Annotated in this window: 45 protein-coding genes and 2 rRNA genes (2 of these 47 only partly in view); 23 read left to right on the top strand and 24 right to left on the bottom strand. The window is 29.3% G+C overall.

The window, feature by feature from the left end; genetic code table 11:
- From AVANS_RS02595 to AVANS_RS02580, 4 genes are all read right to left on the bottom strand, one after another.
- A protein-coding gene (locus AVANS_RS02595) for a branched-chain amino acid ABC transporter permease (RefSeq protein WP_239818101.1) crosses the window boundary here: on the bottom strand, positions 1 to 668 show its 5' portion. 352 nt of this gene lie to the left of the window's left edge; the window shows 668 of its 1,020 coding nt (coding positions 1-668); it begins with the start codon at positions 666 to 668; the stop codon falls past the left edge of the window.
- Entirely contained in the window at positions 668 to 1,564 is an 897-nt protein-coding gene (locus tag AVANS_RS02590) for a branched-chain amino acid ABC transporter permease (protein ID WP_239818100.1), read from the bottom strand. The genes AVANS_RS02595 and AVANS_RS02590 overlap by 1 nt, the downstream gene beginning before the upstream one ends.
- Positions 1,565 to 1,809: 245 nt before the next feature.
- Positions 1,810 to 2,412, bottom strand: a complete 603-nt coding sequence (locus AVANS_RS02585; RefSeq protein ID WP_239818099.1) for a hypothetical protein — start codon at positions 2,410 to 2,412, stop codon at positions 1,810 to 1,812.
- Positions 2,348 to 5,878 (bottom strand): hypothetical protein, encoded by a 3,531-nt coding sequence (locus AVANS_RS02580; RefSeq protein WP_239818098.1) that lies wholly within the window; start codon positions 5,876 to 5,878, stop codon positions 2,348 to 2,350. The genes AVANS_RS02585 and AVANS_RS02580 overlap by 65 nt, the downstream gene beginning before the upstream one ends.
- An 88-nt stretch (positions 5,879 to 5,966) precedes the next feature.
- On the opposite strand from AVANS_RS02580, the gene AVANS_RS02575 reads away from it, so the two are divergent.
- The 3 genes from AVANS_RS02575 (at position 5,967) to AVANS_RS02565 (ending at position 11,887) form a co-directional block, all read left to right on the top strand.
- Positions 5,967 to 6,713: a DUF5718 family protein gene (locus AVANS_RS02575; protein WP_239818097.1), complete on the top strand. Its 747-nt coding sequence runs from the start codon at positions 5,967 to 5,969 to the stop codon at positions 6,711 to 6,713.
- Between the two features lie 192 nt (positions 6,714 to 6,905).
- Positions 6,906 to 10,211, top strand: coding sequence for a hypothetical protein (locus AVANS_RS02570; protein ID WP_239818096.1), 3,306 nt, complete (start codon positions 6,906 to 6,908; stop codon positions 10,209 to 10,211).
- 62 nt (positions 10,212 to 10,273) lie between these two features.
- Complete coding sequence (locus AVANS_RS02565; protein ID WP_239818095.1) at positions 10,274 to 11,887, top strand: SulP family inorganic anion transporter; 1,614 nt, start codon at positions 10,274 to 10,276, stop codon at positions 11,885 to 11,887.
- A gap of 1,238 nt (positions 11,888 to 13,125) precedes the next feature.
- Here AVANS_RS02565 and AVANS_RS02560 read toward each other — a convergent pair.
- From AVANS_RS02560 to AVANS_RS02525, 8 genes are all read right to left on the bottom strand, one after another.
- Positions 13,126 to 14,808, bottom strand: a complete 1,683-nt coding sequence (locus AVANS_RS02560; RefSeq protein WP_239818094.1) for a methyl-accepting chemotaxis protein — start codon at positions 14,806 to 14,808, stop codon at positions 13,126 to 13,128.
- 771 nt (positions 14,809 to 15,579) lie between these two features.
- Positions 15,580 to 16,473 (bottom strand): ferrochelatase, encoded by an 894-nt coding sequence (gene hemH, locus AVANS_RS02555; protein ID WP_239818093.1) that lies wholly within the window; start codon positions 16,471 to 16,473, stop codon positions 15,580 to 15,582.
- A gap of 43 nt (positions 16,474 to 16,516) precedes the next feature.
- Entirely contained in the window at positions 16,517 to 17,452 is a 936-nt protein-coding gene (locus tag AVANS_RS02550) for an acetyl-CoA carboxylase carboxyltransferase subunit alpha (protein ID WP_239818092.1), read from the bottom strand.
- Between the two features lie 5 nt (positions 17,453 to 17,457).
- Entirely contained in the window at positions 17,458 to 18,711 is a 1,254-nt protein-coding gene (locus AVANS_RS02545; protein WP_239818091.1) for a beta-ketoacyl-ACP synthase II, read from the bottom strand.
- A gap of 9 nt (positions 18,712 to 18,720) precedes the next feature.
- Positions 18,721 to 18,954, bottom strand: a complete 234-nt coding sequence (acpP, locus tag AVANS_RS02540) for an acyl carrier protein (RefSeq protein WP_239818090.1) — start codon at positions 18,952 to 18,954, stop codon at positions 18,721 to 18,723.
- Between the two features lie 55 nt (positions 18,955 to 19,009).
- Entirely contained in the window at positions 19,010 to 19,753 is a 744-nt protein-coding gene (fabG, locus tag AVANS_RS02535) for a 3-oxoacyl-ACP reductase FabG (protein WP_239818089.1), read from the bottom strand.
- Between the two features lie 8 nt (positions 19,754 to 19,761).
- The gene (locus AVANS_RS02530; protein ID WP_239818088.1) at positions 19,762 to 21,012 is read right to left on the bottom strand and encodes an MFS transporter; all 1,251 of its coding nucleotides are present in this window, start codon (positions 21,010 to 21,012) and stop codon (positions 19,762 to 19,764) included.
- A gap of 9 nt (positions 21,013 to 21,021) precedes the next feature.
- A complete protein-coding gene (locus tag AVANS_RS02525) occupies positions 21,022 to 21,420 on the bottom strand; it encodes a MarR family transcriptional regulator (protein WP_239818087.1) in 399 nt (132 codons plus the stop codon).
- Positions 21,421 to 21,533: 113 nt separating this feature from the next.
- Here AVANS_RS02525 and AVANS_RS02520 point away from each other — a divergent pair, with 113 nt between their 5' ends.
- The gene (locus tag AVANS_RS02520) at positions 21,534 to 22,199 is read left to right on the top strand and encodes an HAD family hydrolase (RefSeq protein ID WP_239818086.1); all 666 of its coding nucleotides are present in this window, start codon (positions 21,534 to 21,536) and stop codon (positions 22,197 to 22,199) included.
- Between the two features lie 73 nt (positions 22,200 to 22,272).
- Here AVANS_RS02520 and AVANS_RS02515 read toward each other — a convergent pair whose 3' ends face one another.
- The gene (locus AVANS_RS02515; RefSeq protein ID WP_239818085.1) at positions 22,273 to 23,079 is read right to left on the bottom strand and encodes a pyruvate, water dikinase regulatory protein; all 807 of its coding nucleotides are present in this window, start codon (positions 23,077 to 23,079) and stop codon (positions 22,273 to 22,275) included.
- A gap of 54 nt (positions 23,080 to 23,133) precedes the next feature.
- Between AVANS_RS02515 and ppsA the strand changes: the two genes are divergently transcribed.
- Positions 23,134 to 25,494, top strand: a complete 2,361-nt coding sequence (ppsA, locus tag AVANS_RS02510; RefSeq protein ID WP_239818084.1) for a phosphoenolpyruvate synthase — start codon at positions 23,134 to 23,136, stop codon at positions 25,492 to 25,494.
- 141 nt (positions 25,495 to 25,635) lie between these two features.
- A complete protein-coding gene (locus tag AVANS_RS02505; protein ID WP_239818083.1) occupies positions 25,636 to 26,652 on the top strand; it encodes a hypothetical protein in 1,017 nt (338 codons plus the stop codon).
- 317 nt (positions 26,653 to 26,969) lie between these two features.
- On the opposite strand, the gene AVANS_RS02500 is transcribed toward AVANS_RS02505, so the two are convergent.
- Together AVANS_RS02500 and AVANS_RS02495 are read right to left on the bottom strand one after the other, a co-directional pair.
- Positions 26,970 to 27,959, bottom strand: a complete 990-nt coding sequence (locus AVANS_RS02500) for an alanine racemase (RefSeq protein ID WP_239818082.1) — start codon at positions 27,957 to 27,959, stop codon at positions 26,970 to 26,972.
- Positions 27,959 to 28,921, bottom strand: coding sequence for a L,D-transpeptidase family protein (locus AVANS_RS02495; protein WP_239818081.1), 963 nt, complete (start codon positions 28,919 to 28,921; stop codon positions 27,959 to 27,961). Before AVANS_RS02495 ends, AVANS_RS02500 begins: the two co-directional genes overlap by 1 nt.
- Positions 28,922 to 29,068: 147 nt before the next feature.
- Here AVANS_RS02495 and AVANS_RS02490 point away from each other — a divergent pair, with 147 nt between their 5' ends.
- From AVANS_RS02490 to AVANS_RS02470, 5 genes are read left to right on the top strand one after another with little or no spacing between them, the layout of a single operon-like run.
- Positions 29,069 to 29,497: a copper chaperone PCu(A)C gene (locus AVANS_RS02490; protein WP_239818080.1), complete on the top strand. Its 429-nt coding sequence runs from the start codon at positions 29,069 to 29,071 to the stop codon at positions 29,495 to 29,497.
- On the top strand, positions 29,497 to 29,928 hold the full coding sequence (locus AVANS_RS02485) for a hypothetical protein (RefSeq protein WP_239818079.1): 432 nt from the start codon (positions 29,497 to 29,499) through the stop codon (positions 29,926 to 29,928). Before AVANS_RS02490 ends, AVANS_RS02485 begins: the two co-directional genes overlap by 1 nt.
- A gap of 1 nt (position 29,929) precedes the next feature.
- Positions 29,930 to 30,457, top strand: a complete 528-nt coding sequence (locus AVANS_RS02480; protein ID WP_239818078.1) for an SCO family protein — start codon at positions 29,930 to 29,932, stop codon at positions 30,455 to 30,457.
- 46 nt (positions 30,458 to 30,503) lie between these two features.
- On the top strand, positions 30,504 to 30,929 hold the full coding sequence (locus AVANS_RS02475; protein ID WP_239818077.1) for a hypothetical protein: 426 nt from the start codon (positions 30,504 to 30,506) through the stop codon (positions 30,927 to 30,929).
- Positions 30,930 to 30,962: 33 nt separating this feature from the next.
- The gene (locus tag AVANS_RS02470) at positions 30,963 to 32,039 is read left to right on the top strand and encodes an SLC13 family permease (protein ID WP_239818076.1); all 1,077 of its coding nucleotides are present in this window, start codon (positions 30,963 to 30,965) and stop codon (positions 32,037 to 32,039) included.
- An 11-nt stretch (positions 32,040 to 32,050) separates the two neighbouring features.
- On the opposite strand, the gene AVANS_RS02465 is transcribed toward AVANS_RS02470, so the two are convergent.
- Positions 32,051 to 34,618, bottom strand: a complete 2,568-nt coding sequence (locus AVANS_RS02465) for an ATP-dependent Clp protease ATP-binding subunit (protein ID WP_239818075.1) — start codon at positions 34,616 to 34,618, stop codon at positions 32,051 to 32,053.
- Between the two features lie 190 nt (positions 34,619 to 34,808).
- Between AVANS_RS02465 and AVANS_RS02460 the strand changes: the two genes are divergently transcribed.
- The 8 genes from AVANS_RS02460 (at position 34,809) to AVANS_RS02425 (ending at position 42,111) form a co-directional block, all read left to right on the top strand.
- Positions 34,809 to 36,068, top strand: coding sequence for a S41 family peptidase (locus AVANS_RS02460; protein ID WP_239818074.1), 1,260 nt, complete (start codon positions 34,809 to 34,811; stop codon positions 36,066 to 36,068).
- Positions 36,068 to 37,216 carry an SH3 domain-containing protein gene (locus tag AVANS_RS02455; RefSeq protein ID WP_239818073.1) on the top strand — a complete coding sequence of 383 codons (1,149 nt, stop codon included), beginning with the start codon at positions 36,068 to 36,070 and terminating at the stop codon, positions 37,214 to 37,216. The genes AVANS_RS02460 and AVANS_RS02455 overlap by 1 nt, the downstream gene beginning before the upstream one ends.
- On the top strand, positions 37,209 to 37,883 hold the full coding sequence (locus tag AVANS_RS02450) for a lysophospholipid acyltransferase family protein (protein WP_239818072.1): 675 nt from the start codon (positions 37,209 to 37,211) through the stop codon (positions 37,881 to 37,883). Before AVANS_RS02455 ends, AVANS_RS02450 begins: the two co-directional genes overlap by 8 nt.
- Positions 37,880 to 38,245, top strand: coding sequence for a fluoride efflux transporter CrcB (gene crcB / locus AVANS_RS02445; RefSeq protein ID WP_239818071.1), 366 nt, complete (start codon positions 37,880 to 37,882; stop codon positions 38,243 to 38,245). Before AVANS_RS02450 ends, crcB begins: the two co-directional genes overlap by 4 nt.
- Before the next feature lie 9 nt (positions 38,246 to 38,254).
- Positions 38,255 to 40,072, top strand: coding sequence for a molecular chaperone HtpG (gene htpG / locus AVANS_RS02440; RefSeq protein ID WP_239818070.1), 1,818 nt, complete (start codon positions 38,255 to 38,257; stop codon positions 40,070 to 40,072).
- Positions 40,072 to 41,160, top strand: a complete 1,089-nt coding sequence (locus AVANS_RS02435; protein ID WP_239818069.1) for a DNA adenine methylase — start codon at positions 40,072 to 40,074, stop codon at positions 41,158 to 41,160. Before htpG ends, AVANS_RS02435 begins: the two co-directional genes overlap by 1 nt.
- A 194-nt stretch (positions 41,161 to 41,354) precedes the next feature.
- Complete coding sequence (locus AVANS_RS02430) at positions 41,355 to 41,726, top strand: hypothetical protein (RefSeq protein WP_239818068.1); 372 nt, start codon at positions 41,355 to 41,357, stop codon at positions 41,724 to 41,726.
- A 118-nt stretch (positions 41,727 to 41,844) separates the two neighbouring features.
- Entirely contained in the window at positions 41,845 to 42,111 is a 267-nt protein-coding gene (locus tag AVANS_RS02425; protein WP_239818067.1) for a hypothetical protein, read from the top strand.
- 528 nt (positions 42,112 to 42,639) lie between these two features.
- Here the strand turns inward: AVANS_RS02425 and AVANS_RS02420 are convergent.
- The 5 genes from AVANS_RS02420 to AVANS_RS02400 all read right to left on the bottom strand — a co-directional run bounded on the left by AVANS_RS02420 (position 42,640) and on the right by AVANS_RS02400 (position 49,399).
- Positions 42,640 to 43,206: a zeta toxin family protein gene (locus AVANS_RS02420; RefSeq protein ID WP_239818066.1), complete on the bottom strand. Its 567-nt coding sequence runs from the start codon at positions 43,204 to 43,206 to the stop codon at positions 42,640 to 42,642.
- Positions 43,207 to 43,528: 322 nt separating this feature from the next.
- Positions 43,529 to 43,645 (bottom strand): 5S ribosomal RNA (gene rrf / locus AVANS_RS02415).
- Positions 43,646 to 43,761: 116 nt separating this feature from the next.
- A 23S ribosomal RNA gene (locus tag AVANS_RS02410) occupies positions 43,762 to 46,672 on the bottom strand.
- Between the two features lie 482 nt (positions 46,673 to 47,154).
- Positions 47,155 to 48,381 (bottom strand): diguanylate cyclase, encoded by a 1,227-nt coding sequence (locus AVANS_RS02405; RefSeq protein WP_239818065.1) that lies wholly within the window; start codon positions 48,379 to 48,381, stop codon positions 47,155 to 47,157.
- A complete protein-coding gene (locus AVANS_RS02400; RefSeq protein ID WP_239818064.1) occupies positions 48,374 to 49,399 on the bottom strand; it encodes a GGDEF domain-containing protein in 1,026 nt (341 codons plus the stop codon). The genes AVANS_RS02405 and AVANS_RS02400 overlap by 8 nt, the downstream gene beginning before the upstream one ends.
- Before the next feature lie 61 nt (positions 49,400 to 49,460).
- Here AVANS_RS02400 and abc-f point away from each other — a divergent pair, with 61 nt between their 5' ends.
- The 3 genes from abc-f to AVANS_RS02385 all read left to right on the top strand — a co-directional run bounded on the left by abc-f (position 49,461) and on the right by AVANS_RS02385 (position 53,027).
- Positions 49,461 to 51,047, top strand: a complete 1,587-nt coding sequence (abc-f, locus tag AVANS_RS02395) for a ribosomal protection-like ABC-F family protein (protein ID WP_239818063.1) — start codon at positions 49,461 to 49,463, stop codon at positions 51,045 to 51,047.
- Positions 51,044 to 51,370 (top strand): hypothetical protein, encoded by a 327-nt coding sequence (locus AVANS_RS02390; RefSeq protein WP_239818062.1) that lies wholly within the window; start codon positions 51,044 to 51,046, stop codon positions 51,368 to 51,370. Before abc-f ends, AVANS_RS02390 begins: the two co-directional genes overlap by 4 nt.
- Before the next feature lie 196 nt (positions 51,371 to 51,566).
- Positions 51,567 to 53,027 (top strand): hydrogenase small subunit, encoded by a 1,461-nt coding sequence (locus AVANS_RS02385; protein WP_239818061.1) that lies wholly within the window; start codon positions 51,567 to 51,569, stop codon positions 53,025 to 53,027.
- A gap of 433 nt (positions 53,028 to 53,460) precedes the next feature.
- On the opposite strand, the gene AVANS_RS02380 is transcribed toward AVANS_RS02385, so the two are convergent.
- The 3 genes from AVANS_RS02380 to metA form a co-directional block, all read right to left on the bottom strand.
- Positions 53,461 to 54,573: a mandelate racemase/muconate lactonizing enzyme family protein gene (locus tag AVANS_RS02380; RefSeq protein ID WP_239818060.1), complete on the bottom strand. Its 1,113-nt coding sequence runs from the start codon at positions 54,571 to 54,573 to the stop codon at positions 53,461 to 53,463.
- A complete protein-coding gene (locus tag AVANS_RS02375; RefSeq protein ID WP_239818059.1) occupies positions 54,570 to 56,090 on the bottom strand; it encodes a BCCT family transporter in 1,521 nt (506 codons plus the stop codon). The genes AVANS_RS02380 and AVANS_RS02375 overlap by 4 nt, the downstream gene beginning before the upstream one ends.
- Before the next feature lie 62 nt (positions 56,091 to 56,152).
- Positions 56,153 to 57,070, bottom strand: coding sequence for a homoserine O-succinyltransferase (metA, locus tag AVANS_RS02370; protein WP_239818058.1), 918 nt, complete (start codon positions 57,068 to 57,070; stop codon positions 56,153 to 56,155).
- An 88-nt stretch (positions 57,071 to 57,158) separates the two neighbouring features.
- On the opposite strand from metA, the gene AVANS_RS02365 reads away from it, so the two are divergent.
- Positions 57,159 to 57,671 carry the 5' end (the start) of an O-acetylhomoserine aminocarboxypropyltransferase/cysteine synthase family protein gene (locus AVANS_RS02365; RefSeq protein ID WP_239818057.1) on the top strand. It continues 756 nt past the right edge of the window, so the window shows 513 of its 1,269 coding nt (coding positions 1-513); it begins with the start codon at positions 57,159 to 57,161; the stop codon falls past the right edge of the window.

Here is a 57,671-nt window from a genome sequence, read left to right as displayed (position 1 = left end):
CTCGTGCCAAAAGCTAAAGTCTTTATTCTAAAAGTATTAATACCCATAGCAAAAGCTGCGTCTTCATCATCTCTTACTGCCTTCATAGCTCTTCCATATTTTGAATAAATTATATTTAAAATCAAAATAATGCTAATTATGGTAATGCTTCCAACAATATATAAGAAATTATCAGGTTTTGGGATTTCGTTTAAGCCTTGAACTCCGTTTGTAAATGCTGCAAAATTAAGTGCAATAAGCTTTATGATTATTCCAAATCCTAAAGTTACAATAGCTAAATAATCTCCCCTTACACGAAACACCGCAAAGCTAAGAATTAACGATAAAGCTAAAGCACTAAAACCACCTGCTAAAAGTGCTATTATAAAATTATCACTATGAAAAGCCAAAATAAATGGATGTGGGTCTAGTAAGCTAAATTGATCTTCTTTAGCTTCAACATCTAATAATAATAAAGCACTAACATAAGCACCAACAGCAACGAAGCCATTTGGCTCTAGACTAAATTGTCCTGTTACTCCGTTTATTAGATTGTAAGATGCTGCTAAGATTATAAAAATACAAATATTTATAAAGGTTCTTAAAGCATAATCGCTTAAAAAATATTCAGCTAGAAAAATACTAGCAATTGATAAAATGATTAAAGCAATAGAAAATACCTTTTGCATTAAAATCTACTCCTTTCATAATCTTGCCCCATAATTCCTGTTGGCTTAAATAATAAAACAAAAACTAAGAATATAAACGCAAAACCATCTTTAAAACCTGCTAAATCAGGAACAAAAGCTACTATTAAAACTTCACAAAATCCAATAATAAGCCCTCCAAGAACAGCTCCGCCAACGCTTCCAATACCGCCTAAAACAGCAGCACCAAAAGCTTTAAGGCCTATTAAAACGCCCATATTTGGATCAATTTGTGGATATTTGCAAGCCCAAAAAATACCACCTATACAAGCTAGCATTGAACCTAGAGCAAAAACAAAGGCAATGATTTTATTCGCATCAATTCCCATTAAACCAACGGTTGAAATATCAAAAGCTAAAGCACGAATTGCTATACCATATTTGCTTTTATATAAAATCGTTAAAACACAAATTAAAATTATTATTGTTAAAATCGGAATTAAAATATCTAACAAACTAAGTCTAATCCCATATAAACTAATAGGATTTACTAAAATACTAGGTGCATTAAATGGCTGTGGAGTGCTTGTAAATAATACATTTATTAAGTTTTCTAAGAAAAACGAAACACCTATTGCTGTGATTAATAAAGAAATCCTAGGAGAGTTTCTAAGTGGCTTGTAAGCAATCTTATCTATGCTAATTCCTAAAGCAATGCAAAGCAATACCGCAAAGCCAAATGCAGGAACAAATGGAAAAGTAAAAAGATTAAGAGCAAACAAACAAGCGTAAGCTCCAACCATCATAATATCTCCATGAGCAAAATTTATAAGCCTTAAAACACCATAAACCATAGTATAGCCAATAGCAATTAGCGCATACATTGAGCCTAATGAAAAGCCATTGAAAATCTGTTGAATAAGCAATGATGAACTCATTAAATAACCTTTTTTGAAAATAAAAAGAAATATTAATGAATAAAGCTTAATTTAATAATAATTTTTAAGATTAATTATGAAAATGTTTTTATTTGTAACAAAAGCATTATGAAATTAAAATCCAAATTCCTATTTCAAATTCTTTGAAAAAATCGTGGAATTTGAAATAGGAATTTGATTTTTTGTTTTGTTGAATAGTTAAATTATGAAATAGGAATATATTTTCCTATTTCATTGTTTTTAGATTATTTATTCGCAAATTCAATACTAAATGATGAACCACTTAAATCGCTTGTATTTGAAATATTTACTATTTCTTTTACATATTGTTTATTAGAATGGCTAGGATTTAATGTAACTTCTAAATCTCCTTTTTTATTAGCAAAACTAGAACCATAATCTCCTATAAATTTTAGCTCATCTATAATGTCTTTTGCACTCTTTTTATAAGTTGGAGTTTCTGGAGTAAATTTAACTTTTGAAGCTTTTTTGTTTAGATAAAATAATTCTAAATCGCTTGATTTTAAAGTAATTGTATTAGAATTTTGAATCTTACTATCTTTATAGGTTACTCCTGTATAAATAAAAGAATAATCGTCATTAGGATTAAACTTAGTTTTGCCAACTTCTCCTATGCTTGAACTTCTTAATAAAGAAAACTCTGCAACATCTGGCTTAGTAACCAAACTATTATCAAGAGTTTTATTATCTAAAGTCTTTTTATATCTTGAATAAGCTAATTCTAAATCTACTGAAATCTTATCAGGTTTTGCTCCGTATTTTTCAATAACGCCATTTATATTTGTAGTTCTTGTTTCGTTGTATAGCTCTTCTAATTTTTTTATCAAATTCTTGATTTAACTTATCTTTACTTAAAATAACTTTAGTAACTTTAATATTCTTTTTAGCAACATTTACTAAATAACTACTATCAGTATAAACCTCATCAATATTTACTAAATATCTATTTCTAGCAGCATCATCTTCATTATCAAAATTTAAATCATATTCTAGCTCTAAATTATCATTAAATTTATGATATACATAAGGTAAGCTTGCAGGATTATTTATACCTTGATTGTTTAAAACAAAAGGTATTTTTAAGCTATTTTGATCGCCTATTTCACTTTTGAAGAATACTTTTGTATTTGTATAAGCATTATTTATTATTGCATCTTTTAACACATAATTTCTTGTACTAGAGAAATTTAATGTGATAGGATTTTCACTAGTAATTAAGCAACCTATTTTACCATCTGAACCTATTGCGTTATTTGCTGAGCCACTATTGCAAAAACCACCTAAACTATCATCTTTTGTAAATGCACCTTCATACATTTGTAATTTTGCTTCAGTTGATAAAGGAAAATTAACATATACATCATTAATAATATAAGAATTATCGCCTTTCTTATTTATAGCTTGTGGATTAGTACTAGAAATAGCGCTACGATTTTTGTTATTTAAATCAAAAATATATTTATTAAGCTTACTATTTTCTACAATTAAATCTGTTTTAGTAATTGCGAAATTTTCATTTGTATTAATGTCTTTTTTAGAGCTATCTTTTAAACTCACATTAAACTCGGTTAATTTACCACCGCTTAAAGCATTTTCTCCTGCTACGAAATTAGTCTTTGTTGAATACTCAATAAACGCTGGTCTTATACTAAATTTATTAGTGCAACCACTAGCTTTTCTTGGCAAATCTACAAGAGCTTTTGAGTCTTTATTGTTTGCATTTTTATTTATTTCTTCTTGTATTTGTCTTTTACTATAAATGTTATAGCAAACCTCATATTTACCAACTTCTAAATTATCAATCTTTAAAACTCCATTATAAAACGGATATGAATTAATATTATTAGTCGGTTTAAAAATAGGATTTGTTAATAAGTCTTTATTTTCATTACTAACATTAACAATATTTGTTCCTAATTCATAAAAAGATATGCTTTTACCTTTTACTAAATTACCATTATTGTCTTTAACTTCAAAAGTAATAAAATTATCAAAATTATCTAACTTAAGCTTAGAATTATTATAAATACCCAAATACACTGGATTTGCTGCTATTCTTGTATTTGCTGAACTTGGATCATATCCTGTATTACTATCATTCATTTTAGGTAGTTTTTTAGCATCACTCTTATCCCAAATAGAACCCCAGCCTAAAGCACTATCATCAAATTTTATATCACTAATAATTGCATAAAATTTACCTGCTTTTTTAGCTTTAACAATAGTGCTTGAATCTAATTCAAAAAATGGTCTATTATCATCATATTTTCCATTATTTATAGTTACTTCTAATAAAATAGAATCTTTATTTTGATAACCGATTGTGTTTAATAAATTTTCATCAACCCTAAATGCCATATAATTAGTAGTATAAGTCCCTGTTTTTTCAGGTTCTTCGCCAACTATTTTATAATGTCCGTCGGTTTTTTCTAGTTTATAAATTTTATATTTGAAATTTTCAAATTTAAAACTCATATTTTCACAACCTTTTTTATCTTCTACATTACACTCTTGTTTGTTTGCATAACTTAATCTATTAGGGTCTAATTTTTCACTATCATTCATAAATATTAGCTGAGCATTATTATTTACATCAAATGTAAGTGAGCTTACTTTATCAAACTCATTTATATCTTTTAAATGCGAAGGTAGGTTTTCAACTTTATATTTTAATGATTGTAATTGTTCATCAATTAAGCTCATTTTTGAATCATTCGCATCAGGATAAAAAATTAAATTATATTTAGCTTCTAATCTACCATCTTTTGTATTGCCATATCTGTTTTCATCAGCTCCTTTAAAGCTTGTAGGTCTTGTGTGTAATGAAAAAATACTGGTTTCACTTCCAGGTTTATCGCTTTTATAAATATTTTTTCTATCAATAGAATAATTAGCTATCGCATATTTTCCATCGTCTTTTAAATAGTTTTGTAAAAATCTATCGTGATCTCCCCATAAAAACTTATGAGCTGTAATTGCTGGAAATGCAGTAAATGTGTTATCGCTATTCTTTCTATCATAATATTGAAGATTTGTAAAATAACACTTGCCTATACCTTGGCTTATAAATAAATCCTTGTTAAAATAAGTTCCATTCTCTAAATTATTATTATTAAAAAATAAAAAATCAGATGATTTACCTAAATCTCTTGTTCCATAAGTAGAAATATTCTTAACAGTCATTTCTTCTATTGCTTGCCTACAAGTCTCATTTCTTCCAATAACTCTATCAAGATTAAAATTTCTAGCTTTTCCTATACGCAATTGGTCTATTTTTGGCTGCCCACCTGTTGCATTTGCATAAGAGCGATAGTATAAAACTCTTTTATCATCAGTAATAATTCCTGCATATAAAGGCCCGCTACTAGCATAAACAACATCTACACCTTCTGAATCCAAATAATCAACCGGTCTAATAGTGCAACCATAATTTTCTAAATCATAATAAAATCTAACATATCTTTCTATTGAATGAAGTTGATTCCAATCGCTTATCCCACAACCATCTGGCTTACCATTTACAAACCCTGTTCCTTTATAAGATTTAATAGCATTACACCCTGTATATCTACTAGCATCACATCCTAAAGGTCTTGAGCTAGTTAAATTTGTAAGCCAACCTTCATAAATTGAAGTTAATTTCCAATGTTGCCTTTCTATATCTGTTTTACTTATATAATCATGACGCATTTTTCCGTTTAAAAGACCTACATAATTATTTACAAATCTTCCAAAATCTCCATTATGACCTGAGAAATTGTTTGTTAAATAAAAACTAAAAGGACTTTTTGAAGAAGCTAATGCTATAAGTCTTCCGGTAGTGCTAGCTTTTAAATTTTTATATGATTCTTGATATTCACCATCTTTATATTTATAAACACTTGTATTGTAGTTTAAATTAACACTATTTCTAAAATTATAAACATTACCATTGTTAAAAATATCTTTTTCAAATTCATTTGCACTTGGGATTTTGCTTGTTCCTAAATCACTATTAGAACTTTCCATACACCATATATTATCTCTAAATCTTACAGGATCTATTCTATAACTTGATTTATTATCTCCATATATTTGACTTAATTCAGCACAATCAGCAAATCCAATAGCATCACTACCGCCTCTATTGTGAAGACATCCTAATAAGGCATTCCATCTTCCATAATAATTTGCATCTTCTTTAGCTTGACCTAAATTTCCAAAATACAATCCATATGTTTCTACGCTAGTTTTATTTTCACTTGCATACAATATATTAATTGTAAGAAGGGATAAAATTATTCCTTTTTTCATTATTTCTCCTTAAAAAATTCTGTAATTTTACATTAATCTAATCAATTAATGTAAAATGATAAAAATATTTCATCTTAAAGGAAGATTAATGTTAAAAGAATGTTTATGTCTAGGCGTAGTTGGTAATGTACCAAACCATTTAAATCAAGCTAATGAAGCAAAAGATTTTTGTGAATTAAATACAAGTGATTTTGCACCAAAAGGAGTTTTTCCTTTTTATTCAAAGGATAGTAAAAAGGAATTTTTAAGAAGATTTTGTATTAGCGAAAATGAACTTATTTTAGATGGAGATTTTGTTCAAATAGAACCTGAATTATGTGTTATTTTTAAAGCTAGTTATAAAGATAATGAATTAAGCTCTTTAAAACCACAATATTTCGCAGCCTTTAATGATGCAAGCAAAAGAGTGAATGAAGAAAAAATTTCTTTAAAGAAAAACTTCTCAAATGCAAGCAAAGGTATAGGAAATTTAATTGCTTTAAATAATCTTGAAGAATTAAATGAATACAAAATACATTGCTATTTAAAAAGAAATAATGAATTAATAAAATACGCAAATGAAGATTATATAAAAAACTATTTTTATTACTCAGATACTCTAATCTCTTGGCTTATAGAAACTATTAATAATCAAACCGATATCGCAACACTTGAAAATATTAAACCATTAATTGCGAATAAACCTGAAAATATATTAATTTGCTTAGGTGCTTTATCTTACACTCCTTTTGGAGAAAAACACTATTTAAAATCAGGTGATGAAATTTATGTAAGCGTTACAAATAAAGATGATATATTTAATTCAGGCTCAACCCTAAAACAAATCGTAAGATAATTATTTCTTACGATTTTTAATATAAAAATACAAAATACGCAGTAATTTCTCTAAAACTATCTTTAAAATATCAAATAATTGCTATTAGCTTGTAATATAGCAAAATAAAAGATAAACATAATTTTTTAATAATTTAAATTACATAGTTTTAACAAAATCAAAAGTTAATGATAAAAAAAAGGAGGATTTGTTATGCTAAAGCATTCAATTTGTGCTGTTTTGTGTATAGGATATGTCTATGCAGAAGCACCACATACTTTCGCACAAAGTGCAGCAGTTAAAGCATTTTTCGCTTATCAAGAAAAATCAGGACAATGCAATAATGGTTATAAAGAAGAAGGAGATTTTTGCTTAAAGCCAATTTATCGTGCAGGTAGTGGTAAATATAATAGTTGCACTATGAGTGAAGTTACCTATGGCACTGCAAGACAAGAAAAGTTAAATAATCCATTTTGCAGCAATACATTCTATAAACCAATAAAAAATCAAAACGAAAAAACTACGGTAAATGGAAGTGAATTAGTTTTTGGAAATGTTATTAAAAATAATGAAGGTATTTCTATTTTAAATGATGAAAATATTTATTTTGAAATGCACTTACTAAAAGATAATACGCAATTAATTCCTAATGTAAGCAAGCCTAGCGCTTGGTCAGCTAGAATGAATAAATTTGGTATTCACGGAAACATCATTAATTATGCTTATGATACTTTTAAGCCAGTTGCATACAATCATGATGGATTTAGCTATGCAGGAGATAGTGATAATCGTGGTTTAGGAAAACATTATTATGTATGGGGTTGGAGAGAAGCAAATAGATTAAGATTTAACCTAGTAGATAATTGGAAAAATTTCGTAAATATAAAAGCTTATGTAAAAAATGGAGAATTTAATTATTCAACAAGTCCAAAATTACATAAGGTAAATAATGAAAGTGATTTAAAAAATGACTTTAATTATGGTTTTACTTATTTAAATGAAGATATAGTAAAAAAATATAAAAACAAAAATAGAAACCTACTTGATACTGTAAAACACGCACCTGAGCTTATCACAAATACTAGAGAAGATTACAATATAGATAACTCAACTGCTACCTTTGCGATTAAAACCGTTAAGAATTGTAAGCAAGATATTTTATATGAAATTGATGTAAAAAGAATACAAATCAATGGAACTCAAACTTTCACAATCTATGATGTATATCAAGGAGAAGATGCTAGTATTTGTAAAAACGATCCTAAATGGTATGATTATTTTAAAAATAACAAAACCTGCACAGGCGATACAAACTGGGACAAAGTATCAGCACCAACAACCCCTGAGTCAAAAACAAAAGATTATACTCATAAACCAAGTCTTCCTTTTAAATTCTTTGCAATTCAAAAAGGAAATCCTAATGGGGTTGATTGTTTAGAAAATCAAAAAGCTGATATAACAAGTGCATTTATTTCTAAAGAAAATAGTTTTATCAATGATAAAATAACTTTTGAAGAACCAAAAAATGCTAATACAATTTATGCTTATATGAATGATGAAAATGTATATTTAAAGCTTGATTTTAATAAAATATCAGGCAATGCTTATAAGTCTAAAAAAGATCCTTTTGTAGCAAGTAATAATGCTTTAATTTCTTTAGATATAGGAAATAGAAGTGATTTTTCATACTATATTCAATATAATTGCGATAATTTTAACGATAGCAATTGTAAGTATAAAAAAATGACTAAACAAACATCATTAAGCCAGATAAATAACGGCTATTTAACTTACAAAGATTTATGCACCGAGCTAAAGAACAAAGGGCTTTCAACTTGCGACCCAAACGAAACTAGTAGGCAAAATGAAGTATTTTTTAAGTTTAATAACGCTCTTATTAATTTTGACAAAATAAACGCAGCTTCTAAAGATAAATCAAGAAGAGAATTTAAACTTAGATTTTATTCTTCACAAGGCAGCATAAACAACATAGGAACTGAATTAACTCATAGACCTATTATAGTAAGACCTGAATATTTTGAAAGCTATCAAAAAGCTTGCGATGTATTCTCTACTAATAATTGCGATTTTAATATACATGTAACAACTGATGAATTATTAGATAATTCTTCTTTATATATAAGTGAGTATAAATTTAAGGTTGATTATGGACATGGATATAGTTTTGATTTGCCATTAGATGATAGAAAGGTAAGCTTTTCAAATCCATTGATATTGAAAAATGGCGATAATATCACAAGAGCTCAAGCGATAATTCCTTTTGATACAGGTAATATTGGCTATATTATTTTTAAAGATGAGCATATAAAACACTTAGTAGAAAGCAAAGGCTATAAAGCAAGTGATATTTGTAGAGATACTACCTACCTTAGCAAAAACGAAGCAAACAAAAGAGTAGCAGGTATGATAGCTTGTCAAACTCCTATGAAAGATGAAATCAAAGTTATTCCAACAGGAGTAAATACTAAAATAATATTAAAAGATAATATTGACAAAGACGGAAGACAATCAGCAGTAATTACAAGCAATAAAACTAGCTCTGATTTTGCTTATAGTTTGTATCCTAAGTTAAACTCAAGTGCTAATAATCATCAAGTAGCAAAATATTATGATAATGATTTAAGTATTGAAATAAATCCTACTTTTGATGATGCAAGTATTGATATGAATGACTTTAATACTACGCTAAATACGCCTAGTTATAATAGAATAAGTAATGCAAGCATTACAAAAGATACAAATAAAATTATTGTAAATATCAATAAAAACGAGCTAAATTCTGCATTTAAGATTGTTTTGGATAGGTCTAAAAACTATTTAGATGCAAATTCTAATGCAACTACTAAGGATTTAATCAGTAAAGAAGCTATAAGAAATTATGAAAAATTAAATATCGTTGGAGTTAATAATAATAAACTAACTTATTCAAGCATAAGTCAAGCTAGCAAAAATAGCAAAATTGCTGAGAGTGAAGAAAATATGTATGAAATACCTATTAAACTAACTTACACTAAATTAAATCCTATGTTTACTCTAAAAGAAATTGAAATAAAATCAAATAATAAGAGTGTAGCTAATCTAGGAACTTCTAGCCTAGGATATGATAACAAAGGAATTAACTTTGTATATGCAAATCCTATTTTTAAAGATATTAAAGTAGAAGGCTCAAGCAGTGCAATACTTACAAAAGAACATGTAAGATTACATTATTTAAATAAAGGCAATAATTATGATGAGTTTAATTATGTAAATACTATGGATTTTTCAAGTAAAAATTGTCATATTAAACCATGCTATGTAGAAGGAAGTAGCAAAACAATTCCTGGCTTAGATGCTAATAATTTAATAAGCGATTATAATTTCTTAATTCAAAATCAAGCAGATGGAACTGTAAAAGTATCTTTAGACAAAAACATTCAGTATGTAAAAGATACTATTAGATGTATAGGTGGAGAATATAATTGCAATAGCACTTTTACTATTGAGTTTGTAAAATAAGGAGCTAAAAGCTCTTTATTTTGCTACAATATTTATTAATTATACAAGTTCAAGGACTTCCTATGAATAGCTATTTTAGTGATTTAAAGCAAGAGTTTTTAGGCTATAACAAAACAAAATTTTTTCAAGATTTAATGGCAGGCGCAACCGTTGCAGCAGTTGCCTTGCCACTCGCACTAGCTTTTGGGGTTAGTAGTGGAGCAAGTGCTGCATCAGGACTAATTACTGCTATTATTGCTGGATTTGTTATATCGTTATTTGGTGGTGCGTTTTATCAAATCTCAGGGCCAACAGGAGCAATGGCTGCGATTTTAATTAGCATATCAACTCAATATGGACTAAACGGAGTGTTTATTGCTACTATGATTGCAGGAATGTTTTTAATAATTGCAGGCTTATTTCACTTTGGGCGTGTGATTGCCTTTATTCCTATGCCTGTTATTACGGGTTTTACTTCAGGAATTGCTGTTGTTATTGCCTTGGGTCAAATTGATAATTTTTTGGGTGTTAAATCAAGTGGCACAACAACATTAGAAAGAGTTATAAACTATTTTAATAGCGATTTTAATCCTAATATAATTTCAATTTGCTTGTGTATTTTTGTGGTTTTATTTATGATATTTTATCCTAAAAAATATCAAAAATACGCCCCTGCATCATTAATTGCAATAATTTTAGCAACAATTATAAGCGTTATTTTTTCACTTGATATAGAGCGTATAGGAAGTATTCCTACAAATATATTTTTAGAAAATAGATTTAGCTTTAGTGATTTTGATATTTTGCATATTAAAGGACTTATAACTCCTGCAATTAGTATTGCTTTGCTTGGTATGATTGAAAGCTTATTGTGTGGTGCAAGTGGTGGTAGAATGGTTGGAATTAGGCTTAAATGCGATAGAGAATTAATAGCTCAAGGTTTAGGCAATTTAATAGTGCCTTTTTGCGGTGGCGTTCCTGCAACTGCTGCAATAGCTAGAACAAGTGTGGCTATTAAATCGGGCGCAGTTACAAGGCTTACAGGTATGTTTCATGCAATAATTCTACTAATTTCTATGCTAGTTTTAGCTCCTATTATGAGTAAAATTCCGCTAAGTGCATTAGCTGGTGTTTTGTTTATCACTGCTTTTAGAATGAATGAGTGGCATACTATTAGGTATTTTTTTAAAAAAAGATTTACAAGTGCTTTAATGCAATTTTTTGTAACTATGTTTGCTACAATTGTATTTGATTTAACAATAGCGATTTTAATAGGTGTGATTTTATCATTAATGCTTTTGGTAGTGCAGATTTCAAACCTTAGAATTAGATATGATTATTTTGATAGCGAGAAATTCACCGATTTAAACTCGCCATTTCCTAAGCGTATAAAACAAGCTGAAGTAATTTATATAATGGGTGCAATAATCTTTGCAAATACAGAAAAGATTTTAGAGCTTACAAGTAGATTAAACTATAAAACAGCTATTATTTTTTCAATGCGTGGAACATCTTATATGGATATTTCAGGAGCTAGCGCGTTCTTAGAAGTTATACAAACAATTCAAAAAAGAAAAATCCCAGTATTCATAGCAGGGGTTTCGCCTGATGTTAAAGAGATTATGAAAAGAAGTGGAATTGTTGATACAGTAGGCGAAGAGAACTTCTACTGGAGCGTTGAGATGACTATTAAATAAAATTAGGACTTAGGTTCTAATTTTATTAAAGAATTTGAAATAGGAATTTCAAAACTTGTTTTACTTTAATACAAAACAAAAATCTAACTAAACTCACATTATTTTTTTTGATTAGTTTTAAAAATAGTCTTACGAATGCTTTAATTATAATTCTAATTCCTATTTCAAATTCTTTTATTTTTAATACTTTTATATTTCTTCTTTTCTAGCTATTGTAAAGTTTGTTCCAAACCTATAATAATTATCAATAATTTTTGCTTAAACTTTTAAAGAATTTGAATTAGGAATTTGAAAATATTTTTAGATTCTGCACGAATTAAAAGTTTAATTTTAGTTTCATAATAATTTTTGTTTTACAAACAACCTAAGTAAAATCCAAACTAAAATTACATTTAGCTTTAAATACCTAAATTAAAAAACTAATTAAAACTTCACTCTCATTATTTTAAAATTAATCATTTTGATTAATTTTAAAATATTCTTACGAATGCTTAAATTACAATTCTAATTCCTATTTCAAATTCTTTTATTTTTAATACTTTTATATTTCTTCTTTTCTAAATCTTATAAAGTTTGTTCCAAGACTATAATTATTATCAATATTTTTATTCAAAATTTCAAAGAATTTAAATTAAGAATTTAAAAACAATATTTAGGGCTTATAAAACAGAAAACTAGGCAAATACACTCGCATTATTTTTTAAAATTAATCATTTTGATTAGTTTTAAATAGTCTTATTAGTGCTAAAAATAAAGTTAAAAGCTAATTCCTATTTCAAATTCTTTAAAAGTTTAAACAAAAACTATTGATAATCATTATAAGCTCGGAATAAACCACTCCAACCACTCCAACCACTCCAACCTAGCCTTAAATAAGAAAGTGTTAGAGTTAAAAATCATAAATATAAAAGTATTAAAAGCCTATGTTTAATTATTAAAAATAAAAAAATTATGAAATTAGAATTTGATTTTTAATTTATATAAGGTCTAAATATTGTTTTAAATTCCAAATTTAAATTCTTTTATTTTTAAACTTTAAATTCTTGCTTGGAGTTTTTTGGGTTTGGAAGATTTAGTAAAGTTTGGTTGGGTTGTTCCTAGAATATAATAATTATCAATAATTTTGCTTAAACTTTTAAAGAATTTAAAATAAGAATTTCAAACTCAATTTATTTTGGGTTTTAAAGAAATAAAAAAAGAATTTGAATTAGTAAATTCCTAATTCAAATTCCAAGATTTTAAGCCTTAAATTCATTAAGCTTTTTATTTAGCTTTTCAGTCATATCACTTAAATGTGTTGCAGCACCTGAAATCTCTTCAACACTTCTTAAGTTCTCGTTAGAAGATTGGCTAATCAAATCAACGCTTGAAATAATTTTATTTATCTCTTCTGTGCCATCTATATAATTTTGCACTATTAATTCACTATCAGAAATAACACTTCTCATAACATCGCTCATATCATTCATTTTATCTTGCGAAGTTCTTGCTATTTCTGTTAAGCCTTGCATTTGCTTAGAATTGTTATTCATTTGTTCGCTTGCATCTTTTATCTCTTGAACTATAACGCTTATTGTTGCATTTATCTCACTTAAACTTCTTTGCGTTCTTTCAGCAAGATTTCTAACTTCATCAGCAACTACGGCAAATCCACGCCCATGTTCACCTGCACGAGCTGCTTCAATCGCTGCATTTAAAGCTAAAAGGTTTGTTTGGTCTGCAATATCGTTTATGATTTCTAAAATACTTTTTACATTATCAGCTTCTTTGCTTAGATTATTCATTCTATGAGCAAGTTCATCTTCAACCGATGAAGATAAATCAATGCTTTTTCCAAGCTCTTCAATATTCTTTCTCATATCTTCAATTAAGCTTGTAGCATTTGTTAGCTCACTTTTACCTCTATTTGCTTGCTCTATGCCTTGCTCTAATTGTTTTTTAAAGCTTTCTCCTTTTTTAACAACGCCCATTACAACTTCTGAGCCCTCTTCTGCTCTTTTGCCTGTTTGCATACTTGTAAAGCCTAATTCGTTTGAAATTGATGCGTTTTCGTTTGAGATTTCTTTTGCTTGAATTATTAATTCTCTAACTTTATCTATAAATAGATTTATAGCCTTACTAGCTTGTGCTATTTCATCATTACCTTTTTCTTCTAGCTTTTTGGTTAAATCGCCATCACCTACGCTTAATTCTTTTGATTTATCGGTAAGTAATTTTAATGGTAAGCTTACATATTTATAGATTACAAAAGTAATAATAGTTAATATTATGATAGATAAAATCACGCTAAAACCTATGGTTTTCATACTTGTATTAGAAATGATTTCATCCATTGCTCTATCTATTTCTTTAATATCTTCTTCAGCTTGGTCTAAATCAACAACACTAACATAAATAAAATCTATATGCGGATCTTTTTTAGAATAAGTTACGATGTGCCTTATTTTATTACTTACTTCATCTTTAAATGCAAATTGAGTAAATCCACCGTTTTTTGCATTATTTATGATTTCTTGTAAATAATACTTGCCATCAACATCTTTATCATAAAAATAATTTTTGCCTACTTTTTCCTTATGATAATGTGATATAAAATCGCCTTTTGAGTTTGTGATTAGAAAATTAACTGTCTTGTTTTGTAAGTCAATATTTGATAAAAATATCTTCATACTTCTTTCGTATTCATTAATATCATAGCCATCTTTTGCAAAATCTGTATAAATTTCGCTTGACATAGATATGGTAAGACTTACAGCAGAAATAGCAGTTTTTTTCGCATCTTCTAGTGATATTTTATTTAAACTTTCGTTTGAAAATGTATTGATTTTTTCCATTGAATTTAAGTTCAAAATAATAATACTAGAACATAAAAGCACTAAGCCAACTAAAACAGATAAGATAATTCGTGTAGTAATCTTCATTTTCCCTCCGAGATAATACCCCCCCCCATTGAACTAGTATTATTGAAGCAAGAGAGTTAAAATAAAGTTCAATACTAACTAAATAAACTTTAATAAGTCTTAATTATTAATTAAAATAATTTTTAAAAAATTTAAAATATATAATATTTTTATAATTAAAATCTCTAAAATTATTAATATATAGCTAAATTAGGATTTTAATATGTAGTATTAAAAAAGTTAAATTGATAAAGAATTTGAATTCGGAAATTAAAATATTTTATGACTTGAAATTTTTGTATTATGAATTATTTTAAATTACTTTTATGGGTTTTTATTACTTGATTTTATAATGTTTGTAGACTTTGCTTGTGTAGAAAATAGGCATTTGTTATTAAAAATAAAGATTAAAAATATTTATATTTCTTATAAGAGTTAAATATTTTATGTATTTATAATCATTATCATTACTACAAGTAACCCAAGTAACCCAAGTAACCCAAGTAACCCAAGTAACCCAAGTAACCCAAGTAACCCAAGTAACCCAAGTAACCCAAGTAACCCAAGTAACCCAAGTAACCCAAGTAACCCAAGTAACCCAAGTAACCCAAGTAACCCAAGTAACCCAAGTAACCCAAGTAACCCAAGTAACCCAAGTAACCCAAGTAAGTAAAGTAAGTAAAGTAAGTAAAGTAAGTAAAGTAAGTAAAGTAAACCTAAAGAGCCGAAAGTAACTTCAGTAATTTAAATTGCTAAAACACAATAGCAAATAAAATAGCTAAATTATTTGCCTTAAATACTTCTAACTTTATTTAAAATATATTCGGCAAATTCATCACTATCATTAGGGCATTTACATACAGCATATTCACCCTTATATTGATGCCTATATTCTATATCAAGCTCAAGCACGGTTTCAGAGCAATCAATACAAAACGATAAAGGAAATATCAAAACACTTTTATTATCTAGTGTGTTTAATTCATCGCTTAAAGCAGGTTCAAGCCATTTTACAGGGCCTAGTTTTGATTGATATGCAAGTCTAATTTCTTTAAATTTATCTTTAAAATGATTTTTTAAAATCTCAAAGTGTGCCTTAATATGCTCTTCATATAAATCACCATTTTTAATAGTCTTTATAGGTAAAGAATGTGCTGAAATTATCAAAATATCTGCTTGTTTTTGCTTATTAATTTCATTTATTAAAATATCATTATAAGCTTTATCTTCATAAAAATACTTAACTTCTTTTACCTTGTCTTTTCGTTTAAAATGTTTATAAAAATCTTGCAAAGAAGAAGTTGTAGTAGTTATAGAATGATGTGGATACAAAGGAAATAATATAATCTCATCATCTTCTTTAAAATCATATTTTGCTAAAACTTCACTTGCAAAAGGCGGAACATAAGTAGAAATAAAATCAAATTTAAATTCGTTTTGCATTGTGTTTAATTTATCACAAAGAGATTTTTGGATTTGAGTAAGCGGACTTTTTTCGCCGATTTTTTTATAATTTTCTTTCATTTGCTTTATACGAGATTTTCTTATCATAAAAGCAACAAAACTTCTAAGTAATTTTGATTTAATACCTAAGATATTTGGGTCGTTAAACATATTTTTTAAAAATACATCACACTCACTAAGCTGATTTACTCCACCCATATTAAGTAAAAATACATATTTCATTATTAATTCCTAATTTTATTCAAGCTAATTTGCTTGAATAAAATCATTTATCTTCGCTATAAGAACCTAGCTTTAAGATTTTTTGCATTCTCTTTGCAACTAACTCATCTACATTTAATAGCTTTAGCTCTTCAATTTTTTCTAAGATATAGTTTTGAATATTATTTGCTGTTTGTTCTTTATTTCTATGAGCAATTCCTTCTTCAATAATATCATCAATCAAGCCTTGCTCTAATAAATCATCTGCACTAATTTTCATAGCTTTTGTTGCAGCTTCACTCTTGCTTGGGTCATTCCATAAAATAGCTGCACAACCTTCAGGAGAAATTACCGAAAATACTGAGTTTTTAAGCATTGCAAGTTTATCGGCAACACCTAAAGCTAAAGCTCCACCACTTCCACCTTCTCCTATAACTATTGAAATTATTATAGTTTTTAATGCACTTAATTCATAAAGATTTGTAGCAATTGCTTCGCTTTGTCCTCTTTCTTCAGCACCTACACCAGGATATGCACCTGGAGTATCTACTAAAAATACGATAGGAATTCTAAATTTCTCAGCCATTCTAGCAAATCTTAAAACCTTACGATATCCTTCAGGATGTGGCATACCAAAGTTTCTGTGAAGTTTATACTTAGTTCCACGACCTTTTTGCTCTCCGATAAGCATTACTTTTTGCTCTCCGATATATCCTGCATAACAAACTATCGCAGGATCATCTCTGAAAGCTCTATCGCCATGCAATTCATGAGCATTTTTTAATAAAATTCTAACATAATCAAGAGAATAAGGGCGATCTGGATGTCTAGCTAATTGTAATTTCTGAAAATCACTTAAATTCTTATAAGTTTTAGTTAATTCCTTTTCTAAATTCTTTTTAAGAATTTTAACTGCTTCTATATCGCCTTTTATATTAGCATTTACTATATCTTCATCAAGTTGCTGAATGTTTTTTTCAAAATCTAAATAAGCTGCCATTTTTATTAATCCAATTTTCTAAAAATTACCGATGCATTTGTTCCACCAAAACCAAATGAGTTACTCATTGCAGTTTTAATCTCACATTTTCTAGCTACATTTGGAACATAGTCTAAATCGCAATCAGGATCAGGATTTTTGTAATTAATTGTTGGAGGAATTATTCCATCTCTCATAGCCATTAGACAAATTACTGCTTCAATCGCACCAGCTGCACCTAAACAATGTCCTGTTTGTCCTTTTGTTGAACTTACTAAAGGCATATCATCTTTAAATAGTTCTTTCATAGCTGCTGTTTCATTTTTATCATTTGCAGGAGTTGAAGTTCCGTGAGCGTTGATATAATCAATTTTGATTTTATCTTTTCCACACTCAAAACCTTTTGCCATACACAATGCTTTTTTCATAGCTCTTAATGGACCATCTAATGCTGGTGAAGTTATATGATTTGCATCTGCACTCTCACCAAATCCTATAAGCTCAGCATAAATTGTAGCACCTCTTTTGATAGCATCTTCATACTCTTCTAAAACTAAAGCAGCCGCACCTTCTCCCATAACAAAGCCATCTCTACTAGCATCAAATGGGCTACTTGCACTCTCTGGTGTATCATTTTTAGTTGATAATGCTTTCATAGAAGCAAAACCGCCAATTCCAACTGGACAAATAGCTGATTCTGCACCAATTACTAGCATTTTTTTAGCTTGGTTACAAACGATTGTCTTATAAGCCTCTCCTAAAGCATGAGTTCCTGCAGCACATGCAGTTACACAAGATAAATTAGGACCTTTTAATTTATACTCAATAGACGCCATTCCCCCTAGCATATTCACTAGAGCTGAAGGTATGAAAAAAGGCGAAATTCTGCTTGCGCCCTTTTGCAAACATACATTAGAATTCTTCTCAATATTAGGTAATCCACCAATACCTGCAGCACTAACTACTCCAAATTCATCTAAGTCAATATCATTTATAACGCCATCAACCATATTAAATTTAGCATCATTTATAGCTTCTTTTGCTGCGTGCAGACCTAATTGTATAAATCTATCAGCTTTTTTTACATCTTTTGCATTTAAAACTGTTAAAGGATCAAATCCTTTTACTTCTGCGGCAATTTTTACACTAGAATCGCTAGTATCAAAAAGAGTAATTTCTCCAACACCGCTTTTTCCATCACAAATCGCCTTAAACGAACTTTCTTTATCAAGCCCAAGGGCATTTATCATACCAATGCCAGTTACAACTACTCTTCTCAATTTAAATCCTTATTGTTTTTTTGCTTCAATATATTTTACGATATCATCAACTGTTGCGATTTTTTGACCATCTTCATCAGGAATTGAAATATCAAATTTCTCTTCTAAAGCCATAATTAATTCAACTACGTCAAGTGAATCAGCACCTAAATCTTCAATAATTTTTGCATCAGGTGTAATGCTAGCTTCATCAGCTCCTAACTCTTCTACGATAACTTTTTTAACATCTTCAAAAATAGACATTGTTTTCTCCTAAAATAAAATTAAACAAGTATTCTTACAAAAAAGTGTAAATAAATTACACATACATTCCGCCATTAACCTTTAAAATCTCGCCTGTTATATAGCTTGAATAATCACTTAATAAAAACGCTACTGCATTTGCAACTTCGCTAGGTTTTCCAAATCTTGCAAGTGGAATTGCCTTATAATAAGTTTGCTTGATTTCATCGCTTAAAACATCAGTCATATCGCTTTCAATAAAGCCTGGAGTAATTGCATTAAAGCGAATGTTTCTACTAGCACATTCTTTTGCATAAGATTTTGTCATAGCAATAACGCCACCTTTACTAGCTGAGTAATTTACTTGACCTGCATTACCCATTTCACCAACAACTGAGCTAATATTTACAACCGAGCCAAAGCGTTTTTTACTCATTACTTTAAACGCTTCTTTACAACCTATAAAAGTTGAGTTTAAATTAGCTTTAATAACATCGTTAAAGTCTTCTTCGCTCATTCTTAATACTAATTTATCTTTAGTAATTCCTGCGTTATTTACTAAATAGCTTAATTCTCCATCGCAATCAACAATTGTTTTTATAGCATCACTAAATGCAGCGTCATCACTTGCATCAAAACAAATAATCGCAGCTTTACCGCCGTTTTGTTCAATTTCCGATTTTAAATTCTCTGCAAGTTCTGGTTTTGAGCGATAGTTTATCCATACTTTTAGACCAAAACCAGCTAAAACTCTAGCAATTTCAGCACCAATTCCTTTTGATGCACCTGTAATTAATACGTTTTTTCCACTAAATTGCATATTTTCTCCTAATCTTTAATAATAATTTCTGAATGATTTTTTTCTAAAAAATTATCTTCATAATCTTTTAAATCTTTTTGAAAATTCTTTGATTTTCTAATGACTAGAGCATAATACAATATTAAAGAAAACAAAATAATTAAAGCACAAATCATATAAATGTTTGAATGTCCGTATTTTGGCTCAATTAAACCTAATAAATATGGACTTACTCCCATACCAACATCTAAGGCTATAAAAAAGGTTGAATTAGCAAGACCCAATTTCTTCTTAGGTGCTAATTTTATTGCAAGTGATTGAAGGCTTGAAGTTGCATTTCCATATCCTAAAGCACAAAAAATAGCCGATAAATACATCATAAAAGGATTATTAACATAAGCTAATATCGCAAAACTTGCAACAAAAAACAATAAAGATGGAACTATTACATAATTTGCACCGATTTTATCAAATACTTTTCCTGAAATCGGTCTTGAAAATACCGAAACACAAGCATAAATAATAAAAAATACCGAACCAGCCTTGATTAAGTCAAGCTCTTTTGAATATGAACTTATAAAAGCTAATATCGCACCATAAGTAAAACCTAAGCAAAACACAACATAAGCTACACCTAAAACTGATTTTTCAATATAATTAAATATAGAAAAAGATTTTTTAACATTATGAATATTATGCTTTTTAAAACGCTTTACCTTTATTAATATACTTGAAATTAAGGCTAAAAATATAGTAGATAAAGATATAATAAAACATAAATCAAACTTATTTAAACCAACCAAATAAACAGCTAAAAATGGACCTATTGCTGAGCTTAATACCACGCTAATTGCATAATAACCTATTCCAACACCTCTTTTATTGCTAGGCACAAGTCTTGCAACCGCAGCCCCGCAAGCACAAGAGCAAATCCCATAAAAAATCCCTGCAAAAAATCTAGCTACTATTAATTCAATATTAGTTGATAAAAACAAATAATATAAATTAGGTATAAAATAAAGCAATGTGCTTATAATCATAACTTTTTTTATGTTTATATTATCAATAATTGAGCCAAAATAAAGCCTTGAAAGCAAAGCTCCAATTACGAAAATACCATTTGCAAGTCCTGCCATTGAAGTGCTAGAATTAAGAACACTTTTAGCAAAATCAGTGCTTGCAACGGTGCTTATGTAAAATACTAAACAAATTACAAAATTGATAATAAAAACACAAATAAAGTTCTTGTTCCAAATATTATACTTTTTGGATAATCCCATGAAAACTCCTTATAATTTTTTATTGATTTTATCAAGTATATTTATAAACATTCCAAATTCAGCATAATCTAAATCCATGCTAACTTGCTTTTCATATTCGCTTATTAATAAATGTGCATCAAAATATAATTCTTTGCCTTTTAAACTAAGTGAAATTATCTTTTCTCTTTTATCGCTTGAGCTTGAATACTCAATATATTCAAGGTTTTCAAGTTTTTTGCAAACCCTTGAAACAAGTGCTTTATCCATTTGATAAAACTCACAAATTTCACTAAGACTTGCACTCTTAGTAGAACTAAGATAAGCAAATACTCTCCAATCAGTTGCATTTACATTAAATGGCTTTAAAATTTCATTTAATTTACTTACTATTTTTCTGTTTGCATAAGTGATTTTCTTAAAAAACATAAATATTCCTAATGGTTGATAAAGTCAATTAAGTGAGATTTTATATTTTCTTTTTTAATTTGTCAATACAATTAGCTTTAATTTGCTAAGCTTAAAATAAAAAAGGAAGTAAAATGATTATATTTTTTGATTTAGATGGAACTTTAATTGACTCAACTCAACCTATTATCACAAGTCTTAGAAAGGCTTTAGAAAGCTATGATTTTAAATTAAGCGATGAGTATATTAAGTCTTTAATAGGAATGTCTACTGAAGGAATGTTTGAAACAATTGGAGTTTCAAAAGATAAGGTAACTGATATTGTTAAATTATATAGACAAAATTATAAGCTTTATTATAAAGATGGAACAAGTCTTTTAGAAGGTGCAAAAGAAGCTGTAAAACTAGCTAGCAAACATGCAAAAGTAGGATTAGTTACTACAAAATCTGTTTATTTTGCTAAAGAAATTTTAAAAGATTTTGATATGTTTGATGATTTTAGCGTTGTTGTAGGCGGAGATGAAGTTAAATATTGTAAGCCAAATCCTGAGCCAATATATAAAGCTCTTAGCCGCTTAAAAGGCTCTGAAATGCTTGAAATTAGTGAGCTTAAAAAAGAATTTGATTTTAGTAAAATCTATATGATAGGAGATACACTAAATGATACTGAAGCTGCTAAGGCTGCTGGGGTGAATGCTTATGTAACTTTATTTGAATATACAGATATGAATACACTTAAGCAAAGCTGCGATAAAATATTTAAAACCCCACTTGAATGCGTTCAAGATATTTTAAAATAATCCTAATTCCTAATTCAAATTCCAAGATTTTTTTAAAGAATTTGAATTAGGAAAATACTTTAAACATTTGCCTTTAATTATGTATATCAAAAATATCAAGCAAAGTTGTCGTAACTTCTTCTATACTTTTATTTGTGATATTTAAAAAAGGAATATTGTTTATTCTCATTAAAAATTCTGCGTTTTTAACTTCATTTTTACAATTAATTAAGCTTGAATAATTTGAATTAGGCATTCTTTCGTTTCTAATCTCGCTTAAGCGATAAGCATCAATACTAAGCCCAAATAATTTATGCTTATAAGGAAGCAAAGCACTAGGCAAAGCACAAGCCTTAAAATCATCAGGAGTTAATGGATAATTTGCAACCTTAATTCCATATTGCATAGCAAGATAAAGGCTAGTTGGCGTTTTTGCCGACCTTGAAACGCCTATTAAAATAATTTGAGCATTATCTAAGGCATATACAAATTGTCCATCATCATGCTCAAGAGTAAAATTAATAGCTTCAATTCTATTTTGATAGTTTTTATTACTTGAATGCGATAAGCCATATCTAATGCTAGGTTTTACATTTAATTTATTTGAAATTAAGCTAACAAAAGGCTCTAATAAATCTATAAAAACACAATTTGAGTTTTTAATATGTTTTGCGATATTTTCATTTATTAAAGTGCTAAATGCCAAAGGAATATCATTAATTGCTAATTCATTTATTTTTTCGGCTACTTTTAAAGCTTTTTCTTCTGTATTAATAAAAGGCTCTCTAATCTGAACGAATTCGTATTCTTCTTCAAATTGAGCTAAAACCGAATGCGCAAAAGTCTCAGCCGTAATTCCCGTGCCATCACTTATAAAAAATACAATTTTCTTTTTTATCATTAGCTTATCCTTACTTGTTAAAATAAAATGATTTTAACAAAAAGGAGTGTGGTTATGGAATATGTTATAGCTTTTTCTAAGCTTAGAATGAGTGATGTAGAAATTGTTGGCGGCAAGAATGCTAGCTTAGGAGAAATGATTTCAAATCTTAGCGGAAGTGGTGTTCGTGTGCCTGATGGCTTTGCAACTACTGCTAAAGCTTTTAAAGATTTTTTAGCTTATAATAATTTAGATGAGATTATTAATAATGAGCTTAAAAACTTAAATCCTGATGATTTAAATGCCCTTGCAAAAAGTGGAGAAAAGATTAGAAATTTAATAACTAAAGCTAATTTTCAACCTTTATTTTTAGAACAAATCAAAAAGTTTTATAAAGAATTAGATAGCGATGGTTTAGGAACTTTTGCCGTTCGCTCATCTGCTACGGCTGAAGATTTGCCTGATGCTTCTTTTGCTGGACAGCAAGAAACATTTTTAAATGTAAGCGGAATTGATGATGTATTAGACAAAATCCGTTTGGTTTTTGCATCACTTTATAATGATAGAGCGATTTCTTATAGAGTTCATAAGGGCTTTTCTCATTTTGATGTAGCACTAAGTGCAGGTATTCAAAGAATGGTAAGAAGTGATAAGGGTAGCTCTGGTGTTATGTTTAGCTTAGATACTGAGAGTGGATTTAGTGATGTTGTATTTATAACTTCATCGTATGGTCTTGGCGAATGTGTAGTGCAAGGTGCTGTAAATCCTGATGAATTTTATGTATCAAAAACTTGCCTAAAAATGGGTCGCAAAGCAATAATTTCAAAAAAAATCGGCTCAAAACTTATAAAAATGGAGTTTAAAGAAGAAAGAAAATTAGGCGAAAACGCTGTAAAAGTCGTAGATGTTGAAAAACACTTACAAGATAGATTTAGCCTAAACGATGAACAAATAAACGAACTTGCAAAATACGCTCTAATAATAGAAGAACACTATAAAAGACCTATGGATATTGAATGGGGGCTTGACGCAATAGATAATAAAATCTATATTTTACAAGCAAGACCTGAAACCGTGCAATCACAAAAGAAAAAAGATGTAAGCTATGAGCTAAAAGAAGAATCAAAAGTATTAATAACAGGTAGAGCAATAGGTCAAAAAGTAAGTGTCGGAGTAGTTAAGGTAATAAATGATATAAGCGAGATTAATCTAGTAAATGATGGAGATGTAATAGTAACTGATATGACTGATCCAAACTGGGAACCTGTAATGAAAAAGGCTGCAGCTATTGTTACAAATAGGGGTGGTAGGACTTGTCATGCGGCAATTATTGCAAGAGAATTAGGAATTGGTGCAGTTGTTGGCACTGGCAATGCTACAAGCGTATTAAAAAATGGTGAAATTGTAAGTGTAAGTTGCGTGCATGGAGATGAAGGTAGGATTTATGAAGGCGCTTTAAAATACGAAATAAAAGAGCAAGAAGAAATTGAAGTTAAAAATTGTGATGTAAAAATTATGATGAATATAGGAAATCCTGCTCTAGCCTTTAAATTCGCTCAAATACCAAATGATGGGGTAGGACTTGCTAGACTTGAGTTTATTATAAATAATCACATAGGAATTCATCCAAATGCTATTTTAGATTATGACAAAATAGATAATGAATTAAGAGCTAAGATTGATAATGCTATGAAAGGTTATTTAAATCCTAAAAGCTTTTTTGTAGAAAAATTAGCTGAAGGTATTGCTACAATTGCAGCTGCTTTTTATCCTAAGCCTGTGATTATTAGATTAAGTGATTTTAAAACTAATGAATATAGAAAATTATTAGGCGGAGAGCTTTACGAAATGCACGAAGAAAATCCTATGCTAGGATTTAGAGGTGCAAGTAGATATTTAGCACCTAATTTTGCTAAATGCTTTAAGCTTGAATGCGAAGCTTTAAAAATCGCAAGAGATGAAATGGGTCTAACAAATATTGAAATTATGGTGCCATTTGTAAGAACTCTTTCTCAAGCAAACTCAGTTATCAATCTCTTAGCAAAAAACGGCTTAAAGCGTGGAGAAAAAGGCTTGAGAGTTATTATGATGTGCGAAGTTCCATCTAATGCTATTTTATGCGATGAGTTTTTAGAATTTTTTGATGGCTTTAGTATAGGAAGCAATGATTTAACCCAGCTTACTTTAGGGCTTGATAGAGATAGTGGAATGGATATTTTAGTAGCTGATTTTGATGAAAGAGATGAAGCTGTTTTATTTATGATAGAAAGAGCGATTAATGCATGCAAAAAAGCAGGTAAATATGTAGGTATTTGCGGACAAGGTCCAAGCGATCATATAGATTTAGCAATTTGGCTAAAACAAAAAGAAATAAGCTCAATGTCGCTTAATCCTGATAGTGTGATTTCTACATATAAACGCTTAATGAGTATGTAAAAAGAATTTGAATTAGGTTAAATTCCTAATTCAAATTCCACATTTTTTTCAAAGAATTACGAAATAGGAATTACAAATATTTATTAAAACATAATTTCTAGTTTTATTGCTATAATAAACCTTATTTTCACAAGGTTAAATATGAATATAAATCAAATAATTAATTTTAAATTTAATTTTAAAAAGATTTTATATAAAGCTTTATTTATTATTTTTATAATAATTCCACTTTTATATATTTTAATTATGAGTTCATATTTATTAGGGTTTAATCCACAAAAATATAGCAAAAACCCAGAAGCAAGTGAGAAGTTTTTAACCGGATATTTATTTATTGATATTGCAAATACATTAAATATTGTTTTTAAATACGATAGTTTTATTGTAAGACCTTTTTTAAATATAGCTAAAAATTATTATGATGAAGGTAAAAAGCTCTTGCCAGATGATAGTATTGAAGATGTTATGTGGTGGGTTTTGTATTATAAACGCATGTATGGTTTAACTAAAAAAACACAAGATTATAGTATGTTAGACAAGCTAAATTACGATGATTATCAAGAAATCTATGAAATGATAAAAAGAGTGCCTTATGGCAATATTTATTATGATGTAGATATTATGACAGAATATAGACTATCTAATATGCTTGGTTTGGTTATGCTATACATGTCTCATTCTCCACATAAAAGGTCATATGAGTATTATATAAAAGATTATGATAAAGCAAGTGAAATTTATGAGCTTTTAAATATAGCTTTTAATAAATACTATACATATCAAGCAGAGAAAAAATTTAATTACGCATTATATCTAGAAGTAATCATCAATGCCTTAAGCACTTCGGCATTTAAATATTATAGTGAAAACAATTACTACGATGGAACTTCAAAAATAGATGTTACTAATATACCTTTACCTGATTATATTTGTAATGCTACAGATACAATAAAAATTAATGAATACTTTAAAAAAGCTATTTTATTTACAGATAAAAGTAATGTATATATAAAGAATATCTATGATGGTTCGGTTAATTATTTATATGCTTTACATAAATATTGCCCAGAAGATAAGGAAATAAGATACAGAATGCTTAATGTTATTGTTAATAAATTTCAACCAATGTATAAAAAAGGAGAATTAAAAGATAAATAAACACTTATATCTTTTAAAGAATTTAAAATAGGAATTACAAAAAATAAAGAAAATTACCTTTAAAACTCATTTAGCTTTTTTGTAAATGAAATAAAAAAAGGTTGTTAGGCAAAATTTCGTTCAATTAGCATTAAAAAGTTTAAAAAGAGATAATGGAAAATACCCTAAAATTTTCCCTATCCTTTCCCCTTAAAAAAATAAAAGTTCCAAAAAAGCTTTTTTCTAAAAATGAAATTCCTATTTCAAATTCCTTTAAATTTATTTAGAAATTACATTAAAAATTAAAAGAATTACGAAATAAGAAATTAAATTCCTAATCAAACTATGATTTTTTTAATATTTGGATTTAATCTAACTAAGGCTTCATAAGGATTTGTATTAAAATAATTTGCATATTTTAAAGCATTATCAAATACACAAACTTCATCTTCTAAATCATAAGTGCTAAAGCTATCCATTGAGATTTTGCCTAATATCTTGCTTTTATCATCAGCTAAATAAACTTCACCTTCGCCTTTATAATAAAGCAAACCATCAGCATAACCTAAATCATAATTAGCAGCCACAAATTCATCATCACTAACAAAAACCTCATCATATCCTATGCTATCATTTTTATGGATTTTTCTTGAGCTAATTTTTTCTGCCCAAAGGCTTAAAACAGGTTTTAAATTAGCCTTAACATCACAATAACCAAATTGAGCTAAGCCAACACGAGCAGCACCATCAATATCATTTTCGCCTAAAAACAAGGTGCTAGAATTTGCCGAATGAAAGAATAATTCTTCATCATAATTTTGCTCTAAATACTCTTTCATTTTTATATAATTTGGCTTTTGAAATTTTATATTATTTGGGCTTGAATAATGCGTAAATGCTGAAACTAGCTTAAGATTTTTATCTTTAATAAGCTTTAAAACATCTTCAAGATTATGAGTGTTTATTCCACTTCTATGCATTCCGCTATCTAATTTTAGGGCTATTTTATCGCCCTTTTTTACATAATTTAAATAATTTATATCGTTTATTGCTAATACATAATTATCTTTTGCTTCATAATATTTTGGGATTTGAGAAAGGATTAAAATGTTTTTAAATTTATCTTTGATTTTTTGTGCTTCTTCTTGATTTTTTACTGCTGCATAAGTTACATTAAACTCTAATGCAAAATCACTAATAATATTTATATCATGCCCGTAAGCATTGTCTTTTAGAATAATTATTAGCTTATTTATATCCTTAACTCTTTTTAAGCATTCGTTTAAATTATAAAAATAATTATCTTTATTTATCTTAATAAAAGCCATTATTGTTCCGTTAAAATTGACATTTTGTTATTTAGCAATTCAACATATAAAGTTTTTTCTCCGTTAAAATTATATGTTGATGTTGCGTAGTTTTCATAAAATGTAATTTTAAATATTTTTCTTTGCTCTAAATTAGGATATGGAGCTATATTTATATCTTTAAACTTTATTGTTTTTTGCTGATTTCTACTAAAAATAGCTCTTTTTTGCTCTTTAAATTGAGCCATTTTAACTCCATCGTATTTAATAAAATCATCATTGTAATAACTTAAATATGTATTAACATCATTATTCGTCCAAGCATTTTTCCAATCAAATAAATCAGCTAAAAGAGTTGCTATTTCATCAGCATTTGTAGTCATTATGCCTTTTTCATTTATTAAAACATAGGTTTTATTTGTCTTTACGATAGCTTCAAAATCAAGAAGCACATCATTTGTCATAACAACGCAGCCCTTTGTTTTATACGCATCATATCTTACATCGCCTTCAAGTGGAAAGCCGTGTATCCAAATACCTGAGCCAGTTTTTTTACGAACTTTATCATATAAATTTGGATAATTTAAAACAAAAGCCCAAGGCCCATAATAAGTATCAGGTGGAACCATTTTGTTTAATACTTCATAAAAACCTATTGGAGTTTTTAAATCTCCTTCTTTGTTTTTATTACCCATTAAGCCTGTTATTACGCTTTGCTCAAATTTTGGGGTTAGTTTATTATTTTTTTGCTCAAATAAAACTAATTTTTGCTTATCTTTATCTACAACTACTATCATAGAATCATTACTATAATAGCCGTATTTTAAGTCTAATCCTTGTAATTGTGTTTTCCAAAAACTTGCATCAGCTAAACTAGATTCTAATTTTGCTTCAACTGCTTTGATTCCATCTTTTAAATAAAGTTGCAATAAGTTATCGGCATATAAAGATATTGATAATAATAAAATTATGATTTTTTTCACTATTTGCTCCTAATAAAGTTAAGAACTAATTATAAAAATTAATTTTAAAGCTAAGTTAATATTTTACATTTTCTTTTTTTGATTATAACTTTCAATTAATATAGCTTATTTATAATCTTAAAAAATTTTTAAAAAAGGAAGTTAAAAATGAAGAAGATTTTATTAGCATTAAGCCTTGGCGCAAGTTTATTTGCAGGTAGTATTGAAGTAAATGAACCTTATGTAAAAATCACACCACCAAATGCAAAAAACTCTGCTATTTTTATGAGTATTAAAAATAATTCAAACGAAGATGTAAAATTAATTGATGCAAAATGTGATTTTGCACAAAGCACAGAAATTCACACCCATATTCACGAAGATGGAATGATGAAGATGATTAGAATACAAGACGCAACAATTCCTGCAAACTCTAGCCTAGAACTTAAACCTAAAAGCTATCATGTAATGCTTATGGGGATTAAAGATAGCGTTAAAGAAGATACAAAACTTAATTTAGAACTAAGCTTTAGCAATGGAGAAAAACTAAAATTAAAAGACATTCCTGCAAAAGCAGTAGTTCCTATGCATCATTAATGAAAAAGATAATTTTAATAGCCTTAGTTTTACTAGGGCTTTTTTTTCTAATTCCTAATTCAAATTCCAAAAAGCGAGAATTAATAAAAGAGCTAAGCCCATTAGCTTGTGATTTAAACCAAACAGAATGCGTTATAAATTATAAAGGTAAAGATATTTCATTTAATATTGAGCCAAAACCTTTAAAAGTTTTAGAAGAAAGCAAAATAATCATAAAAAATTTAGATGAGATAAAGGATTTAAACGCAAGGCTTTATGGACTTAACATGTATATGGGCGATATTGTTGGAGAATTTGAAAGAATTGATAATGAATATTTAGCAAATATTGTCTTTAGCACTTGTGCTGAAAATACTATGAGATATAGACTTGAGCTATTTAGTAAAGATAAAAGCTTAGGTTTGTTTATTGATTTTGATGTTAGGAGATAAGATGAAAAAATTATTAATAGTTTTATTAACTTTATTTTTAAGCGCTTGTTTTAATAACAAATACGACTTTAGCATGAAAGGACCAAATGATAAAACTTATACTTTAAATGATTTTAAAGGCGAAAATTTATTAATATATTTTGGTTACACATTATGTGCTGATGTATGTCCTACTTCTATGGCAATTGCTTCAGAAGCTATTAAACAATTAAATAGAAATGATATAAAAATAATCTTTATTAGTCTTGATGTAAAAAGAGATGAGCCAAATGATGCTAGCGAATTTGTTCAATATTTTTATAAAAACTCAATAGCTCTAGTGCCAAGCGAAGATGAGCTTAAAAAAGTTGCGAAAAACTATGGGGTTAAATACGATTATATTTACCAAGATAGTGCTGCAGAATATACGGTAGCTCATAGTTCAAGTTTTTATATTATTGATAAAAATGGCAAATTTAAAGGAGAAATCAGCAATCTTGCTATGTCTAATGTTAAGAAAAAAATTAACGAATTTTTAGATAATAATTAACCTTTTGCCTTTACAATTCGGATTTTAAATATATAAAGGAGAAAAAATGGCTACTAAAAAAACTAGCGAAAAAGAAACCAAAAAAACAACTAAAACAACTGCAAAAAAAGAAAGCACTAAAAAACCTACCACTAAAAAAGAAGAGGTAAAAAAAGAAAGTGCAAAAAAAGAAAGCGTAAAAAAACCAGCAGCTAAAAAGCAAGAAAAAGTTGTAGTTGAAGAGGTTGCAAAATCTACTAAAACAAAGGAAACTACATTGTCAAGTGAAGTAAATAAGATTGAAGATTTACAAAACGAAATAGAAAAATTAAAAGCTGAATTAAATATAATCAAGCAATTTAACACAAATCGTGATAAAAACTCAAGCGATAAGATTTTCACAGAATTAGAAAAATTAAAGCAAGATATCTATGAATTAGGCGATAGAGTAGAAGAACTTGAATATCAAGTAAGCGAAAAAGACGATTATTAATATTCATTCCGTTTTTCGGAATGAATTACATTTATGTTACTTACATTTATACTTTCATTAATTAGCTTTGTAATTTTAATAAGCTTTAGACAAATTGATTATTTAGAATATTTTAATTTATTATATGAGTTTATAAGCTTTAAAACTTTAGCTTTATTATCTATGTTTATTGCTGTTAATAAATCCTTAGAATTAATCGGTGCGTTTAAATTGCTTGCATTTTTTATATTAAACAAAATCAAAAGTCTAAGAGCAATTATTAGTTCTTTGGTGTTTATATGTTTTTTTACTTCAATGCTAATTACTAATGATGTAGCATTAATTTGCTTTGTTCCTTTTAGTATTTATTTATTAAAAGAGCTAAAGGTTGAAAATATAACAATGCAAGTTGTAATCTTGCAAACCCTAGCTGCAAATCTAGGCTCAATGCTAACTCCATTTGGAAATCCACAAAATTTATTTATATTTACGCATTTTAAATTAAGCATAATTGATTTTATAAATACTATTTATATTTATTGTTTTGCTTCTTTTTTATTATTAATATTGTTTATTTTAAAGATTAAAAATCAAAATATTAAAATCAAATCCTTAGAAAAAAATCAAATTAATAACAAAATCTTTTTATTAAATATAATATTTTTTATCATTTCAATTGCTTGTGTTTTAGATATTTTTAATATTTATTTTGGATTTTTAATAGTAATATTAGGTTCATTACTAGCTAATAAAAATTCTATTTTTAAAGCTGATTTTGGAATTATTATTATTTTTATTAATTTATTTATTTTTGTAAAAAATATAAGCTTTTTTATAGAATTTAATAATATTGATATTTTTTATTACAGCATATTTTTATCATGGTTTATTAGCAATGTTCCTGCTTGTGTATTTTTGGCTAATTATACAAATGATTTTAAAGAATTATTAATAGGCGTAAATATAGGCTCTTTAGGAACTTTGATAGCTTCAATGGCGAGTTTAATTTCATATAAATATTATTTGGTTAGTTATAAAAATCATGCTTTTAAATATATTTTTCATTTTACTTGGATTAATATCGTTTTTTTAGTAGTTTTATTAGGTATAAAAGAATTATCCCGACTTTAATCGGGATAAGATTATTTAGCGTTGAATATGAAATCTTCTCTAAAGTCAATTTCAATTTCCGATTTCAAATTCCCTTGCAAAATTAGCTCACTTAGCCTTGAATCTATTTCTTGATAGATTGTTCTTTTTAATGCTCTTGCACCATATTCATCACTATAACCTATATTTAGAAGTTCTAGCTTAGCATTTTCGCTTATTTTAAAACTAATTCCAAGCTCAGCTAATTTATTACTAGTATTTTTTAGCAATATATCAACAATTTGCAAGCATAAATCTTTATTTAAAGCATTAAAGCCTACTATTTCATCAAGTCTATTAACAAACTCAGGCTTAAAGTATTTTAATAATTCTTTATTTATTAATTCATTTCTTTCTTTTTCATCTTTAATTTCTACAAACTTAGCCGCTCCAATATTGCTTGTAAAGATTATTAAAGTGTTTTTAAAATCTACTCTAAAGCCTTTGTTATCAGTTAAAGCCCCTTCATCAAGCATATTTAAAAATATATTAAATATCTCAGGATGTGCCTTTTCTATCTCATCAAAGAGTAATACCGAATAAGGTCTATTCTTAACAGCTTCAGTAAGTTGTCCGCCCTCATCACTTCCAACATAACCAACAGCTGAACCTATTAGATTGCTTACGCGATAGCTTTCAGCATATTCATTCATATCAAAACGAATTAAAGCTTTTTCATCATCAAAAAGCTCTTTTGCAATAGCTTTTGCAAGCTCAGTTTTTCCAACACCAGTAGGTCCAAGGAATAAAAAGCTTCCAATAGGACGATTAGAATCGCTTAACCCTGCTTTATTTGCCCTAACTGCACGAGCTAAAGCCTTAATAGCCTTATCTTGTCCTACAACTCTTTCTTCTAAACTTTTTTCTAAATTTAGATATTTTTCTTTTTCATCACTTAATAATTTTGAAGCTTTAATTCCTGTCATTTTTGCCAAAATTAATGCAACTTGTTCATCATCAACTTCATTTTTAAGCAAGGTTCCGCTTTCTTTTAATTTATTCCAATTTTCTTTAGCATTTTCTAGCTCATTTTTAGCTTGTGGGATTTTGCCATATTCAATCTCACCTGCTTTTTGATAATCGCCTTTAGATTTTGCTATATTTGCTTCGTTTGTTAATTCGTTAATCTCGCTCATTTTTTTAGAAATTTCTGCAAAAACTCTTTGTTCGTTTTCAAATTTCATTTTTAATTTTCTTTCATTTTCGCCTAACTCACTAAGCTCGTTTGCAATTTCTGCTAATCTTTCTTTATTTTTATCTTCACCTTCCATAAGCAATGCTTCTTTTTCAACCTTTAGCCTAACTATATTATTATTTACATTTCTAAGTGCTGCTGGTTCGCTTTCTATTTGCATTTTAAGTTCAGCCGCAGCCTCATCTATTAAATCAATTGCTTTATCAGGCAAAAATCTTCCTTGAATATAGCGATTACTAAGTTTTACAGCAGCTACCAAAGCTTTATCATTAATGCTAACATTATGATGAGCGCTAAGTCTTTCTTTAAGACCTCTTAGCATTGCTATTGCATCATTTACGCTTGGCTCATTTACAATAACACTTTGAAATCTTCTTTGCATTGCAGCGTCTTTTTCAAAGTATTTTTTATATTCTTTTAAAGTTGTTGCACCGATAGTCTTAAACTCACCCCTACTTAAAGCAGGTTTAAGTATATTAGCTGCATCCATACTTCCTTCGCTAGCACCAGCTCCTAAAATAGTATGTATTTCATCAATAAAAATTATAATATTTGGATTTGCTTTTACACTTTCAATTATATTTTTAAGTCTTTCTTCAAATTCCCCACGATATTTTGCCCCAGCTACTAATGCAGCTAAATCAAGGCTTAATATTTGCTTATTTGCTAAGCTACTTGGAACTTTTTTATTAGCAATTGCCTGAGCTAAAGCTTCTACAATAGCAGTTTTACCAACCCCAGGTTCGCCTAATAAAATAGGATTGTTTTTACTCTTTCTAATTAAGATTTGCATTACACGCTCAAGCTCGCTATCTCTTCCTGTAATTGGATCAAGCTTACCAGCTTTAGCTAGCTCAACTAAATTAGTGCAATATTTTTCTAATTCTTTATTACTTATATCATCTTGCTCTTTTTCAGTGATTTTTCTATCGCCCCTTAAAGCATTTAATTCGCTTTTTAAAACTAATAAATCGCAATAATCTTTTAATAACTCACAAATACCGCCTTTATCACATTCGCTTATAATCCACATATCAGTGCTTAAATAACTATCACCCTTACTTAGTGCATAACCTATAGCCTTTTCAAGTGAATTTAATAAAGCATTACTAGGTTTAATATTATTAGCATTAACTCCATCTACTTTAGGTAAATTGTCTGCTTTGCTTTTTAACATTAGTGATATTGCAGTTTTGTCAATTCCTATCTTATTAAATACTTGATTTAGTATCGAAGTAGAATCATTTGCAATGGTCCATAATATATGAAATGGCTCTAAATTGCCGTTTTTATTAAATACACATAAGCTTACAGCTTGGCTTAGAGTTTCGTTAAATTGATTAGTTAATTTTTCTTGTATATTCATAATATCTCCTTTAATTGATAATGAACGCATTATATAACTTTAGTGTATCATTGTCAAGTATAAAATAAATTTTATCACTTAAATAGTTAAAGTGCTAAGTATTTTATTAAAAATTACAGATTTACGCTTACTTGTATTTAAAAAATTGCGTTAAAATCACAGCTTTATCTTAAATCTTATTGGAGCTATCGTGAAACTTAATAAAAAAATATTTTTATGTATTGCACTTGGAATTTCGTTGTTTGCAAAAACCGATGAAGAAGCAGAAAGACAAGCTTTTTCTAAACTAATTAAAACTTTTAGAATGATAGAGGCAAACTATGTTGATGAAATAACAATAGAACAATTAGTTGATAAATCATTAGAAGGTTTGCTTAGCAATCTTGATGCACACTCAGCGTTTTTAAACGAAAAAAATTTCAAATCTCTTCAAGAAAGCACGAACGGAGAATTCGGTGGTCTTGGAATGACATTATCAGTAAAAGATAATGCAATAACAGTTATTGCACCGATAGAAGGAACACCTGCTGATAAAGCTGGAATTAAAGCAGGAGATGTTATTTTAAAGATAGAAAATGAAAGCACAATAGGAATGAGTCTTGATGATGCAGTTTCTAAAATGCGTGGCAAACCGAATACTAAGATTAATATTACAATTTATAGAAAAGGCGAGAAAAAGCCATTAGATTTTACGATTACAAGAGATATTATAAAAGTTGAAAGTGTTTATGCTAAAAATATTGAAAATACTAATTATTTGTATTTAAGAATTACTAGCTTTGATAGAAATGTTGTAGGAAAAGTAAAAGAAGCTTTAACACTTAATAAAAATATAAAAGGAATTGTAATTGATTTAAGAAACAATCCAGGTGGTTTATTAAATCAAGCTACTGATTTATTAAATTTATTTATAGATAACGGAGTTTTAGTATCTCAAAAAGGAAGAGATGAGAATGCTAAAATAGATACAATTGCAATTAAAAAAGCTGCAATAAATACTACAATTCCTATTAGTATCATAGTAAATGGCGGAAGTGCAAGTGCAAGCGAAATCGTAAGTGGTGCAATGCAAGATAGAAAAAGAGCTATTATTGTGGGCGAAAAGACTTTTGGTAAAGGAAGTGTTCAAATGATTAGAGAAATCAATGCAAAAGAAGGTGTAAAACTTACAATTGCAAAATACTATTTACCAAGCGGAAGAACCATTCAAGCAGTTGGTGTTACTCCTGATATCATCGTTCATCCAGGAAAAGTTACTATGGAAGAAGAAGGCTTTAGTATAAAAGAAAGCGAACTTAAAAAACATTTAGAAAATGAATTAGAAAAAATTGATGGCAAAAAAGAAAATAAAAACGATAAAAACACAATGACCCAAGAACAAATCAATAATGACGCTCAATTAAAATCAGCAATTGATGCTCTAAAAATATTAGAAATTAAAGGAAATTAATGAAAAAATTAATCTTTTTAATATTTGCTATAACACTTTTTGCAGCTCCTTCTAAGGAGCTTAGCGTAATGGATGCTCAAGTTTATACAAACCTTAATCAAAATGAAGAAGCTAGTAGTTTTAATAGCAATATTAAAGAAGAATTTAAAGATTTTGTTGAACTAGCAATAGAAGCAAATTTTTCAAAAAGTGAAGTAAAAATTAAAGAAGTTTTTTATGCAGATATAACCATTAATTCAAACCATAAAACTAATTTTACTCCACAAATAGAATTTGAAAAAAGCATTGATATGCAAGTTCTTACTAAAGATATAAAATTTAGTAGCGAAAATGGTGTGTATAAAACTCGTGTTTATTTTCAAGCAAATACAGCAAATGCTAAATTAAACTCGATTAGTGCTAAACTATTTAGAAATACGCAAGAAATCGGAAATGCTAAAATTAGTCTTAATAATATCAGTATAAATGAATTAAAATTCAATAAAGATTATTCGCAATTAGTTGCAAGTAATTTAAAAATAACTAATCTAAAATGCACCGAATACGATGAAACAAGCACAATTTGTGGAATGGATGCAAAAGCTGAAAATACAAACTTTAATAACTTTTCTTTAAAAAATGTAAAATCTCAAAGCATTACAAATGTAGGCAAAGATTATGAGAATGCAAAATGCTCTATTGCACTAATTTTTCCAAACAATTTAAAAAGTTTTTCGTTTTCTTATTTTGACCCAATTCAAAATGATTTTATAGAATATTCAAATAATATAGTTGTGGAATCAGAAGAAATTAGCACACAAACTGACTTAAATCCTATTACAAAAGAAATTAATTTTTATTTACAAATAGGAAGCTTGATTTTAGCTATAATTTGTCTTGTAATTGTTGTTATATTTAAAAGATTTTTTTCTTTAATAGCTGTTGCTTTAGTATTTATTGCTTTTGCATTTATTGATGGTGGAGAATTTAGCAATGCCAAATTAAAAGCAGGTGCTAATGTTAGGATATTACCTACAAATAATTCAACAATTTTTTATAAAAACACAAACTTAAAAGAAGTAAAAGTTCTAGCAAAAAAAGATGATTTTGTTAAAGTTGCTTTAGATGAAGATACGAGTGGCTGGGTAAAAAATGAAGATATTGAATAAAATCATTACTATTTTTTTGGCATTAATTATTGCAATAAGCATTGCTATTGTAATAATTTTGATGTTTTTATTTCCTAAAAAAAATTATATCATTAGAAAAACATGGGCTAAATTTATTAAAAAACTATGCTTTTACAAAATAGAAGTAAAAGGCGAATTTGATAATAACGCTAGAATGATTATTCTAAATCATCGCTCAATGCTTGATATTATCGCACTTGAAGATGTTTATCCAAAAGATTTAGCTTGGATAGCAAAAAAACAAATTGAAGAGATATTTTTCTTTGGAAATATTATTAAATTACCTAAAATGATTTCAATTGATAGAGAAAATGCAAGAGATTTTATAAGAGTAATTAACGAAGCAAAAGATAGACTAGAGTCTAATAGAAATATTTCAATGTTTCCTGAAGGAACTAGAAATGATGGCTATGAATTATTAAGATTTAAAAAAGGTGCTTCAATGCTAGCTACTAAGCTTGATGTTGTGGTTCAACCTGTTATAATTATAGGCTCAAAAGAGATTTTAGATAGCAAAAAACTATCAATTCACTTAGGTAAAAAGCTTACAATAATACCTTTAAAACCTTTGCAAGCTAACGAATTAGACAATGCAAGAGATTTAATGCAAGAAGCTATTAATGAATATTTCAAGGAAAATAAGTGAATATATTAATGGTTGCTTTAGGCGGCTCTTTTGGAGCAGTTTTTAGGTATTTATTAAGCACTTTTATAAATCGTAATTCCGAATTCAAATTCTTTGTCGCAGGAACTTTAATTGTCAATGTATTAGGGTGTTTTTTGATAGGATTATTTTATGCACTTGCTAAAAATTATGAGAGCTTAAGTAATTTTAGATTATTAATAGTTGTTGGTTTTTTAGGAGCTTTTACTACTTTTTCATCTATATCTTATGAAAGCATTGAGCTTTTTAAAAGATTTGGTTTCGTTGCCTTTAGTGCAAATATTATTTTAAATTTAATATTTGGACTAATAGCAACTTATGTTGCTTTAAACTATATTAAATAAGGAGAAATTATGGAATTTAAAACCGAAGTAAATCAATTACTTAATTTAATGATTCATTCACTTTATTCAAACAAAGAAATATTTTTAAGAGAACTTATATCAAACTCAAGCGATGCAATCGATAAGCTAAATTTCTTAAGCCTTAGCGATGATAAATATAAAGGAATTAGCTTTAGTCCTAGTATTAAAATTAGCGTTAATAAAGACGCAAAACTTCTAATTATTGAAGATAATGGTATAGGAATGGATGAAGCTGATTTAAACAATAATTTAGGAACAATAGCTTCAAGTGGCACTAAAAAATTCTTAGAAAACCTAAGTGATGATGCTAAGAAAAATAGCGATTTGATAGGTCAATTTGGTGTTGGATTTTATTCAGCTTTCATGGTTGCAAACAAGATTGAAGTATATACAAAAAAAGCTTTATGCAATGAATCATTTTTATGGAGTAGCGATACAAACGGCTATGAAATAAGCAAAACAAATAAAGAAAACATAGGAACAAAAATAGTTCTTCATCTAAAAGATGATGAGTTTTTAGATACTTATAAAATAGAAAGTCTAGTAAGCAAGTATTCAAATCATATCTCGTATCCAATTTTCTTAGAAAAAGAAGTTAGCGTTGGCGAGGGTGATGATAAAAAAACCGAACTAAAATTTGAGCAAATTAATAAAGCAAAAGCTTTATGGAGAGAAAACAAAGCTAGCCTTAAAAAAGAAGATTATTTAAAATTCTATGAAGGCATAAGCTATGATAGCAAAGAACCACTTTTATATGTGCATACAAAAAGCGAAGGTGGTTCATTAGAATATTCAAGTTTATTTTTTATACCAGCAAGCGCTCCACATGATTTATATAGAGTAGATTATGAAAAAGGCATAAAACTTTATGTAAAAAGAGTTTTAATTAGCGAAAAAGAAGAGATTTTACCAACTTATTTAAGATTTGTTAAAGGTGTGCTTGATGTTGAAGACTTACCTTTAAATGTTAGCCGTGAGATTTTACAAGAAAATGTAATTTTGAAAAAAATTAAAGAAATAAGCACTAAAAAAATCTTAAATGAATTAGAAAAATTACAAAAAAACGATGCAGAAAAATATAACGAATTTTATAAATTATTCGGAGCTGTTTTAAAAGAAGCTTTATTTGACCCAAGCGCAAATAAAGATGAAATATTAACATTATGCAAATTTGATAATAGCCAAGATGACAAGCAAATAACACTTGAAGAATATTGTGCTAATTTGGGCGAAAATAAAACTATTTATTATCTAATAGGCGAAAACAAAGAATTATTAAAACATTCTCCACTACTTGAAAGCTACAAGAAAAACGGAATAAATGTATTATTATTAAGCGATAAGATTGATCCAATTGTAATGCCAATGGTTCATAAATATAAAGATTATGATTTAAAAGCAATCAACGAAGTAAGCGAAATCAAAAAAGATGATTTAAACGAAGAGCAAAAAAGCTTTTGTGAAAAATTAAGCGAAATCTTAAAAAGCGATGTAAAAGAAGTGGTATTATCAAATAGCTTAGAAAGCTCATTATCAAGCCTTGTGTATGATAGCAACGATCAAGAATACATGATGGCTAAAATGATGGCTCAATTTAGCGGAGAAAAAATGAATGCTAAAGGCGTTTTACAATTAAATGCAAAGCATGAGCTAGTAGAAAAATTAGTAAGCAATAATGATGATGAAAAGCTAAAAGATTTAGCATATCTTGCATACGGCACGGCTGCACTTGCTCAAGGATTAGAGTTTGCTAAGGTTGCTGAGTTTAACGAAGCTGTAATTAATCTTGCTAAAAAAGCATTTTAATGAAAGAAAATAAAGCCTATTTAAGCGAACAAATAATTACTTATTTAGGCAACAAACGCTCCTTGCTAGATTTTATTAGCACAGGCGTTGAATTTGCTAAAACCGAGCTTAAAAAAGATAAATTAAGCTCGGTTGATTTGTTTAGTGGAAGTGGAATAGTTGCAAGGTTTTTAAAACAACACTCAAGCTATTTAATAGCAAATGATTTAGAAAGTTATAGCAAAGCAATAAATGAATGCTATTTATCAAATATAAATGATGATTTTTATAAAGAGCTTTTAAAAGAACATGAAATATTAAGCCAAAATATCATAAATAATTTAAACGAAAATGGCTTTATAAGAGAGCTTTATTCTCCAAAAGATGAATTAAATATACAAAAAGTTGATAGAGCTTTTTATACAAATTATAATGCAAGTTTTATTGATACAACTAGAATGCTTTTAGAAAATCATCAATACAAAAAGTATTTTTTAGCTCCACTTTTATATATTTCAAGCGTAAATGTAAATACAAGTGGAGTTTTTAAAGGCTTTTATAAAAACAAAAACGGCATAGGACAATGGGGTGGCGAAGGCAAGAATGCACTTAGTAGGATTACTACGAAAATGACTTTGCCTATGCCAATTTTTTCAAATTATGATGTGCCTTTTAGTGTATTTCAAAAGGACGCTAATGTTTTAGCTAATGAACTTGATTGTGATTTATGCTATATTGACCCACCATATAACGAACATCCTTATGGCTCAAATTATTTTATGCTAAATCTAATTACAAATTATGTAAAACCACAAGATATTTCAAAAATCTCAGGCATTGCACAAGGCTGGAATAAAAGTGCTTATAATTCTAGAAATAAAGCTAGTGAGAGTTTTTTTGATTTAATAGATAAATTAAAGGCAAAAATTATTCTAATCTCATACAACAACGAAGGAATAATTAGCGAAAATGAGTTTAAAACTAAACTTTCAAAAATGGGTAAGCTAAAAGTATTAGAGCAAAAATACAATACTTTTAGAGCAAGTAGAAACCTAAATAATCGCAAAATTCATGTAAAAGAACTGCTGTTTATTTTAAAAAAATATTAAGCAAATTCCTATTTCAAATTCTTTAAAATTTTCCTAGTAATAGCTAGTTATGGATTATATATTATTGAAATGCCGTATTGCATAAAACTATATTTGCTATTTAAGTAAAAATTAAGAATGGGGGGGGGTATAATAAATATCAAATCCTATTTTTTTTAACGGATTTATAATAAATTTTATTTAAAGGAAAAATAATGGAAACAATCATAACTATGTATAAAACAAAGAAAAAACCTACTACAGAAGTAGATTTTGAATGGCCACAAGATGCTGAGCTAGTAGAATATGGTTATTATATTAGCCCTATATTGCAACAATTTTTGCAAGATCTTTGTAAACGCAAAAATGGTAAAAATGAATTTAGCAGAATACTAATTACAGAAAACGACTTATTAGAGCTTAATTGTTTTCTTACAGATCTTAGCTTCTTTGGGGAAGCAAATCGTGATGAAGATATAACAGTAACTGATCTATATCATAAACATTGTGCAGGTATAGATAAAGATATTGAAGTAGCTAAAAGTATTATAAATAATGGTGGCTGTGTGTTCTATCAATTGAGTTAGTTGCTATTAGGCTTATAATTTATGTGTTTTAAACAATATTATAATTAATACTATAAGTACTTAAAACACTAAAATTTTAGAAAAATACTTAGTCATTAGCACCTTATAAAAATTAAAAATGGAGAAAATAAAAATGACAATGATGGTATTACTTTTAATCGCACTAAGTGTATGGATAAGACCTTTACTAGGAGTATTAGTTCTTTATGGTATATATTTAATGTGGGCATACATGTGGGATGCTCTTGTATGGCTTTATACAAATGGAGTTCCATTTATATGGACATGTATAAAATGGTCACCTGCAATTTTTGCATTCTTCTATTTTGGTGATAAAATAGGTAAATGGGCTGATAAAGAATTAGCAAAAAACAACAAAAAATAACTAAACAACACATATAAACAACAAACAGATATAAACATAAAATCTGTTTATGTTTATATGAAATTTATTATTAAATCAAAAATATAAAGCATTTTATCTAGTATTTAACTATGTTAAAAATCAATTAAAAGCAAAACTATTTAAACTATTACAATAAGTGAAAATAAATTAAAAAAACCAAACTTGAAAAATATTAGAGCAAACAAAACTTAAATAATCGCAAAATTCACTACAAGAATAGCTGTTTATATTAAAAAAATATTAATCCAATTCCTATTTCAAATTCTTTAAAATTTTCCTAGTTATATCTAATAATAAACTTCATATTATTTTTAAGTTACAAAATTATTTACAAACCATGTTTTGCTAGGATTAGATTTTAAAGATATGCTGGTCTAATTGGGGTAGCAAAATTTCGTTTCCAATTCTTTCAAATTCTAAATTAAATTAAAATCTTATAAATAAACCATATATTCTATTAGAATAATTATATTTATTGTAATAAGATTAGTTTTAAGATTTTATTTTTTATAAAATTAAATTACTAAACCAATTAATTTTTTTTTGCAAATCCATCACCCCATTTGTTATTTTTGCTATTAGCTCATAGCTTTGCGTATTATCATAAATTAACACTTCATCGCATAATGGCATAACCTTTAAAAGATTTTGCATACTTTCATAATATCTTTTATCTATTAAGTGTGGTTCTACATCGTGTCCGCCCTTACTAACCCGTATCCTTACACGCTCTATTGCTGTTTTTGGGCTGTCAAGTCCTATAAAATATAAATTTATTTTATAATTATTCTCTTTTAACTCTTTAAATAAGTTTAATATAGCTTTTCCACAAAGCGTAGTTTCTTGATTAAAATTAAGTCTATCATTCATATAAACCTTACGCATTGTTAAAGCTATTTTAGAAGCACGAATAAGAGTTTTCTTATCTTTATAATCTCCAATACTTTGAGCTATCTCATCCACATTTATACGATAACCTAAAATTATTCCTTTCTCTTGTGCTAAAAAATATAAAGTCGTTTTTCCAGTACCATTTACACCAGCAAAAATAGTTGCAGTTGGTTGATTTATCATAAAATTTCCTATATAGTTTTTCAAGCAATTATAATAAAACTAAAGTATTTATATTTGTTTATAATGTTTATATTAATTTATTAATTAAACAAAAAACTTAATTCTAGCAAAATATGGTTTGAAACTTGAATAATTAGACCATTAGGAAATTTTACATAACCCTTCACATTAACCAACCATAAAAACCAGAAAAATGCAATAAAAACACCTTCTAGCCCTATCCCGTTTTTAAAAAAATAAATAAATATAAAATTGATTTAAAAAAATAAATATGTAAAATTAATTATTATTAAAAAGAAAGGAGTTAAAAAAGATTTTAACAAGTCCGCAACGAGCTACTTTCCCCATACCAGTAAGGTGCAGTATCATCGCCCACAATGTGCTTAGCTTCTTGGTTCGGGATGGGACAAGGCGTTACCACATTTGTATAATCACGGACATTGTTATTTAAATCTATTAGTTTTTAATAAACTTAAATAACAATGTTAAAAGCAAGTAATTTAAACTCTTAAACTTACTAAAGTAATAAACCTTAGCAAGGAAGTAATGCTTATTTAAAGTAAGCGGACGGTCTATTAGTATTGGTCAGCTAAATGGCTTTCACCACTTACACACCCAACCTATCAAGCAGCTAGTCTTGCTGCGACCTTAAGAGAAGATTCATCTTAGAGTTGGCTTCGAGCTTAGATGCTTTCAGCTCTTATCACATCCGAACTTAGCTACGCTGCGATGCTCTTGGCAGAACAACAGCTACACCAGTGGTTCGTTCAACCCGGTCCTCTCGTACTAGGGTCAAATCTCTTCAATCTTCTTACGCCCACGGCAGATAGGGACCGAACTGTCTCACGACGTTCTGAACCCAGCTCGCGTACCGCTTTAAATGGCGAACAGCCATACCCTTGGGACCTGCTCCAGCCCCAGGATGCGATGAGCCGACATCGAGGTGCCAAACCTCCCCGTCGATGTGAGCTCTTGGGGGAGATCAGCCTGTTATCCCCGGGGTACCTTTTATCCTTTGAGCGATGGCCCTTCCACACAGAACCACCGGATCACTAAGACCGACTTTCGTCTCTGCTTGACGTGTTTGTCTTGCAGTTAAGCTGGTTTATGCCTTTATACTCTACAAACGATTTCCAACCGTTTTGAACCAACCTTTGTAAGCCTCCGTTATTTTTTGGGAGGCGACCGCCCCAGTCAAACTACCCACCAGACATTGTCCTACGTGAGGATAACTCACGCTAGTTAGCTACCCGAATAAGAAAGAGTGGTATCTCAACGATGGCTCATTATAAACTGGCGTCTATAACTCAAAGCCTCCCACCTATCCTGCACATTCTTATCCAAGTAGCAGTGTCAAGCTGTAGTAAAGGTCCACGGGGTCTTTCCGTCTTGCCGCGGGTAGGAGGAATTTTCACCTCCACTACAATTTCACTGGATCCCTCTTTGAGACAGCTCCCATCTCGTTACGCCATTCATGCAGGTCGATATTTAATCGACAAGGAATTTCGCTACCTTAGGACCGTTATAGTTACGGCCGCCGTTTACTCGGGCTTCGATCAAGAGCTTCGCATTGCTGCTGACCCCATCAATTAACCTTCGAGCACCGGGCAGGCGTCACACCCTATACATCCACTTACGTGTTAGCAGAGTGCTGTGTTTTTGGTAAACAGTCGGGAGGGACTCTTTGTTGTAAGTTTCCTTGCTTTCGGAGTAAATCCTAATACAAGGCTAACCACACCTTATACCGAAGATACGGTGCTATTTTGCAGAGTTCCTTAAAGAGAGTTCTTCCACGCGCCTTAGAATACTCATCCCACCCACCTGTGTCGGTTTACGGTACGGGCAACATTATCTAAACTTAGAAACTTTTCTTGGCTCGACGGCATCAGCAATTCTTCCTTCCATCCGAAGACTTCAGAAAGCCTTTCAGTTCTCGGTCTAACGTTACACGGATTTGCCTGTATAACAACCTACGACCTTAGACTAGCACTTCCATCAGCTAGCTTGCTTAGCCCTAAGCGTCCTTCCATCGCACAATAATGTTGGTATTGGAATATTAACCAATTTTCCATCGCATACCCCTTTCGGACTTTGCTTAGGACCCGACTAACCCTACGATGACGAGCATCGCGTAGGAAACCTTGGGTTTACGGCGTTAATGATTCTCACATTAATTATCGCTACTCATGCCTGCATGCTCACTTCTATACGCTCCAACGCTCCTTACCGGTACATCTTCAACGCCTATAGAACGCTCTCCTACCACTTAGTAAAAACTAAGTCTACAGCTTCGGTACTTATTTTAGCCCCGTTATATTTTCCGCGCAAAATCACTAGACCAGTGAGCTATTACGCTTTCTTTAAAGGATGGCTGCTTCTAAGCCAACCTCCTGGTTGTTAAAGTAACTTCACATCGTTTTCCACTCAAATAAGATTTAGGGACCTTAGCTGGTAGTCTGGGTTGTTCCCCTCTCGACGACGGATTTTATCACTCGCCGCCTGACTGCTGTGATTACACTATAAGTATTCGGAGTTTGATAGGGTTTGGTACATTGGTGTATGCCCTAGCCCATTCAGTGCTCTACCCCTTATAGCTACTACACAACGCTATACCTAAATATATTTCGGAGAGAACCAGCTATCACGAAGTTTGATTGGCCTTTCACCCCTATCCACAAGTCATCCGGAGCCGTTTCAATGGCCGTCGGTTGGGTCCTCCACTAGCTCTTACACTAGCTTCAACCTGCTCATGGATAGATCACTTCGTTTCGGGTCTGCAGCATCTGACTTATCGCCCTATTAAGACTCGCTTTCGCTACGGCTTCACGTTAGCTTAACCTTGCCAGACACCACAACTCGCAGGCTCATTATGCAAAAGGCAGTCCATCACACTGTATTGCTACATAGTGCTCTGAATGATTGTAAGCAAATGGTTTCAGGTTCTATTTCACTCTGATCACCTCAGTTCTTTTCACCTTTCCCTCACGGTACTTGTACACTATCGGTCAGACATTAGTATTTAGGGTTGGATCGTGGTCGACCCAGCTTCAGACAAGATTTCACGTGTCTCGCCCTACTCAGGATACTGCTAAGTAAAGTAAAGATTTTATGTACGGGAGTATCACCCTCTACGCTCAAGCTTTCCAACTTGTTCTACTATCTTTGCTTAGTCTTTATTGCAGTCCTACAACCCCACTAGTAAACTAGTGGTTTGCCCTCTTACGCTTTCGCTCGCCGCTACTAGCGTAATCTCTATTGATTTCTTTTCCTGTTGGTACTAAGATGTTTCAATTCCCAACGTTCGCTCCATATATGGTAATACATATCTCTATGTATTGGGTTGCCCCATTCGGAAATCTACGAATTAATGCCCCTTGACGGCTCCTCGTAGCTTATCGCAGTCTAGTACGTCCTTCATCGCCTCTGTCTGCCAAGGCATCCGCCATTCGCTCTTATTAGCTTACCTTTATTAATAATGTTAAATATTATTACAATTAAAATTGAAATATATTTGCATGCATTATTGTTATTGTTTTTAGTATTACTAAAACGCATTACTTCCTTGCTAAAGTTTTTATGTAATCATTCTTAACCTTCAAGACGGAAAGCGTCTAAGCTGTGATGCTTAAAAACTTTTTCTTAATATTTAAGAAAGAGATTAAGACTTAATTACCTTTAACAAGCTTATGAAATTGTTTTATATTACTTGCTTGTGACTCTTAACATTGATAAATAAAATAACACTAGGTTAAAACTATATATAAACATAGAATTAAATTAAATAAAACCTAGAAAGAACATTTGCTTAAATGCTCTGTTTAAGTTTTTGATTTGTGAAATAAAGCTCGTATTCTATCTCTTTAAGCTTAAATTATTCTTAAAGAGAGAAAAAAATTTTAAAGAATTTGAAATAGGAATTTCAAATCCCCTAAAATTAGGACTGATATCCTACATATACTCTGCTAGAAATACCCCCCCCCCTATCTCGTGTAACATAGAGCGAACGCAGTTTCTTCCATCTTCTTTAGCTTTATATAAATAAGCATCAGCAGCTTTTAATACTGATTCAAAGTCTCTATTATCAGCATTTCTACAAGCTACACCTATACTTGTGCTTCCTTTCCATATTATCTTTTTATGCTCATCAAATACTTCTATATTATTAACAGTTGCATGTAAAGCATTTGCAATAGCTACTGCTTCATCTAATGAATACTTTTGTAAAATTACTAAAAATTCATCTCCACCTAAACGACAAAAATGTATCGTTTCTCTATCGCTATATCTATATTTATTACATAATTCATTTGTTTCAAAGAAATATTTAACAGCATTAGAAAATTGTTTTAAAACCAAATCACCAGCATGGTGTCCATAAGTATCATTTACTTCTTTAAATTTATCTAAATCTAGCTGAATTATTGCACAGGTTGGGTCTTGAAACTCGCTCCAAATATTATTTAAAACAAACATAGCTTGGCGACGATTATGAAGGCCTGTTAGCTCATCTGTGATTGATTTTTTCTTATTTTCTTGGATTTGTTCTTGTAATTGTTCTTCTTTTTTCTTTAAACTTGTTTTAATATCTGCTTCTATTTCTAATAATTTTTCGTTTCTTATCTCATATATTTTTAGTAGATTTGATAAAGTTATGGTTAAAATCTCTATCTTTTTATCCATTTGTTCATTTATCATATCATAAGCTCTTTGTGGGCTATGACCCGCTTCTATATATTCAATTTGTTTAGCAATCTTATAATCTTCTCCTAAAATATGAAAAACCAACCAGTTTTTCACAAAAAAAGCAAGATTTAATGCAAGTTCTTTTTGATATACCATATCATCGGAACTATTTTGTTTTACTACTGCATCTCTCATTTTTACAAGCTGTGAAATACATTGAGAATGGATTGCATTGTGATAGTCTATATATTTTGTATGAATTGCAACGCTTTTCATAAATTCTTCTTCGTTTTTAAAATGCCAAGCAAGATGATTTAATACAAGTTGAAAAACTGCGTTAAATTCTTTATATCCTTCATTTGCCGCTTCAAAAACTTGCTCAATCATTTCAAAGAACAATTTATGTTCTTCATCAACCATATCAACACCTATTTCTAGCTCAGGACCCCATTTATTTATATATTCTTGTATTTGTTTTTCTTTTTTACTCATATATTACTCTGTTTCTTCCATTGTTTTTAGCTTTATATAGTTTCTCATCAGCGTTTTTAAAGGCTTCTTTTTTATCAGCTTCAACCATATTTACACCGATGCTAATTGTTACTTTTATTTCTTTATCGCTAAATTTAAAAATTTCTTTTTCTACTATTTGTCTTATATTATCTAATTTTGTTACACAAATTTTAAAATCTTGATTTTTAAATACAATTACAAATTCTTCTCCACCAAACCTATATACTTTGCTTACATTTTGCTTTAAAATCTTTGCAATACCTTTTAAAATCACATCTCCTGCATCATGCCCATAAGTATCATTTACTTTTTTAAAAAAATCTATATCACAAACCGCAATCACATCGCCGTTTTTAAGCCTAGTTCTATCATAAGCTCTTCTATTATAAACCTGAGTTAAAGCATCAAAAAATGCTAATTTATAACCTTCTATACCTATTGCTATTAAAAATATCAAAGAACTAAACTCAAAAAATCCTACATCTGTTTTTTCTAAAAAACTAAATATTAAAAATTCAAAATATGCGAAAAAATAAGCCAAAAATATACTTTTTTCAAAAAATATAAAATATCTTAAAGCTAATAAATATATAAAAAATACAATAAAAAATGCTAAGCTTAAATCCGAAATCGCAAAGCTAAAAGGCATAAATTTAGCTGTAACATTAACTATAAAATTAGTATTTTGAGATAAAAAAACTCCTAATAATATGTATAAGATAAAAACTAAGCTAGCAGGAAGTAAGCATTTTATAGTATCATACTCCTTTTTTAGACTTATTAAAATCGCAAAAACAAAAGGCATAAACAAACTAACATATATATGGGCTTGATAATGAGTTGAAAATAAATAAATCATTTTTGAGCTTAATAATAGAATGCAAATTGCTATTATGTTGTATTTTTTAAAGTAAAGTGCAATAATAAGTGCTAATATTTCTAAAATAAATGTAGCACTAGGTAAAGAAATAATTATTTCACTAAAAAATGAATTCATTGTATTGTAGAGCCTTTTATAAATTTTAATAAAGATTGATTATATAAAAAAAGGATAAAAAATGGTAGAAATCAAATCTCTTACTATGAGATACCCTACGGGATTGTTATTTGAAAATGTAAATCTTAGTTTAAAGCGTGGAGAAAAATACGGACTTATTGGAGCAAATGGTGCTGGAAAATCTACTTTTTTAAAAATCATTGCAGGCCAGCTTGAGGCTACAAGTGGAGAAGTTAGTTTTGAAAATGGTGTAAGATACGGCGTGCTAGAGCAAAACCAATTTGCTTATGAAGATTTTAGCTTAAGAGATGCAGTTTTGTATGGTAACAAAAGGCTTTATAAAGCTGTAAAAGAAAAAGAGCAAATCTATGCAACATGCACCGATTATACAGACGAAATCAACAATCGCTTAAGTGAATTAGAAATGATTTGCGCTGAAGAAGACCCAAATTATGAGTGCGATACTAGATGTGAAAAGATTTTAAGCTCACTAAATCTTCATAATTACGATAAACTTATGAAAAATGTTCAAACAAGCGATAAATTTAAGGTGTTAATTGCTCAAGTGCTTTTTGCAAAACCTGATGTATTATTTTTAGATGAGCCTACGAACAACCTTGATTTAGATGCTATTAATTGGCTAGAAAATGAACTAAAACGACACGATGGAACAATGGTTGTGATTTCTCACGATAGATTTTTCTTAAATAGTATTTGCACTAGAATGCTTGATGTAGATTTTAAACAAATTCGTGAATTTGCAGGAAATTACGATGATTGGTATATGCAAAGCACACTTATTAAAAGACAAAAAGAAGCAGCACTTGCTAAAAACTTAAAAGAAAAAGAAGCTTTAGAAAAATTCATCGCTCGCTTTAGCGCAAATGCTTCTAAAGCAAGACAAGCTACAAGCCGTGCAAAAAACCTAGCAAAATTAGATGTTAGCGAAATTGAAATTTCAAGCAGAAGAGACCCATCAATTTTATTTAGATGTAATAGAGAAATCGGTAATGAAGTTTTAGAATTAAGTGGCATTAGCAAAGCTTATGATAAGCAATTATTTAAAGATTTAAATCTAAAGGTAAATAAAGGCGATAAAATTGCAATAATAGGAGCAAGTGGCGCTGGTAAAAGCACATTAGCAAAAATAATAATGGGCGAATTAAAGCCTGATAGCGGCGAAGTAAAATTAGGTGCAACCATTGAGCCTAGTTATTTTCCACAAGATACTTCAAGTAAAATTATTGAAGATGTAAAATTATATGATTTCTTAATTTCTCAAAAACATAAAGATATTGATGAAATTAGAAAATGTCTTGGAAGAATGCTATTTAGTGGGGCTGATCAAGAAAAACATGCAAAAGATTTAAGTGGTGGAGAAAAGCATAGACTTATGCTTAGTAAAATGATGTTAGAGCGTGGCAATTTCATTTTATTAGATGAGCCAAACAACCACCTTGATCTTGAAGCTATTATTTCACTTGGAGAAGCTTTATATGATTATGATGGAGTTGCGATTTGTATAAGCCACGATAGAGAATTAATAAACTCGTTTGCTAATAGAATTTGGCATTTAAAAGATGGTGAGCTTATAGATTTTGCTGGAACTTACGAAGAATTTTTATTAAAATATGAAGGTGAAAAATGACTTTTAAAGTAGAATATTCGGCAGGTTTTGGTAATTTTAGCCAAAACCATATGGGATTTGGACCTACTATTTATGTTGAAGAAATAATAGATTATAAAAGCGAAAAAGATTATTTTGATTTCGTGGATTTTTTCTTAAAATATTCTAAGAAAGACGATACATTTTTTCAAATCAAATTACTAGAAAATAGAGAATTAAACGAAGTTGAAAAATTATCTAAGAAAAAATATCTAATGCTAAGAGATGCAATGTGCGAATGGGCAAAAAACAATACCCAAGATGAAGATATAGAACTAGAAAAGAACTATTATCAAGGCGATTAATCTTTAGAATTTGAAATAGGAATTAAAAGCAATTTCCTATTTCAAATTCCTTACAATTTTCTAATAATTTTAATCTTATTAATATCTAAAATAAATATATTTTTATTTTATTTTGAGTAAAAAAGTTACTAAATTTAAAAATTATTCTGCTATTATCAATTTAACTTTATATTTTAAGTTTATTTAAAGGATTTTTATGAATGCAAATGTTTTAGCTCAAATTCAAAGCACATTAAAAACTCTAGGTGTTAAAGCTGATGAAAACGAAATCTATGCAAAAATAAATGCTAAGAAATTAAAGCTTATTTGGTTACATTTTAGCGAATGCACAGGCTGTAGCGAGAGTTTTATTAGAAGTGAAAATATTGGTCTTGATGATTTGATTTTTGATTTTATTGACCTTGTTTATCATGAAACTTATATGGCTGCTAGTGGATTTTTAGCTGAAGATTTACTAAATATAAATGAGCCTTTTTTATTAGTTGTTGAAGGTGCTATAAGCGAGGCAAGTTATTATACAGGCGGAGCACCTGCTCATAGTGCAATGCATAAATTAAAAGAATTAGCAAGTCGTGCAAGTTGCGTATATGCGATAGGTTCTTGTTCATCTTATGGTGGTATTCAAGCTGCAAAGCCAAATCCAACTAATTCTATTAGCATAGAAGATATTTTAAAAGACGCTGTATTAATCCCAGGCTGTCCTCCAAGCGAGAGCAATATAATTGCAAGTATTTTACATTACGCATTCTTTGATAAAGCACCGCTTTTAGATGAAAACAATCGCCCTGCATTTGCTTATTCAAAATGCTTACATGATATGTGCGAGAGAAAAATCGCATTTGAGAGTGGAGATTTCGTAGAAACTTTCGGCGATGAAGCAGCTAAAAATGGTGCATGCTTATTTAAAGTTGGTTGCAAAGGACCATATACATTTAATAATTGCCCTAAAACAAAGTTTAATGCAAAAACTTCTTGGCCTGTGCAAGCTGGTCATGGCTGTATTGCGTGTAGCGAAAGAGATTTTTGGGATGGATATGGTATTTATGAGCAAGCTCTAGCAAGCTCATATGCGCAGACAAAAAGAGCAAGAAATTATGAGAGCTTAGAAAGATTTAATAAAAGCGATGAAGTTATCGTAAAAGATGATGGAATTTATGTAAATAATGAATTATTAGCATATTTAGAATACGAAAGCCAAAATCACGCTGAATTATTAAATAAAAACAAACTAGGTGCAAAACTTTTAAATAATTATAAAGACAAATTTAATCTAAGCCTTGAAGCAGAAAGTAAAATTGACAATACATTTAGTGGTATTTTAAAAGCCTGTTCTAATATTTTAGGACTTGATTTAAGCTTAAATGAATTACTTGATATGGCTAATAAATACGAAATAGGAATTGCTAGTGGACTTGATTTTAAATTAGCTAAAAAGCCTATTTTAATAGATGTTACAAAATCATTTAGATTAGTGCTTATTTATCGCCTTGGCGGACTTGATGAAATAGCGATTTTATTTGGTGTAGTAGATAGCATAGCATCAATGATAGCAAAATCACTAAAAATGCTAGAGTGTAAAAGCGTAAAATTTGAAGGTGATTTATTTAAACACGAGATTTTAATAGATAGATTAAACTATCATCTAAAAGGTTTTTAAAACCTAATTCAAATTCTTTTTAGAATTTGAATTAGGAATTTCAGATTTTATTTTTCTTCAAAAAATCTTTTTTAACAAACGAAATTCCCATTTCAAATTCTTTAAAATTTCAAACAAAAAAATCAAAGAATTTGAAATAGGAATTTAAAAGTAATTTTGCAGAGCAAAATTACAATAAAGATGTGAAAAATTGCCGTTAAAAAATCCATCTAGCTGCGTAGCAGGTTATGGATTTTAGGCAATTTTTCCATGCTGTAGCGTTGTCAGGATGGGGGATGGGGTTTAAGGGGAAGGGGGTAAGGAACGACTTCGCAATTTAAGTCCTTCCCCCTTCCCCTAAGAAAAAAATTATAAAAACTACAAAAAAAAGCTTTTTTAACAAATGAAATTCCCATTTCAAATTCTTTTTAGAATTTGAATTAGGAAATTGATTTTATTTTACTTCATATTTTTTGATAATTTCTTCATTTAATGTAATTCCTAAGCCTACACAATCACTAATTTTTACAACCCCATCTTCACAAGGCAAAGCATTGCAAATGTTAAATAGTGGGCTTGTGCTCTTTGAATATTCTATTAGATTACAAGATTTTGAAGCTGCTAAGAATTGAGCTGTAGCGTGTAATAAAATCTGCGTGCTAAAGCCATGTGGAACTAATTCGCAACCATTATCAAGTGCGATTTGTTCAACTTCTTTCATTACTAAAAACCCACCACATCTAGTTAAATCAGGTTGAACGATAGCTACACGAGATTTTTTACAAAACTCATCAAATTCCCACTTAGTAGCAAGTGCTTCTCCACCTGTAATTTTGCAAGGCAAGCTCTGGCTAAGTCTTGCATAACAATCCATACTCTCGCTTGGCACTGGCTCTTCAATCCATTCTAAATTAAACTCAGCAAAATCATTAAATCTTTCTTTTGCATAGCCATAATTCTTCCAAAGCCCAACTAAGTCAATACTAAGCTTAATATCATCTCCAACCACTTCTTTAATAGCTCTTGTTGTATCTATATCAAACTGCCCTTTAGCACCAAAACCATCTCCACCAAACTTAAGTAATTTAAAACCTTCATTTTTAAGCTCTAATGCTCTTTTAGCAGTATTTTGGATATTTCTATCAGGAATAAAAGTTGCATAAGCATTTAAATATTCTCTTCTTGCACCTCCTAAAAGCGTTGCAACGCTTACTCCATAAATCTTTCCAACCAAGTCATGTAAAGCTATATCAATTGCGCTTAAAGCATGTATTACAGCTCCACGCCTACCATAATAAGCACTCGCTTCAAACAAATCATCCATAATTTTGCTTATATTTCTTGGATCTTGTCCGATTAATACTTCACTAAGCCCCATGCAACTTCCATGAGTACTAGGCTGAGTAAACATAGCCTTTAGCACAGCAGGAGCACTATCACTCTCTCCTACTCCAAAAAGCCCCGTATCGGTATGGATTTTTAAAATAAACGCATCTTCTCCCCATTCGCAAGGCTCATTAAAAGCCTTTGCTCTTAGCCAAATAGGCTCAACTTTAGTAATTTTCATTTATACTCCTTTATCCATTTTATAAGTCCGAAAGCCGCAATTCCTAAGATTATTAAAAAAGGTGCTGCAGTTAATACAACTGCCATTTTAAGCGTATTTAAATCAGCGTTTATATAAAGCATTGCAAGTGGTATAGCTCCAAGCATTATGCACCAAAAAACTTTTAGATATTTTGATGGATTTTCGCTATCAATTTTTGTACTTACTGCTGAGATTGTAAATGCAGTTGCATCCATATGAGATGCTAAGAAAACTAGCATTAATACAAAATAAAATAAAGCAAAAGCATTTCCTAAAGGAAGTTGTTGAATAACTGCTAAAACACCAGCTTCTCCTGCACCTGTGCTTAAAAACTTCGGCACATCAACAAGCCCTTGAATAAAAGTATCAATAGCAAAACCTGTAAGACATCCAAAGAAAAACCAAGTTCCTACACAACCACCAAGCACTAAGCCAAATATAACTTGTCTTATTGTTCTTCCTTCTGAGATTTTAGTTACAAATATACTAACAGCAGGAGTGTAAGTAATCCAATAAAGCCAATAAAACACAGTCCAGTCTTGATTAAAACTACTTGTGCCTGTTGCATCATTAAATAAGCTCATATGAACATAATTACTTAAAAATAATCCTATGCTATTAATCATATTATCAATTATAAAAACACTATTTCCGAGCAATAATACAAGCACAGCAAATACAAAGCATAAAATACAAGATAATTTTGCTAATTTTTGCATACCTGAGCTAAGCCCAACAAAACTTGAGATTGAAAACATCGCAGTAACTACCGCTAAAATCACAAACTTTATAAAAAAGCCATTTTCTATACCAAAAATTCCAGCCAAACCACTACTAATAGTAACAACTGAAACGGTAGTTGTAAGCACCAAACCACCGAAAGTAGAAAACAAAAATATAACATCAATAATCTTATCTAAAATAGCATTTCTTTTTATACCTAAAATATTTGCTAAAAGTGCTGATAATTTTAAATCAGGATGTTTTTTCACATAAAAATGCCAACACATAGCAATAGAAGTTAGTGCATAAACAGCCCAAGGAGTAATACCCCAGTGAAAATACACAAAAGAAGTTGAATGTCTTAAAGCTTCTGCTGAATTTGCTGCTATGTTAAGACCAGGTCCTGTGTAATAATAAGCCCATTCCATAAAAGCCCAATACATAGTAGCCGAGCCAAGACCTGCACAAATAAACATAAAAATCCAAGCTGTATTTGAATATGGGTTTTCTTTAGCTCCAAGCTTAATTAAGCCATATTTTGAAAATGCAACATAAGCAATAATCAAAACACAAATAAACTCAAAAAGCTGAGTAGCTGAACCAAAGGTTGAAGTTAGTTTGGCAAACAAGCTGTTTGCAACTTTAAGCGAGCCTTCTGGGTTAAGTAGCAAGACTAAAATTACAAAACCTACTGCAACAATAGAGATTGTAATTAAGAAAAAATCACTCCTGCCCCCCCCCCCTAAAGGTGATTGTAGTTCGTTATTTTTCATAACAACTCCTTAAATTAAAATAAAAGCTTATTATTACCTTTAAACTTAATTTCTAGCTTAAATTAATTAATTTTATCAATTTCAAATGGAGTGCTTTGATATACATAATAATTTAACCAATTAATATACACGCAATTTGCATGAGCTCTCCAAGTAAGCTTTGGCTCATTATTTGGGTCATCATTTTCGTAATAATTATAAGGAATATCTACATTTAAGCCGTTTTTTAAATCTCTTTTGTATTCATTATCAAGCGTTTTTCTTGAATATTCAGGATGACCTAGAACAAAGACCTGCCTTTTATCTAAGCTTCTTATAAGATATGAACCTGCCATATCGCTACTTGCTAAAACTTTTAAAAACTCATTGTTTTTTAAAGCAAGTTCATCTATGCCTGAATGTCTTGAATGCGGTGCTAAAAACTCATCATCCATTCCCCTTAAAAGCTCGTCTTTATTATTAATTACTAAATGCTTATAAACTCCACTAAGCTTTTTTTCTAAAGCAATTTTAGAGATTTCATAATGATAATTTAGACCTATCATTGCACCATAACAAATATGAAGAGTGCTAAATACATTGCTTTTACTCCACTTTAAAATCGCTCTTAATTCATCAATATAAGTAACTTCATTAAATTCAAGATGCTCAAGTGGAGCTCCTGTTATTATCATTCCGTCAAATTTTTTATGCTTTATTTCATCAAATATCAAATAATGCTCGTTTAAATGATTTTCGCAAGTATTTTTACTCTCATGCGAAGCTATTCTTAAAAGCGTTATTTTTACTTGTAAAGGCGTATTTGATAGCATTCTAAGTAGTTCTAATTCTGTTTCTTCTTTGATAGGCATAAGATTTAAAATGATTAATTCAAGTGGGCGAATATCTTGTGAATTTGCCCTTGCTTCATCCATTACGAATATATTTTCATTTTCTAAAGCTTGCTTTGCAGGAAGAATGGTTTTGATATTAACAGGCATATTTTCTCCTTTTTGAGCCTAATTTTGCCATTTTTTACTTGCTTATGCCTTAAAATAAGGCTAAACTACTATTCACAAAGGGGGATTTATGAAAGAGACTTTATGTATTCATGCTGGTTACAAGCCAAAAAACGGCGAAAGCAGACAAGTGCCAATAATTCAAAGCACTACTTTTAAATACGACTCTTGCGAGTTTATGGGAAAATTATTTGATTTAGAAGAAAGTGGGTATTTTTACTCAAGAGTAGCAAATCCAACAAATGATTATGTAGCAAACAAAATAGCTAGTCTTGAAGGTGCTGTTGCAGGAGTGCTAACTTCTAGCGGACAAGCTGCGATATTTTTAGCGATTACAAATATTTGTAAAGCAGGTGATCATTTAGTTTGCGTAAATGAAATATATGGTGGCACTATTAATTTAATAGGTTTTACGCTTAAAAAATTTGGAATAGATGCGACTTTTATAAGTGCAAATAGTAGCGATAAAAAAATACAAGCAGCTATTAAAGATAATACGAAATTAATTTTTGCAGAAAGCGTTTCAAATCCATCATTAGTAGTGCTAGATATTAAAAAATTTGCAAATATTGCTCATAAAAAC

The organism is Campylobacter sp. RM5004 (assembly GCF_022369455.1).
GTDB lineage: Bacteria > Campylobacterota > Campylobacteria > Campylobacterales > Campylobacteraceae > Campylobacter_E.
This window is presented reverse-complemented; position numbering and strand designations above follow the sequence as displayed.

Coding starts and splice junctions, on each gene's coding strand:
- AVANS_RS02590 (WP_239818100.1), bottom strand. CDS start 1,564: ATGAGTTCATCATTGCTTATTCAACAGATTTTCAATGGCTTTTCATTA.
- AVANS_RS02580 (WP_239818098.1), bottom strand. CDS start 5,878: ATGAAAAAAGGAATAATTTTATCCCTTCTTACAATTAATATATTGTAT.
- AVANS_RS02575 (WP_239818097.1), top strand. CDS start 5,967: ATGTTAAAAGAATGTTTATGTCTAGGCGTAGTTGGTAATGTACCAAAC.
- AVANS_RS02570 (WP_239818096.1), top strand. CDS start 6,906: ATGCTAAAGCATTCAATTTGTGCTGTTTTGTGTATAGGATATGTCTAT.
- AVANS_RS02565 (WP_239818095.1), top strand. CDS start 10,274: ATGAATAGCTATTTTAGTGATTTAAAGCAAGAGTTTTTAGGCTATAAC.
- AVANS_RS02560 (WP_239818094.1), bottom strand. CDS start 14,808: ATGAAGATTACTACACGAATTATCTTATCTGTTTTAGTTGGCTTAGTG.
- hemH (WP_239818093.1), bottom strand. CDS start 16,473: ATGAAATATGTATTTTTACTTAATATGGGTGGAGTAAATCAGCTTAGT.
- AVANS_RS02550 (WP_239818092.1), bottom strand. CDS start 17,452: ATGGCAGCTTATTTAGATTTTGAAAAAAACATTCAGCAACTTGATGAA.
- acpP (WP_239818090.1), bottom strand. CDS start 18,954: ATGTCTATTTTTGAAGATGTTAAAAAAGTTATCGTAGAAGAGTTAGGA.
- fabG (WP_239818089.1), bottom strand. CDS start 19,753: ATGCAATTTAGTGGAAAAAACGTATTAATTACAGGTGCATCAAAAGGA.
- AVANS_RS02530 (WP_239818088.1), bottom strand. CDS start 21,012: ATGGGATTATCCAAAAAGTATAATATTTGGAACAAGAACTTTATTTGT.
- AVANS_RS02525 (WP_239818087.1), bottom strand. CDS start 21,420: ATGTTTTTTAAGAAAATCACTTATGCAAACAGAAAAATAGTAAGTAAA.
- AVANS_RS02520 (WP_239818086.1), top strand. CDS start 21,534: ATGATTATATTTTTTGATTTAGATGGAACTTTAATTGACTCAACTCAA.
- AVANS_RS02515 (WP_239818085.1), bottom strand. CDS start 23,079: ATGATAAAAAAGAAAATTGTATTTTTTATAAGTGATGGCACGGGAATT.
- ppsA (WP_239818084.1), top strand. CDS start 23,134: ATGGAATATGTTATAGCTTTTTCTAAGCTTAGAATGAGTGATGTAGAA.
- AVANS_RS02505 (WP_239818083.1), top strand. CDS start 25,636: ATGAATATAAATCAAATAATTAATTTTAAATTTAATTTTAAAAAGATT.
- AVANS_RS02500 (WP_239818082.1), bottom strand. CDS start 27,959: ATGGCTTTTATTAAGATAAATAAAGATAATTATTTTTATAATTTAAAC.
- AVANS_RS02490 (WP_239818080.1), top strand. CDS start 29,069: ATGAAGAAGATTTTATTAGCATTAAGCCTTGGCGCAAGTTTATTTGCA.
- AVANS_RS02485 (WP_239818079.1), top strand. CDS start 29,497: ATGAAAAAGATAATTTTAATAGCCTTAGTTTTACTAGGGCTTTTTTTT.
- AVANS_RS02480 (WP_239818078.1), top strand. CDS start 29,930: ATGAAAAAATTATTAATAGTTTTATTAACTTTATTTTTAAGCGCTTGT.
- AVANS_RS02475 (WP_239818077.1), top strand. CDS start 30,504: ATGGCTACTAAAAAAACTAGCGAAAAAGAAACCAAAAAAACAACTAAA.
- AVANS_RS02470 (WP_239818076.1), top strand. CDS start 30,963: ATGTTACTTACATTTATACTTTCATTAATTAGCTTTGTAATTTTAATA.
- AVANS_RS02465 (WP_239818075.1), bottom strand. CDS start 34,618: ATGAATATACAAGAAAAATTAACTAATCAATTTAACGAAACTCTAAGC.
- AVANS_RS02455 (WP_239818073.1), top strand. CDS start 36,068: ATGAAAAAATTAATCTTTTTAATATTTGCTATAACACTTTTTGCAGCT.
- htpG (WP_239818070.1), top strand. CDS start 38,255: ATGGAATTTAAAACCGAAGTAAATCAATTACTTAATTTAATGATTCAT.
- AVANS_RS02435 (WP_239818069.1), top strand. CDS start 40,072: ATGAAAGAAAATAAAGCCTATTTAAGCGAACAAATAATTACTTATTTA.
- AVANS_RS02430 (WP_239818068.1), top strand. CDS start 41,355: ATGGAAACAATCATAACTATGTATAAAACAAAGAAAAAACCTACTACA.
- AVANS_RS02425 (WP_239818067.1), top strand. CDS start 41,845: ATGGAGAAAATAAAAATGACAATGATGGTATTACTTTTAATCGCACTA.
- AVANS_RS02420 (WP_239818066.1), bottom strand. CDS start 43,206: ATGATAAATCAACCAACTGCAACTATTTTTGCTGGTGTAAATGGTACT.
- AVANS_RS02405 (WP_239818065.1), bottom strand. CDS start 48,381: ATGAGTAAAAAAGAAAAACAAATACAAGAATATATAAATAAATGGGGT.
- AVANS_RS02400 (WP_239818064.1), bottom strand. CDS start 49,399: ATGAATTCATTTTTTAGTGAAATAATTATTTCTTTACCTAGTGCTACA.
- abc-f (WP_239818063.1), top strand. CDS start 49,461: ATGGTAGAAATCAAATCTCTTACTATGAGATACCCTACGGGATTGTTA.
- AVANS_RS02390 (WP_239818062.1), top strand. CDS start 51,044: ATGACTTTTAAAGTAGAATATTCGGCAGGTTTTGGTAATTTTAGCCAA.
- AVANS_RS02385 (WP_239818061.1), top strand. CDS start 51,567: ATGAATGCAAATGTTTTAGCTCAAATTCAAAGCACATTAAAAACTCTA.
- AVANS_RS02380 (WP_239818060.1), bottom strand. CDS start 54,573: ATGAAAATTACTAAAGTTGAGCCTATTTGGCTAAGAGCAAAGGCTTTT.
- AVANS_RS02375 (WP_239818059.1), bottom strand. CDS start 56,090: ATGAAAAATAACGAACTACAATCACCTTTAGGGGGGGGGGGCAGGAGT.
- metA (WP_239818058.1), bottom strand. CDS start 57,070: ATGCCTGTTAATATCAAAACCATTCTTCCTGCAAAGCAAGCTTTAGAA.